Raw genomic sequence first — 56,879 nt, 5'->3', positions numbered from 1 at the left:
TCATCGACCTCGCCGATCCTGACATCCAGATGTATGCCAACTTCCGTACCGGCAGCCCGGTGGCGCTCGCCAACTATTCCAATCCCGAACTCGACAAGTTGCTTGAGCAGGCGCGAACCACGGCCGACACGAACAAGCGCATCGAGGACTATTGCGCGATCAGCCGTATCATCAACAAGGAAGCGATCTGGTTCTGGACTTTCCAGAACACCTATTACGCGCTGTCGAGCGCTAAGCTCAAGGGCCTGCCAAAAATGTACAGCGGGGTGGTGGACGTCTCCGGTACCTGGCTGGAATAATCTTCCATGCTGCTGTTTGTGGCGCATAGGCTTCTGTACCTGATACCGGTCCTGATCGCCGTATCGCTGTTGACGTTCTTCATTGCGTCCCTGTTGCCGGGCGATCTCGCCTATACGATCCTCGGCGACCAGGCAACGCCGGAGAACGTCGCCGCGCTGCGCAAGGACATGGGACTCGATCAGCCGATCTATGTCCGTTACTTCGGCTGGCTCGGCAACATCCTGCAGGGCGATTTCGGCCGTTCGTTCCGCACCGGACAGACAGTGTTGCAGGCGGTCGCCGAGCGGCTGCCGGTCTCGATCGAACTGATGTTGTTGGCGCAGCTCGGTGCGCTCGGAATCGGCGTTCCCCTGGCGATCATCTGCGCGGCGCGGAGCGGTGGACCGTTCGACCGCTTCATGACCGGCACTGCTTTCGGCATGTTGTCGGTGCCGACCTTCCTGTCGGCGATCCTGTTGATCTATTTCTTCGCAGTCGAACTGCGCTGGCTGCCGGCCACCGGCTATGTGCCGTTTGCCGAAGACCCGCTCGCCAACCTGCGCTTCCTCGTTCTACCGTCGCTGACGCTGGCACTGGCAGAATGGCCGAGCATCATGCGCGTGCTGCGTTCCGACATGATTGCGACCTTGCAGGAAGACTATATCGCGCTCGCCAAGGCAAAAGGGCTGACGCCGGCGCAGATCCTCTTCGTGCATGCCCTCAAGCCATCGTCGCTGACCTTGGTCACGATCACCGGCATCAATATCGGCCGGTTGATCGGCGGCGCTGTCATCGTCGAGACGATCTTTGCGCTTCCGGGCATTGGCCGGCTGCTGATCGGCGCGATTCTGACGCGCGACCTGATCATTCTGCAGGGGGTCGTGCTGTTGGTCGGGGCGGGCTTCGTCATCATGAACTTCATCGTCGACATGCTCTACGCGATTCTCGATCCCAGGATTCGCCATGGCCACGCTTGAACTCGATGTTGCCGAGGTTGCTGTAACCCAGCCTGCGCGCAAGGGCCGGCGGCTTGGCATGCTGTTCTGGGCGGCGATCGGCTGGATGACTTTCGTTTTCGCGATGGCAGTCTTTGCGCCGGCCCTGCCGCTGCCGAGCCCGACCGACATGGACATGCTGGAACGGCGGGCTCCGTTCTCTGCGGAACATTGGCTGGGGACCGACGGGCTCGGCCGCGACGAACTTTCGCGCTTGATCTACGGCGCGCGGATTTCGCTCGTGGTCGGTCTCTGCGCGCCTGTAATCGGGCTCACCATCGGCGGCGCGCTCGGCATGCTCGCGGGCTATTTCCGCGGCCGGTTCGAATCGATCGTGGTCGGCAGCATGGACGTGCTGCTGGCCTTTCCGCCGCTTATCCTGGCGCTCGCCGTAACGGCGTATCTCGGGCAGTCGATTCTCAATCTCACTCTCATTCTCGGCTTCCTGGGCGTTCCCGCCTTCATGCGGGTGGCGCGCGCCGCGACGCTGACGTTGTCACGGCGCGAATTCGTTATCGCGGCGCAGGCACTGGGTGCCACGCATGCGCGCATCCTGTTGCGCGAACTGTTGCCGAACGTGATCCTGCCGCTGTTTGCCTTCTTCCTGCTCGGCGTTGCGATCACCATCGTCGTCGAGGGATCGTTGTCATTCCTCGGGCTCGGCGTGCCGCCGCCGATCTCGAGCTGGGGCAGCATGATTGGGGAGGGGCGCGAGAGCCTCGACGTCGCCCCGCGGCTCGCGTTCTTGCCGGCCGCGGCGATGTTCCTCACCGTGCTTTCCTTCAATCTGGTCGGCGACACGCTGCGAGCGCTGACCGATCCACGTCAGGGCGCGCTGTGAACGGGAATAACTTGCTTTCTGTCGAAGATGTCGTGGTCGACCTTCCGACCCCGCGCGGCAATCTGCGCGCGGTGGATCATGTCGACCTCACCGTCGGTGCCGGGCGCACGCTCGGTATCGTCGGCGAATCCGGCTGTGGCAAGACCATGCTGTCGCGCGCCATCCTGCAATTGCTGCCGAAGAAGGCAAAGCTCTCCGGCCGGGTGATGTTCGACGGGCAGGACCTGCTGCAACTTCCGCCAGAGAAACTGCGCAAGCTGCGCGGCCGATCGCTGGCGGTGGTATTTCAGGATCCGATGACCTCGCTCAACCCGGTGCTCACGATCGGGACGCAGTTGATCGAGACATTGCAGGAGCACCTCGAACTGGACGACGCCGCCGCCACCAGACGCAGCGTCGAACTACTAGCGGCGGTCGGCATCCCGGCGCCCGAGCAGCGGCTGGCGCAGTATCCGCACCAGCTCTCCGGCGGGATGCGGCAGCGCGTGGCAATCGCGATCGCGCTGTCGTGCGAACCAAAACTCCTGATCGCCGACGAGCCGACCACCGCGCTCGACGTCACGATCCAGGCGCAGATCCTAGATCTCTTGGCGCGGGAGCAGCGCCGCCGCCATATGGCAATGATCATCATCACCCACGACCTCGGCGTCGTCGCTGGCCGCACCGACGAAGTTGCCGTGATGTATGCCGGCCGCGTGGTCGAGCGCGCGCCGACGCCTGCCTTGTTCAAGAAGATGCGGATGCCCTATACCGAGGCGCTTCTGGCGGCGCTCCCCAAACTCGACGCCGCGCCTCACACGCCGCTGCCGGCGATATCGGGACGTCCGCCAGATCCGACGCGGCCGCTAAAGGGCTGTTCGTTCTCGCCGCGCTGCCGCTATGCGGTGGCCCGCTGCCAGAACGAGAAACCGGCGCTCGAGGCGGCAGAGACGAAGGCCCATCAGTTCGCCTGCTTCCACCCGATAAAAGCCCACGCGGATGCCGACGCATGATGCCGCAATCCGCTCCATCGATTTCGTCTGACGCGTTGCTCAAAGTCGACAATCTCGTTGTCGAATATCCTGTCGGTTCCAGGATCGTTCATGCTGTGTCCGGCGTCTCCTTGCAGATCGCCCGCGGCGAAACGCTGGGTCTCGTCGGCGAATCCGGGTGCGGGAAATCGACGCTCGGCCGCGCCGTCCTGCAACTGCGCCGCCCAACCGCCGGGCGTGTGCTGTTCGATGGCCACGATCTCACGGCGATGCAAGGCGATGCCTTACGGCTGATGCGCCGGCGCGTGCAGTTGATCTTCCAGGATCCGATCGCCTCGCTCAATCCGCGCCGCAAGATCGGCGATATCGTCGCCGAGCCGCTGGTGATCGCGGGCGTCAAGGATCCGGAGAAGCGCAAGCAGCTTGTCCGCGAGGTGCTGAGCGCGGTCGGGCTTGACCCGACGCTCGTCGTCGGGCGGCTGCCGCATGAATTTTCCGGCGGCCAGTGCCAGCGCATCTGCATCGCGCGCGCGCTCATTCTCAATCCCGAATTCATCGTCTGTGACGAGCCGGTTTCCGCGCTCGATGTATCGATACGCGCCCAGATCCTCAATCTGCTCGAGGAGATGAAGGCCCGGTTCGGGCTGACGTTGCTGTTCATTGCGCACGATCTCGCGGTGGTGAAAGCGGTGAGCGACCGCGTCGCGGTGATGTATCTGGGGCGTCTCTGCGAGGTCGGTCCCTCCGAGCAGCTCTTCGCCAGGCCGGCGCATCCCTATACCGCGCTCCTGATCGAGGCGATTCCGATGCCCGACCCGGATGTTCGCCCCGCCGAGACCGTGCCCGTGGGGGAGCCGCCGTCGCCGATCGCGCCGCCGTCCGGCTGCCGGTTTCGCACCCGCTGTCCCCGCGCGGATCAACGATGCAGCGACGAGATGCCGGAACTGCGCGCTGTGGCGCCGGGCCAGTTCGTGGCTTGCCATCATCCGCTGATCTGAATACCCGGGGAGCGCCGCCCGCGTTTGTCTCGATGGGACGGACGTGGCAATGTCGGTTCTCAAGAAGTATCTAGCGCCCAAGAAATGGTTCAAGAACAAGAATGACGGGAGAGAAGCGATGAAGAGTTTTCAAGTCGCCGAGTTCAACGCACCGCTGAAAGAGGTGGATCAGGAGACGCCGCAGCCCACGGGTACGCAGGTGCTGATCAAGGTGAAGGCCGCCGGCGTCTGCCATAGCGACCTCCATATCTGGGAAGGCGGTTACGATCTCGGCCATGGCCGCAAGCCGCTGTCGCTGAAGGACCGCGGCGTGTCGCTGCCGCGCACGATGGGCCACGAGACGGTCGGCGAGATCGTGGCGTTCGGGCCTGACGTCACGGCCGCCGACAAAGGTGATCTCAAGGTCGGCGACGTCGCGCTGGTCTATCCCTGGCTTGGCTGCGGTAAATGTGCCACCTGCGTCGGCGGCGACGAGAACATGTGCATCGTCAAGCCGAACTCGCTCGGCGTCTATTGCGACGGCGGCTATGCCGATCACATGACAGTGCCGAATCCGAAATACCTTCTGAACTTGAAGGGGCTCGACCCCGTCACCGCCGCGCCCTATGCCTGTTCCGGCGTCACCACCTATAGCGCGCTGAAGAAGGTCGAATTCGCCTTCAACTCGCCGATCGTCATCTTCGGCGCCGGCGGCCTCGGCCTGATGGCGCTGTCGCTGCTAAAGGCGATGGGCGGCAAAGGCGCCATCGTCGTCGACATCGATGCGCGCAAGCGCGAAGCGGCCGAAGCCGCCGGTGCGCTTGCAACCGTCGACGGCAAGGCGCCCGACGCGCTGGAGCAAATCGCAAAAAAGGCGGGCGAACCCATTCGCGCCGTGATCGACCTCGTCGGCAACGCGCAGACCAGCCAGCTCGGCTTCGACTGCCTGACCAAGGGCGGCAAGCTCGTCATTGTCGGCCTGTTCGGCGGCGGTGCGACTTTTGCTTTGCCGCTGATCCCGATCAAGGCGATCACGATCCAGGGCAGCTATGTCGGCAACCTGCGCGAGACCAAGGAATTGCTCGAACTGGTTCGAAACAAGATGATCGCGCCGATTCCGGTGACGACGCTGCCGCTCGCGAAAGCCAACGAAGCGCTCGCCGATTTGCAGAAGGGCAAACTGGTCGGCCGCGCGGTGCTGACGCCGTAGCTTGTTGCCGTCGTCATTGCGAGGAGGGAAGCGACGAAGCAATCCATCTGTCAGTTATGCCGTGAAATGGATTGCTTCGCTTCGCTCGCAATGACGGCTACTTTCTTTCTTAGTCTCTCAAGGAACCCCTATGTCCGCAAACAATACCTTCCACATCGCCGTGCTCGGCGGCGATGGCATCGGCCCTGAAGTGATGTCACCGGCGCTGGAAGTGCTGCGCAAGATCGAGGCGACGAGCGAGCTGAAGTTTCGCTTCACCGAGGCACCGGCCGGCGCCAACAATTATCTCGCGACCGGAAGATCCATGCCCGACAGCACCGTGCGGCTGTGCGAAGAGGCGGACGCGATCCTGCTCGGCGCCTGCGGCCTGCCGTCGGTGCGCTACCCCGACAACACCGAGATCGCGCCGCAGATCGAACTGCGCTTCCATTTCGATCTCTATGCCGGCGTGCGCCCGGCGCGGCTGATCCCGGGCGTGCCGAGCCCGATCGTCGGCGCCGATCAGCGCGGCATCGACCTCGTGCTGATCCGGGAATCGACCGAAGGCCTGTTCGCCTCGATGGGCAAGGGCGTCGTCACGGACGCGGAGGCGCGCGAGACGCTCGTCATCACCCGCAAGACCTCGGAGCGGCTGTTCGAATTCTCGTTCCGCCTCGCCGAACGCCGCAAGGCGAGGGGGAAGGCAAATGGCGGCCTGACCTGCGTCGACAAGGCCAACGTATTCAGGGCGTTCGCGTTCTTTCGCGAGATGTTTGATGAGGCGGCTAGGCGCCATCCGGACGTCAAGGCCGACCGGCTCTATGTCGATGCCTGCTCGCTGATGATGGTGAAGCGGCCCTGGGATTTCGACGTCATGGTGACGGAGAACATGTTTGGCGACATTCTCTCCGACCTCGCCGCCGGCCTGATCGGTGGACTAGGCATGGCGCCCTCGGCCGATATCGGCGACCGCTACGCCCTGTTCCAGCCGTGCCACGGCACCGCGCCCGACATCATGGGACAGGGCAAGGCCAATCCTACCGCGATGATCTTGTCGACCGCGATGATGCTGGACTGGCTCGCCGACAAGCACGGGCTGGAAAGCGCCGCCGAAGCCGGTGAACGCATCGAGCGCGCGGTCGACGGGGCCTATGCGGGCGGAATCAAACCGATGGAGTTCGGCGGCAATAACGGCACGGCGGATATTGCGAGGGCGGTGCTGGCGGCGTTGTAGCTTGTAGATCCTATGGGGTCCGACACTACTTCCCCTTGAACTGCGGCTTGCGCTTTTCCATGAAAGCCGTTCGGCCTTCGCGGAAGTCCTCGCTATCCATGCAGGCGCGGCCGATCGCCTTGATCGCATCCATGTCGCGCTTGCTTTCGTCCTTCAGCACCTCGGCGATGGTGATCTTGGCAGCCTTGATGGCGAGCGGTGCGTTGCCGGAGATGGTGCGCGCGATCTCCATGGTGGCGTCCCACAACTCCGCATCCGGCAGCACACGATCGACCAATCCGATCCGCAACGCTTCCGCAGCCTCGATCCGCATGCCCGTGTACATGATGAGCCGCGCCCAGGATGGTCCGACCAGCGAGACGAGGTGGCGCAGGCCGTCATAGCCATAGGCGATGCCGAGCTTGGCGGCTGGAATGCCGAACTGGCTGTTGTCGGACGCGATGCGGATGTCGGTAAGCATCGCGACCTGCATGCCGCCTCCGAGGCAAAATCCCCGAATGCAGGCAATCGTCGGCTTGGGGTAACTTGCGAGCAGCGCGCGCTGCGCCTCGCTCCGCCTGGAATATTCTTCCGACGCCGCGGCGTTATGGCGAATCTTTTCGAACTGGCTGATGTCGGCGCCCGAGACGAAGGCTTTGTCGCCGGCGCCGACCAGGATCACGACGCGCACGTCCGCGTCGGCGCGCAGTTCGGTCAGCGCGTGGCCCAGGCCTTCCCACATTTCGAGCGACATCGCATTGCGCTTGTCGGGATTGTTGAAGGTAATGACGCCGACGCCGTCGCTGACGCTTTGCAGGATCTTGCCGTCGGCATAGGATATTTCGGCAGTTTTGGCGATGTCGAGCATCGGTTGCGGCTTTCACTCGTGAGGCTTGGTCCATTGTCGGACAAGCGTCGCGCCGAGGTCAATTGCCGCTTTTGCACGTGCGACCAGCAGAGGCCGCCGGGCAATGGGGTGAGAGTCGTCAGGTGAGGTTGTGAGGGCAGGTGCGGGCTCACGCGCATTGCGTGTGAGGGAATATCGGCGTGACGGTGATGCAGTCGTTGTTGATGGTCGAATCGGCGGTAGTCGTCAGAGACCTGCCGCGTCGGCTTTCGCTGCCGTGCATCCGGACTCCGCCATCCCCATCCTGATGGCGTCGCACGGGTATAGTCCCGGCCAGCTCAAGCTTTGGCCCAGCGCAGCAACAGGCTACCCGGCGATTCCTCGCGCGAATGATCGGGTCCGCGGTGCTGCGATCCAGGCGCGATAATGCCTAGCCCTCGTTGGCGGCGATCGATTCCATCAAAGACACCAACTGACGCTGTACAGTCTGGTCCTTGATCTTGCTGTAGGCACGAAGCAGCCTCAGGCTGAACGCGCTGTCCAGGAAGAGCAGGCTCTCGACTTCGCGCGCCTTGCCGTCGCCGTCGTAGAAGAACGTCACCGGCACGTCGAGCGCGGTAGCGATTTGCTGAAGACGAGCCGCGCCGACACGATTGACGCCCTTCTCGTACTTCTGAACCTGCTGGAAGCTGACGCCGAGCTTATCGCCAAGCTCCGCTTGCGAGATTTTCTGTTCTACACGCCGCAGGCGAATCCGCTTGCCCAATTCGATATCGGGTTTGCCGGCGCTGCGCTGTTTCATCTTTTTCGCTGCTGATCTGCTGTTCATTCTGGTTTACCGTCCTTCAATCGGGAAACCCTGGCAAAAGTAGGTCAGGGGTTCATCCATATGTACCGCGTTAAAGTCAGTCCGGTCCGTGAGCTGGCATAGGGAACCACGGAATTCCTGAGAGATTGCGGGATGGTAGCCAAACGCTTTTGCGCATTGGAAGCATCCTGATACCGGCGCCGCCAACTACCTAAAGCTGTCGGCGCCCGGGGCGTATTGGCAAAACCCCGCCCATTACATTTGGCAAAATATTCGACAAACCACAACCACCGCGAGTTCAATGGACACAGATTTTGGCGGGCATGCTTACTGTGTCCCGATCACGTACCGGATTTCTACGGGGTGAGCGGGCTGACCGTGCAGTCGTTCGCAGCGCACTGATGCCTGACAAAATGCAGCAGATTTCAGCCCCGCTTTCGGATCAGTCGTTCTGGGAAATAGCGGCAACCCGCGTGCTCGCCGCGCTATCGGAATCCTGCAAATCGATATGGCGCAGCGTCGTTCGAACGGGAACGCCTTGCACGCGGGACGGGCCGGATCCGACATCGCGCAATATTTGCGGCGTGTCGGTTGCACGGTGCCGGCGGCATCCGCGGATCGATCGATGTCGCGCGGCGACGCCCATACCGCGAAGCCGTGTCGGGCGCTTTACGGCCCTTGGCGCTGGGGGGACGCAAGGCTCGGCTCAAGCCGGGATTTGCCCAAACCGATTGCAATCACCGGCTTGGCCGTCTGCGGCTTATTGGCCTGGGGTACTACTTAAATTGGCTTCCACAGCCGCACCGTTTTGCATACGCTTTGCGGTAGTGGCCGCGTCGTCGGCCAGGCCAAAGTCCCGCTTACAAGGGACGGGCGTTACTGGGGAGGAAGCTATGAAACGAAGAACCCTACTTGCGGGCCTGGGTGCGACGGCTGCGGCCGGCGTGCTGGGCATGCCATCGATCGTCAGGGCACAGGCGCCCGTTACCCTCAACGGGGCGGTGCAGTTCAACGACGATCACGCCTTCACCAAGGCGCTGACCAGGTTCGAAGAGCTGGTGAAGAAGTACTACGGCAAGCCGGTCAACTTCACGCTGCACAAGAACTCGTCGCTCGGTCTCGAGAAGCAGTATTTCGAGTACATGTCGCAGGGCAAGGCGGTCGATTACGGCATCGTCTCGCCGGCCCACATGTCGACCTTTGCCAAGGCGGCTCCCTTCATCGATGCACCCTTTGTGTTCAAGGGCATCGAGCACATGAATAAGGTGGTCGAAAAGAATATTCTGGCACCCGTGGCCGACGAAATCGCTGTTAAGGCGGAGGTCGTCCTGATCGGCTATGCGGGCGGCGGCATTCGCAACATCTTCGCCAACAAGCCGCTCAGGAACCTTGCCGATCTCAAAGGCCTCAAGGTGCGCGTGCAGGGCGCTCCGATCTGGTCGAAGACGTTTGCAGCCGTCGGCATGAGCCCGACGGTGATCGCCTACAACGAGGTCTACAACGCCATCCAGAACGGCGTGATCTCGGCGGGCGAAAACGAGGCCGCCGGCGTCGAGGCGATGAAGTTTTACGAAGTCGCCCCGCACCTCAATCTGACCCAGCACGCAGTATCGATCCGGCCGATCTGCTTCTCGGTGAAGACGTTGAAGACCCTGCCGAAGGACCTGCAGGACGCGATCATGAAGGCCGGCAAGGAAGCCGGCGATTATGGCCGCCAGCTCGAGTCGAGCGAGGAGGTCGTCAAGCTCGATACGCTGGAAAAGGCCGGCAAGCTCAAGCGCGTTCCCTTCGAGGAGCGCGACGCCATGAAGAAGCTCGCCGATCCCGTGATGGCTACGTATGCCAAGGAAATCGGCGCCGAAGCCATCTTCGAGAAGATCAACGTCGCCTGAGAATTGTCGCGCCGAGCGATAGGATATTGGGGCAAGCCATGCGGCTTGCCCCGTTCCGTGATTGTTACCTCCCGGAGCCATGATGACTGAAATATCGATGCCGCCGAACCCGTCGCTATGGCGACGCGCAACGGCGGCTTATGCAAAACTATTGGAAATCCTACTCGCTGCATGCGTCGGCATTCTGGTCGTTCCCGTCACCCTGCAGGTCGTCTCGCGCTATACGCCCTTCATCCCGTCCTACATCTGGACCGAGGAGATGGCGCGTTTCCTGTTCATCTGGACCATCATGATCGGCGCCATGGTCGGAATCAGGGAGGCGCAGCATTTCGAGGTGGACGTCTGGCCCACCCTGTCGCGGCGGGCGGAAGCCGCGGTGCGGATCGTCGCGCGTCTCGGCGTGCTGGCGATGGCGCTGGTATTCGTGTGGGCTGGCCTGGAATTCACGCGCTTCGCCTGGAACCGAACGTCGGAACTGGCCGATCTACCGCTCTGGATGATTCATGTCGCATGGCCCGTCGCGGGTGTGACGTGGATCGTCTTTGCAGGCGAACAGATCGTCGACGAATTGAAAATTCTGGTCGGGGCGAGCCGATGAACGGTGGTAATGTACTTTCCGCCGCAGAGGCCGCACTGGTCCTGTTCGGCGTTTTCGTTGGCCTGCTGGTCGTACGCGTGCCGGTAGCGTTTGCGCTCGGTCTTGCCTGCGTACCGATCCTGCTGATCGAGCCCCGCCTCTCGATGATGTCGCTCGCGCAGGAGACCTTCAACGCCTACAACTCGTTCATCCTGCTCGCCGTGCCGTTCTTCCTGTTGACCGCCAACCTGATGGGCATCGGCGGCATCACCGACCGCCTGGTGGCGTTGTCGCGCTCGATGGTCGGGCATTGGCCGGGCTCGCTGGCACAGATCAACGTCGTGCTGTCGGTGTTCTTTGCCGGCATTTCCGGCTCTTCCACTGCGGATGCTGCGAGCCAGTCCAAGATCTTCATCGATGCCCAGACCAAGGAAGGCTACGACCTCTCGTTTTCGATCGCCATCACGGCGGTATCGGCGGTGCTCGCCGTCATCATCCCGCCCTCGATCCTGATGATCGTCTGGGGCGGACTGATCTCGACCTCGATCGCAGCGATGTATCTGGCCGGCATCGTCCCCGGGCTGTTGATCGCGGGCGCCCAGATGGCAACCGTGCATGTCTATGCGGTGCGGCGCGGCTATCCGACCTACCCGAAATCGAGCTGGACCGACATCGGCTATGCCATCTGGCGATCGATACCGGCGCTGATGACACCGTTCATCATCGTCGGCGGTATCCTGCTCGGATGGTTCACCGCCACCGAATCCGCCTGCGTCGCCGTGCTCTATTCTGTGGTGCTATCGGCCTTCTTTTACCGCGAAACCGGCCCGCGCGAACTCTACAAGGCGCTGCTCGATACCGGGCGCCTGGCGGGCGTCGCGCTGTTCTGCATCGGCACCGCGAGCGCGTTCGGCTGGCTGCTGGCCTATTACAAGATACCGCAGGAGCTCCTGGCCAACGTTTCGACCTGGGGCATGGGCGCGGTCGGGGCCGGCTTCTTCATCGCGTTCTGCTTCCTGATCGTAGGCTGCTTTCTCGACGCCATTCCGGCCATCGTGATCGTCGGCACCGTGCTGGAACCCTTAGCGAGGTCGGTCGACCTGCACCCCGTTCAGTTTGCGATCATCTCGATCGTGTCGTTGGCGTTCGGACTGGTGACGCCGCCCTATGGCCTGTGCCTGATGATCGCCTGCTCGATCGCCGGCGTGCGGCTGCGCTACGCGTTGAAAGACACGGTGATCATGCTGATACCGATGCTGCTGGTATTGGCCGCCGTCATCATCTGGCCGAGCGTCTCATTGTTCCTGCCACGCCTGATCGTGCCGGAGATGCTCAAGTAGCTATTCTTCCCTGTCGAGGGCGCAGCTTACGGTGTAGACAACGCCGCGCGGCAGAAAGTCGACGGTTGCTTCGCCGCCGAGCTGGTCGCGTGCGCTGCGCTCGATCAGCCGCGAGCCGAAGCCACGCTGCACCGGTGCCGTGACGGGCGGGCCGCCTGCCTCGGTCCAGATCAACCGCAACTTGCGCCCGTCGCTTTCTTCGAGGATCTCCCAGTCCACCGCGACGGTGCCGGTGTCGTTCGATAGCGCGCCGTATTTGGCGGCATTGGTTGCGATCTCGTGCACGACCATCGACAGCACGACGGCGAGCCGCGGCGACAGCGGGACATGCGGTCCGAACATCCGCACCCGCTCCGCATTGTTGAGCAGGTAGGGCTGCAGCACTCGCGCAATCACTTCCCGCAGCTCCGCGCCCTGCCACTTCTCCTGGCTGAGCAAATTATGCGCCTCCGCCAGCGCGCCGAGCCTTCCCTCGAACTTCTCGCGCTCCGCCCGGCTCGCGCTGCGGAAGGTCTGGGTGGCGATCGACTGCAGGACCGCGAGCGTATTCTTGACGCGATGGTTGAGTTCCTCGATCAGCAGATTGTGAAGCATCTCGCCGCGGGCGATCTGAGTTGCCATCCGCACCGCGAAGGCGAGCCCGATCATCAGCAGCACGGCACCCATTACGCTCGTGATCGCGAGGTTGCGCCAGAGCGGCGCGACCAGCGAGTTTTCGGCCACGCCGGCGGCAACAGTCCAGCCGGTGAGCGAGGAGCGGGAAAAGCTCGTAATCAGCCGCACGCCCTCGAGCGATATCGTCGGCAGGGTGGCTTCCGGATTGTTGAACATCTCCGCATAGAGCGAGGGCGATGCACGCTTGCCGACAGTATCCTGTGGGTTCGGCACGCGCGCGAAATTGGTGCCTTCGCCGTCGAAGATCGAGATCGTCCAGTCCTTGCTCGGCCGCTGCTGCTCGACCATCGCCTGGAAAATCTCGATCGGTGGACTGAAAGAGATGTCGTAGAGCACTTCGCCATCGACGATGACGGGCACTTCGACCGTCACGATCAGCCGCTTCTTCACCGACCCAAAGAATAGGTTGGAATAGACCGGCTTCTTCTCCGCAAAGACCCTCCCGACCAGGGCGAGGTTGTTGCGCAATGGCAGGTTTGCCGTATCAGTCGTCAGCGAGGAGAACACCTGGCGGCCTTCGCGGTTCGCCACCAGCACGACGCCGCCTTCGCCATACTGGTCGAGGAAGCCCTGGCAGATGCGGCGGAATCCCTCGAAATCTCCGTCGCGCAGTGCGTTTGTCAGCGATAGCACCTGGAGTGCGCCGGTGATCCGCTGCATCTCCGAGTCGAGCACGAGGCGAATGCTGCGAACCGTTTCAAGGACCCGTTGCGTCGCGTTCTGGCGGTCCTGCTTGTAATGGTTGAAGACGATGCCGGCCGCGAAAATAATCAACGGCAGCGTGGTTCCCGCGACCAGAAGAACAAGACGCACTGGCAGTGAAAGCTTTGGCAACGCAAGCCCCGGATCGGCGCCCAATCTCCGAAGCATAGGAGAGGCTGCCGAACTTCGCCAAGAACAATAAGAGGATAAAGTAACATATTCAGCCGACTGGAGAAGCGGCCGGGTTCCGCCGTGTGGCCCGGCCGCCGACCTCAGAGATTGCCGACCTCAGAGATTACTGTCCGTGATCGCGGCATACACCATGGTGCGCAGCTCGCGCCGCAAGGGATAGGCGCTCGACGGCAGCACCTGAGTCATGAAGATCGTGATCAGTTCTTCCGCCGGGTCGATGAAGAACGACGTCGTCGCCGCACCGCCCCAGTTGAACTCGCCGGGACTGCCGGCAATCAAGGTCTGCGCCGGGTTCATGGTGACGGCGAAGCCGAGTCCGAAGCCGATGCCGTTATAGGCCGCTTCCGAGAACAGCGAGCGCGACATCGCCGGCAGGTCGACCCCGCCGGGCAGATGGTTGGAAGCCATCAGCTTCAGCGTCTTCGGACCTAACAATCTGATACCGCCGAGCTCGCCGCCATTGAGCAGCGCCCGGCAGAAGGTGAGATAATCGGCCGCCGTCGAGCACAATCCGCCGCCGCCGGAGACGAAGGAGGGCGGCGACAGGAATGAACTCGTCGCCGGGTCGTCCTGCAGCGTCAGCGTGCCCTTGCGCTCGGTGGCGTGGAACGTCATGCCGCCCTGCGGGTCGGCCGAATAACACGCCGCGAACCGATGCGCCTTGTCCTTGGGCACGAAGAAGTTGGTATCTTTCATCCCGAGCGGATCGAGGATACGCTCCTTCAGAAACTGCTCGAACGGCTTGCCGCTGATCAAACCAATGAGATAGCCGATCACGTCCGTGGCGACGGAGTAATTCCAGGCCTCGCCCGGCGAAAATTCCAGCGGAATTTTTGCAAGGTCGTCGATCATGCCTTGCAGCGTGCCGGCCTTGATGACTTCGCCGATCTTGTTCTCGCGATAGGCCGCATCGACGTTGCTGCGTTGTTGGAAGCCGTATGTCAGGCCGGAGGTGTGCCGCAACAGATCCACGATCAGCATCGGCCGTGACGGCGGCCGGCTCAGGAAGGCCGGGTGCGTACCGGCCACGAACACGCCGAGGTTCTTCCATGCCGGAATGTATTTGTGCACGGGCTCGTCGAGCGCGACACGGCCTTCCTCGACCAGCATCATGAAGGCGACGGAGGTGAGCGGCTTGGTCATCGAATAGATGCGGAAGATCGTGTCGTCCTTGACCGGCACCTTGCGCTCGAGGTCGGCAAAGCCCTGTGCGGACGAATGGACGACCTTGCCGCGGCGGTAGATCAGGAGCTGCGTCCCCGGGAATCGGCCGGCATCGATGTAGCGCTGCTTCAGATGATTTTCGAGGCGATCGAGGGCCGCCTTGGACATTCCGGCGGATTCGGGCGAGGCGGGGGCTAACATCGGCATCTCCGGCTGGCGACTGCGGACTTGATAGCCGAAAAGTGTCCCCTGTTCCAACGGGCCGTGCTTCTGCGGGCTTGAAGGGTGATATAGGCTGACGCCAGCCATCGCATATCCCGCAGGACAGCAAAAATGCGCCAATTCAGCGAGACCGAACTGACCGCCGCCGTCATCCGCAGCTTCGACGATACGCCGGATACGCGCGCCAAATTCCTGCTGCAGGAACTGGTGAAATCCCTCCACGACTATGTCCGCAAGACCGACCTCACCTTCGAGGAATGGGAATATGCGATCGATTTTCTGACGCGGACCGGCCAGAAGTGCACGCCGATCCGGCAGGAGTTCATTCTGCTGTCCGACGTGCTCGGCGTATCGATGCTGGTCGATGCCGTGAACCACCGGGAGCGCGAGGGCGCCACCGAGACCACGGTGCTCGGCCCGTTCTATGTCGGCGAGCACAAGGTGACGCCGCACGGCACCGATATCTCGGCAACGCTACCCGGCGAGCGGATGTTCGTGCAAAGCCGCGTCACCGACCTCGAGGGCAAGCCGCTGGCCGGCGTGCCGGTGGACATCTGGCATGCCGACGATGACGGCTTCTATGATTCCCAGAAGCCGGCCTATGCGACTGAAGGGCCGTCGTCGCGGGCGCGTTTCATTACCGATGCCGATGGAAGGTTCTTCTTCCGCACCATCCTGCCGTGCAGCTACCCGATTCCGACCGACGGTCCGGTGGGCGAGATGATCGTGCAGACCGGCCGTCACCCGATGCGGCCGGCGCACGTGCATTTCCTGGTCGATGCGCCCGGCTATCAGCCGCTGATCACCCACGTCTTCATCGACGGCGACAAATACCTCGATTCCGACGTGGTGTTCGGGGTCAAGGACGAGCTCGTTGCCAGAATCGAAAAGCGTACCGATCCGACGATGCCGGATGGCAAGCCCGCGGGCGAGCCGTGGCACCTGATGAGCTACGAATTCCGCGTGAAGCCAGGCGAGGGAAGCGCGCCGAAACCCATGATGGCGAAGACCCCAGAGCCCGCGTAAGCCGTCTGTTTCTGTGCCTGCTCAATCCTTGTGCGCCGCACAAGGATTGGGCGAATCGCAAATTTTGGATGCGGAACCAGTTTCTCATTGGTTGCCGGATTTAGCGGCGACGGGTGAATAGTACATTGATATAATTATAATTTTCGCAGTGCGGGAGGCTTGGCACGAAGCTTGAATAGCTTGTGTCGACGCCATTGAAGCCGTCCCTCGAGACCACTCATCCGAATTGTGACGCCGCCATTCCGGGGCCTCCCTGGAACGCGCCTTTCTGCGCCTGGCGCGGTGACACCAATCGGACGGCCCCGTTCAACGCACCGACGCAAAGGACAACGACGCCCATGACGAAGCCTACCCATCCGACCTCACGCCGCGGTTTCAGCCGCCGCCAGCTCCTCAAGGCCACCGGCGGCACGGCAGCATTACTCGCCGCCGCCAAGCTGAACTTCCCCGCCGGCGCTTTCGCGCAAGGCGCGGGCCCTGAGGTGAAGGCGGCCAAGCTCGGCTTCATCGCGCTCAGCGATGCCGGGCCGCTCTTCGTGGCCAAGGACAAGGGGCTGTTCGCCAAATACGGCATGCCTGACGTCGAGGTGCAGAAGCAGGCGTCATGGGGCACCACGCGCGACAACCTCGTGCTCGGCTCCGAGGGCAACGGAATCGACGGCGCGCATATCCTCACCCCGATGCCGTACCTGATCTCGGCCGGCAAGGTGACGCAGAACAATCAGCCGACGCCGATGTACATCCTGGCGCGGCTCAATCTCGATGCGCAGTGCATCTCGGTCGCCAAGGAATATGCCGACCTCAAGGTCGGCGTCGATGCAGCGCCACTCAAGGCGGTGTTCGAGCAAAAGAAGGCTGCCGGCAAATCCGCCAAGGCCGCGATGACGTTCCCCGGCGGCACCCACGATCTGTGGCTCCGCTACTGGCTCGCCGCCGGTGGCGTCGATCCCGACAAGGACGTGGAGACCATCACGGTGCCGCCGCCGCAGATGGTCGCCAACATGAAGGTTGGCACGATGGATTGCTTCTGCGTCGGCGAGCCGTGGCCGGGACAATTGGTCCATCAGGGCATCGGCTATACCGCGATCAACACCGGCGAAATCTGGAGCAAGCACCCGGAAAAATCGCTCGGCATGCGGGCTGCGTGGGTCGACAAGAATCCGAAGGCCGCCAAGGCGATCCTGATGGCTGTCATGGAGGCGCAGCAGTGGGCCGACAAGATGGAGAACAAGGACGAACTGGCCACCATCATGGGCAAGCGGCAGTGGATCAACTGCCCGGTCGAAGACATCGCCGATCGCGCCAAGGGCAAGTTCAACTACGGCATTCCCGGCAAGGTGGTCGAGAACTCGCCGCATATCATGAAATACTGGCGCGACCATGCCTCCTATCCATTCCAGAGCCACGATCTCTGGTTCATGACCGAGGACATCCGCTGGGGCAAGTTTGAAGCGGGCTTCGACAGCAAGGCGCTGATCGGCAAGGTCAACCGCGAGGATATGTGGCGTGACGCCGCCAAGGCGCTCGGCGTCGCGGCTTCCGACATTCCGGCCTCGACTTCGCGCGGCAAGGAGACCTTCTTCGACGGCAAGGTGTTCGATCCGGAAAACCCGGCTGCGTACCTGAAGTCCTCTCGATCAAGCGTGTTGAAGTCTGATCAAGCCCGGGCCGCGCGCAGTTGCGAGCGGCCCGCTCGATTGAAACACGGAGATACAACTTCATGTCGATGCCTGCGATCAAAGCCGAAGCCACTGCCGTGGCCATTCCGACCGCTTCGCCGACCTCTGCGGCGCCGGTGGTGATGATGATGACGCCGAAGCCGGCGCCGCGTGCCGAGAAATACGTCAAGATGGCGAAGGAGACCGCGGCGCGCGTCGTGCCGCCGCTGGTCGTGCTTGCGCTTTTGATGCTGTTCTGGGAACTGGTCTGCCGTCGCACCGGCTCGACGCTCCCGCCGCCATCGCGCGTCTTCAAGGACACCAAGGAGCTGATCTTCGATCCGTTCTTCGACAATGGCGGCATCGACAAGGGCCTGTTCTGGCATCTGTCCGCTTCGCTGCAGCGGGTCGCGTATGGCTATTCGATTGCCGCCATCGTCGGCATCGCGCTCGGCACGCTGGTCGGGCAGTCAGTGTGGGCGATGCGCGGGCTCGATCCGCTGTTCCAGGTGCTGCGCACCATTCCGCCGCTGGCCTGGCTGCCGCTATCGCTGGCCGCGTTCCGTGATGGACAGCCGTCGGCGATCTTCGTCATCTTCATCACCTCGGTCTGGCCGATCATCATCAACACCGCGGTCGGCATCCGCAACATCCCGCAGGACTACCGGAATGTCGCAGCCGTCGTGCAGCTCAATCCGTTGGAGTTCTTCTCCAAGATCATGATTCCGGCGGCGGCGCCCTACATCTTCACGGGCCTTCGCATCGGCATCGGCCTGTCGTGGCTTGCGATTGTGGCTGCGGAAATGCTGATCGGCGGCGTCGGGATCGGCTTCTTCATCTGGGACGCCTGGAACTCCTCGCACATTAGCGAAATCATCCTGGCGCTGTTCTACGTCGGCATTATCGGCTTCGTGCTCGACCGCCTGATTGCGGGAATGGCGAAGATCGTGACCCGCGGTACCGCACTGAACTGAAGGAGCATGTCATGACGGCCTATCTGAAGCTCGACCACATCGACAAGACCTTCACCCGCGGCAACGCCACGACCGAGGTGCTGAAGGAGATCAGCCTGACGATCGAGAAGGGCGAATACGTCTCGATCATCGGCCATTCCGGCTGCGGCAAGTCCACGCTGCTCAACATCGTCGCCGGTCTCACCGGCGCCACAAATGGTGGCGTGCTCTTGGAAAACCGCGAGGTCAATTCGCCCGGACCGGATCGCGCCGTGGTGTTCCAGAACCACAGCCTGCTGCCGTGGCTGACGGTGTATGAGAACGTCAAGCTCGGCGTCGATAAGGTGTTTTCGTCGACTAAGACCCGCGCCGAGCGCGACGCGTGGGTGATGCACAATCTCAACCTGGTGCAGATGGCGCACGCCAAGGACAAGCGCCCGTCGGAAATTTCAGGTGGCATGAAGCAGCGCGTCGGCATTGCCCGTGCGCTGGCGATGGAGCCGAAGGTGCTTTTGCTCGACGAGCCGTTCGGCGCGCTTGACGCACTGACGCGTGCGCATCTGCAGGACTCGGTGATGGCGCTGCACCAGAAGCTCGGCAACACCATCCTGATGATCACCCACGACGTCGACGAGGCTGTGCTGCTCTCGGACCGCATCGTGATGATGACCAACGGCCCGAGCGCGCGGATCGGCGAAGTGCTGGAAGTGCCGCTGGCGCGTCCGCGCAAGCGGCTCGAGCTCGTGACCAATCCCGGCTACCTCAAGTGCCGGCAACGCGTGCTCGAATTCCTCTACGAGCGGCATCGCTTCGTCGAGGCGGCGTAGGTCCATACGAAAGCGGCGAGGTGAGGACGTGCCATGAGCGAACCGCTCGTCATCGTCGGCAACGGCATGGCCGCTGCCCGTCTGGTCGATGAACTCGCCAAGGTGGCCTTGGGCCGCTACGCCATCGCCGTGATCGGCGACGAACCGCGGCTTGCGTATAACCGCGTGCTGTTGTCATCGGTGCTGGCCGGCGAAACCACTTCGCAGGACATCGAGCTGCGGCCGGCGTCCTGGTGGCGCGACCGCGGCGTCACCCTGAAATATGGCTGCGTGGCGACCGAGATTGATGTCGGTCGCCGTGAACTCAAGATCGAGAACGACGAGAGCATTCCGTTTTCGAAATTGGTGCTGGCCACCGGCTCGTCGCCGCTGCGGCTGAATGTACCTGGCGCCGATCTCGCCGGCATGCACACGTTTCGTGACAGCCGCGATGTCGACTTGCTGCTGACGCTGGCCGCGCAGAAGAAGCGTGTCGTCGTGGTCGGCGGTGGACTGCTGGGGCTCGAAGCCGCTTATGGCCTCGCCAAGGCCGGCGCGCCGGTGACGCTGGTACATCTGATGGACCGCCTGATGGAGCGCCAGCTCGACGCGCCTGCGGCGGCGCTATTAAAATCCCTTGTCGAGAGCAAGGGCATCGAGATCCTGCTCAACGCCAACACGGCGAGCATTCATGGCGAGACGCGGGTTGAAGGCGTCGAACTGGCGGACGGACGTCGGCTCGAGGCCGACGCCGCGATCTTTGCCGCAGGCATTCGTCCGAACATCGCGCTCGCCAGGGAAGCCGGTATCCCTGTCAATCGCGGCATCGTGGTCGACGATCATATGCAGACCGGCGCCTCCGGTATATTCGCCATCGGCGAGTGCGCCGAGCATCGCGGCGTCTGCTACGGCCTGGTTGAGCCGGCCTATGAGCAGGCGCGGGTGCTGGCGCGGCATCTCGCCGGGCGTGAAGCATCGTACAGCGGAAGCGTCGTTGCGACCAATCTGAAAGTTTCCGGCGTCAGCGTGTTCTCCGCCGGCGATTTTATGGGCGGCGACGGCAGCGAGGCCATCGTGCTCTCCGACATCAACCACGGCACTTACAAGAAGCTCGTGATCGTGGATGGGCGATTAACGGGCGCCGTGCTGATCGGCGATGTCGTCGACGCGCTCTGGTATCTCGAATTGATCCGGACGCGTCAGCCGACGGCCCGAATTCGCGCCGACATGATGTTCGGCCGCTCGCTCGCGGTCCGTTCCGAGGCCGCATGATCGGATTGCTAGCATGACCGTCGTCGATCCCGATCTCCGCGCTGTCAAAACCACCTGCGCCTATTGCGGCGTCGGCTGCGGCATTCTGGCAACGCCGGACGGGCGGGGCGGGGCGGCGATCTCGGGCGACCCTGATCATCCCGCCAATTTCGGCCGGCTGTGCTCGAAGGGCTCGGCGCTTGGCGAGACGCTCGGGCTGACGAACCGGCTGCTCTATCCGATGATCCGCTGCGGCAAAGGAACCATGGAGCGGGTCGCCTGGAGCGACGCGCTCGACCATGTCGCACACAGGCTTCAGCATATCATCGCGCGCGACGGTCCGGGCGCGGTCGCGTTCTATCTTTCCGGCCAGTTGCTGACGGAGGACTATTACGTCGCCAACAAGCTGATGAAGGGCTTTGTCGGCAGCGCCAATGTCGACACCAACTCGCGGCTGTGCATGGCCTCGTCCGTCGCCGGCCACCGCCGCGCTTTTGGCGCCGACACCGTGCCTGGATGTTACGAGGATCTCGACGAGGCCGACCTCCTGGTGCTGGTCGGCTCCAACGCGGCCTGGTGCCATCCGGTGCTGTACCAGCGCATGATCGCCAGCAAGCAGAAGCGCGGCGCACGCATCGTCGTGATCGACCCGCGCCGGACCGACACCGTGGGCGACGACGATCTGTTCCTGGGATTGAAGCCAGGCACGGATACGGCGCTGTTCAGCGGGTTGCTGGTTTACCTCGCGGACAACGGCGTACTCGACCGCGACTACATCGAACTCCACACCACCGGTTTCGACGATGCCACCGCCCGCGCGCGCAGCATCGCCGGCAGCGTCGGCGCGACGGCGCTGGCGACAGGCCTGTCCGAGCAGGACGTCGCAACATTCTTCCAGATGTTTGCCAATACGCCGCGCGTGGTCACCCTCTATTCGCAGGGCGTCAATCAATCGGCGCAGGGCACCGACAAGGTCAACGCCATCCTCAATTGCCACCTCGCGACCGGGCGGATCGGCCTGCCGGGCGCGTCGCCGTTCTCGCTGACTGGGCAGCCCAACGCGATGGGCGGACGCGAGGTAGGCGGGCTCGCCAACCAGCTCGCCGCCCATATGGGATTCACGCCGCCGGATATCGATCGCGTGCGGCGGTTCTGGAAGGCGCCGCGCATCGCCACCCATGAGGGCCTGAAGGCGGTGCAGATGTTCGAGGCCATCACGCGCGGCGAGATCAAGGCGCTGTGGGTGATGGGCACCAATCCGGCGGTGTCGCTGCCGAACGCGGACGGTGTTCGCGAAGCCCTGAAGAAGCTCGAGCTGTTCGTGATTTCCGAGAACGTGATCTCGAACGACACGGTTGACGCGGGCGCGCATGTGGTGCTGCCGGCGCAGGCCTGGGGCGAGAAATCCGGCACGGTGACCAACTCGGAACGGCGCATCTCGCGGCAGCGCGCATTTCTTCCCTCGCCGGGAGAGGTCAAGCCCGATTGGTGGATCATGGGCGAAGTCGCCAGGCGCCTTGGCTTCGGCGCGGCGTTCAGCTTCACCTCGGCGGCAGATATTTTTCGCGAGCACGCGGCGCTCTCGACCTTCGAGAACGCGGGCGCGCGGGACTTCGATATCGGTGCGCTGCAGTCGCTGTCGGACAGCGATTTCGATGCAATGGCGCCGGTGCAATGGCCGGTCCGGCAGGGGACCGAGCCGCAAGCACGCTTCTTCGCCGAAGGCGGTTTCTTTGCCAACGATTTCAGAGCCCGTTTCATCGCGCCGGAAATTCCGGCGCTGCGAACCGAGACCAGCGCGGCACGGCCCTTGCGGCTCAACACCGGGCGCATCCGCGACCAGTGGCACACCATGACCCGCACGGGGGAAAGCCCACGGCTCGGCCAGCATCTGCCGGAGCCGTTCGTCGAAGTCCATCCTGACGATGCCGCAAAATACGGCGTCGCCGACGGCGATTTCGCGCGGATCACGACGGACTATGGGCAATGCACGCTCCGCGTCATCGTCAGCGAACGCCAGCAGCGCGGCATGCTGTTCGCGCCGATCCACTGGAGCGAGGCCAATGCGACCGGCGCACGCGTTGGCTCGCTGGTGGCGCCCGTCACCGATCCGTTCTCGGGCCAGCCCGAGAACAAGGCGACGCCGGCCTCGATCGTGCCGTACGAATACGTCTTCCGCGGCTTTGCGTTGTCGCGCAAGCCACTCGAACTGCCCGCGCATGCCTGGGTAGCGCGCGTTGCCGTCAACGGCGGCCATGGCTACCTGTTCGCCGATAATGGCGATGTCGCAGGCTGGCAATCCTGGCTGAAATCCATCGCACGCGACGATCTCGCCGAATACAAGGACTTTGGCGGCGGCGTCTATCGCGCCGCATCTTTTGACGGCGACCGTATCGACACCTGCCTGTTCATCGGCCCGGCGCGCGACGCCGGCGACTGGAACGTGGTCAAGGACCTGTTTGTCGCGGATACGCTGAACCACGACCAGCGCCGCATGCTGCTGTCGGGCAAATCGATCGACGGCCTCGCCAACGCCGGCCCGATCGTCTGCGCCTGCTTCGGCGTCGGCCGCAACACGATCAGCGAGGCCATCGCAGCGGGCGCGGGCACCGCCGCCGACATCGGTGCCAAGCTGAAAGCCGGCACCAATTGCGGCTCCTGCATTCCGGAATTGAAGCGGCTGATCGGGCAGACCGGCTCGGGGGATGCCGAGCCGCGGAAGCTGGCGACGGCGAACTAGGTGGCTCCTCTCCCTCTCCCCGTGAAGAACGGGGAGAAGGAGCAGAGCAGCCCCTTCACCCCTTCCTGTTCCTCGCATTCACCGCGATTGCCGCCGCGGCGGTGCGGTTCTCGACGCCGAGCTTGGAATAGATTTGCTCGAGGTGCTTGTCGACGGTGCGCGGGGAGAGTCCCAAAATCTGCGCGATATCGCGGTTGGTCTTGCCTTTGGACAGCCATGACAGCACTTCGCCCTCGCGCGTCGTCAGCCCCAACTCGCTGGAGAATTCCACTGGCGCCTCCGCGCCGGAATCTTTCGCCAGCCGCAGCAGGAATTCGTTCGCGCCGAGCTTCCCCATATATTGCAGGCGAAGCTGCTCGTTGCCGTGACGCGTCGGCATGGCCGCGGCCTTCGCCGCGGCTTTGCCCTTGCGCGTCTCATCGAGCCATTGCGGAATCGGCTCGGGCAGCATGACGTCATCGTCACCGTCGGCGGCGAGCGAGTCGGAGAGCAGCTTCTGCGCCTGCGGTGTTGCCCACATGATCTTGCCCGCGGCATTCACGGCGAGCAGATAGCGGCCGGAAACGTCGAGCGCGGCGCGCGCGCTCTGGGTCAGGCGGGCATTGGCGAGATGAACGCGGATGCGCGCCAGCATCTCCTCGACCGCGATTGGTTTTGTCACATAGTCGACGCCGCCGGCCTCCAGCCCGCGTACAATGTGTTCGGTTTCGGCCAGCCCTGTCATGAAGATGATCGGAACATGGTCGAGCCCGGCGTCGCGCCTCAGCCGCCGGCAGGTCTCGAACCCATCCATCCCCGGCATCACAGCGTCGAGCAGCACGATATCAGGCGTGATCTGGTCGACGATCCGCATGGCGGAAGCACCATCGAGCGCGACCATGACGGTCATGCCCGCGCCGTCGAGCGCATCGGTCAATAGCCGCAACGTCTCCGGCGAGTCGTCGACGACAAGGGCGACGTCGCGCTTTTTTGGTTCAATGATCATAGCTGTGCAGGGCTTTCAGGGTCGCCATGTACTGATCGAGATCGAATCGGTCGATCAATGCGCGCATTTGCGACACGAAGTCGGCATGTTCGGGGTAGTCATTTCCGATCTCGTCGAGCTTGACCTGGATCGCGCGGACGTAGCCCAGTTGCCCGAGCCCGATCAGTTCCTCGACATGCTTCACCGGCGGCCGCGATCCGGTCTCCGGCTTCCAATGCGGCGCGGGGACATCGCCCGCCTCATACTGCCATTCGAGCTTCAGCAATTGCCGGATGGTTTCGAGCAGCTTGGGAATATCGATCGGCTTCATCAGGTAGCCGTCGTGGAACGGTTGTGCCAGCGGCGCGCCATGCGCCTCAAGCGCGCTCGCCGACACCATCAGGATACGCGCCTGGTGATGGCCGCTTGCGCGCAGCGTTTCCGCTACCGTCCAGCCGTCCATCCCGGCCATCGAGATGTCGAGCAGGAACAAATCAGGCCGGCAATGCTGCGCCAGCGCGAGACAGCCGGAGCCATCGGGCGCGCTGAGCAAAATAAAGCCGAGCGGGGTCAGCACCTCGCGCAGGAGATCGCGGTGAGTGGGATCGTCGTCGGTGATCAGGATCGTCTTGCGCGGGCCGTGATAGCCGAAGATCGGCGCCTCCACCGGCGCAATTCGCGTCGGATTGGTCACCTCCGAGAGCAGGATCTTCACGCGAAACGTACTGCCGTTGCCGACTTGGCTCGTCACCTTGATGTCACCGCCCATTACGCCCGCGAGCAGCCGGCTGATGGTCAGCCCAAGCCCAGTGCCGGTCTGCGGTTGCGAGACGCCGAGCGCGCCGCGCTCGAACGGCGCAAAAATGCGTTCGAGGTCGTCGGGCTGGATGCCGGGGCCAGTATCGATGATCTCGAACTCCGCGACGGGGCTGCGGTAATGCACGACAAACTGCACGTTTCCGGTCTGCGTGAACTTCAGTGCATTCGACAGCAGGTTGATCAGAACCTGCCGCAGCCGCTTCTCATCGGCAAAGACGACGAGCGGCAGCACCGAAGGCCGTTTGAAGATGAAGTCGATACCTTTGGCGGCGGCCTGAACGCGAAACATGCCGACGAGCTGATCGAGAAATTCGCTCAGGCGGACCTCGTCGCGCGACAGATAAAGCCGGCCTGCTTCGATTTTGGAGATATCGAGGATACCGTCGATCAGTCCCGACAAATGGTCGGCGCTGCGCCGGACCACGCGCACTTGGTCGCGGGGCTTTGCAGGGAGGCTGGAATCCTGCTCCAGCAACTGCGCATAGCCTGAGATGGCATTCAGCGGCGAGCGCAGTTCATGGCTCAAACCCACCACGTAACGGCTCTTGGCGAGGTTTGCGGACTCGGCGACTTCCTTGGCGCGCTGCAGCTCAGCGTCAGTTCGCTTGTGCGCGTCGATCTCCTGGATCAGGAGCGCGGTCTGCCGCCGCGTCTCCGCTTCCGCCGCGTGACGACTTTGTTGCGCCAGCACGAACAACCATGTCACCACGCCGATGATGATGGTGAGCGCGAAGAACACCTTCCACAGTACGTCGGACAGTGCAAAATTTTCGACGGGCATTGCCGCTGAGGTCTGCAGGTAGATCAGCCCCAGCGTCAGCCCGACCAGACCCGCGGAGACCGCGAACACGCCGAGATAGTGCCCGAACTGCGAATTGATCCTCGCGTAGATAGCCTCCGGCAACAGCTTCCCGAGCATGTCCGAGACCTGAGCGCCGGCGCGCGCATGCGGCTTGCAGAGATCATGGCAGCGCGCATCGAGCGAGCAGCACAGCGAACAGATCGGGCCGGCATAGGCTGGGCAGGAGGCCATGTCCTCCGGCTCGAACGAGTGCTCGCAGATGCAGCACTGGATCGATTCGAGGTTCTGCCAGCTCCGCTTCGGCTTGCGCGCGATGTAATACTTGCCGTCGGTCGCCCAGGCGATCAGGGGCGCGGTGACGAAGGCAACCGCGAGCGCCACGAAGGCGGAGAGCGCCTTCGCCGTCGGGCCGAACAGGCCGTAAAAGGCAGAGATCGAAACGATGGTCGCGATCGTCATCGCGCCGACGCCGACCGGGTTGATATCGCAGAGATGCGCGCGCTTGAACTCGATGTGCTGCGGGCGCAAGCCGAGCGGCTTGTTGACGACGAGATCGGCAACCAGCGCGCCGACCCAGGCAATCGCCACGTTGGAATAAAGCGCCAGCGTCTGCTCGAGCGCCTTGTAGACGCCGATTTCCATCAATAGCAGCGCCACCAGAACGTTGAAGACGAGCCACACCACACGGCCGGGATGGCTGTGGGTCAGTCGCGAGAAGAAGTTCGACCAGGCGATCGAGCCGGCATAGGCGTTGGTGACGTTGATCTTGATCTGCGAGAGAATGACGAAGGTGCCGGTCAGCGCCAGCGCCAGATCGGGCTGCGACAGCACGTAGCGGAACGCTTCGAGATACATGTGTGCCGGCTCGGCGGCCTGCTCGCTGGTGACGCCATGGCTCAGCGCGAAGTAGGCGAGGAAAGAGCCCAGGAGCAGCTTGAGCGCGCCGAAAATGATCCAGCCGGGGCCGGCGCTGAGCAGCGCGATCCACCATGACGTTCGCGAGGTGCGGCGATCGCGCGGCAGAAACCGCAGGAAGTCGACCTGCTCACCGATCTGTGCAACCAGCGAAAACACGACCGACGCGGCGGTGCCGAACAGCAGCAGATCGAGATGGCCACCGGCGTCGCCATGCTCGCCTGCGAATTTGCGCCACTCCGTGAACGACTGCGGGTTGGCGTAGGCGATCGCCACGAACGGCAGGATGTGAAGTACGATCCAGATCGGCTGCGTCCACAATTGAAAGCGGCTGATCAGGGTGATGCCGTAGGTCACCAAGGGAATGATGACGACGGCGCTGATGAGATAGCCGATCGGGCGCGGGATGCCGAAGCACATCTCGAGCGCCGCGGCCATGATAACTGCCTCGATCGCGAAGAAGATGAAGGTGAAGGAGGCGTAGATCAGCGAGGTGATGGTGGAGCCGATATAGCCGAAGCCGGCGCCGCGGGTCAGCAGATCAATATCGATGCCGCATTTTGCGGCATGATAGGCAATCGGCAGGCCGCAGAGGAAGATGATGACGCTGACGACAAGAATGGCTGACGTGGCGTTGGCCGCGCCGTAATTAAGCGTAATGGTGCCGCCGATCGCCTCCAGCGCCAAAAAGGAGATCGCGCCGAGCGCGGTATTGGCGACGCGGGCGGCAGACCACCGCCGCGCGCTCTTGGCGGTGAAGCGCAGCGCGTAGTCTTCCAGCGTCTGGTTGGCAACCCATTGGTTATATTGGCGCCTGACGCGGTCTATCCGCTGCCGCCCTGCCACCCGCTGCTCCTGCCCAGTTCGACCGACCCGCTTGGCCCAGCAAACTCCGTACCAAAACCTACGTCGCTATTTTGCGGTGCAATATACGCAATCCCACGTATCTGTGCCGTGCACAATTCTGGGCAATCCTCGCCTGACCAATAAGCGTTCTCGAACAAAAAATGGGGTGCTCATGTCAGACGAACCAAACAGGGGCCTGCAGTCTCCGCTTCGCCGCAAACTGCTGATGGGCGCGGCGGCGCTGCCGCTCGTTTCGATCCTTCCTCGGCCCTCATTCGGGGCAGGTCCCGCAACCGCCACCGTCAACACCACGGGGCTCGCGGTCACCGATACGGAGGTCACCGTCGGCATCCTGCACTCGGCCACCGGCACGATGGCGATCTCGGAGACGGGCTCGATCCAGGCCGAAAAGCTCGCGATCGAACAGATCAACGCCGCCGGTGGCGTGCTCGGGCGCAAGATCAAGTTCATCCAGGAAGACGGCGCCAGCGACTGGCCGACCTTTGCGGAAAAGGCCAAGAAGCTTCTCGTCAACGACAAAGTCGCGGCGATCATGGGCTGCTGGACCTCGGCATCCCGCAAGGCGGTGCTGCCGGTCGTCGAGCAGTACAACGGCATGCTCTATTATCCGACCTTCTATGAAGGTCTCGAGCAGTCCAAGAACGTCATCTACACCGGCCAGGAAGCCACCCAGCAGATTCTCGCCGGGCTGAACTGGATCGCCAAGGAGAAGGGCGCCAAATCATTCTTCTTCATCGGTTCGGATTACATCTGGCCGCGCACCTCGAACAAGATCGCGCGCAAGCACGTCGAGAACGTGCTGAAGGGCAAGGTCGTCGGCGAGGAATACTACGCGCTCGGCAGCACCCAGTTCAATTCGGTCATTAACAAGATCAAGCTGACCAAGCCCGACGTGATCTTCACCGACGTGGTCGGCGGTTCAAACGTCGCCTTCTACAAGCAGCTCAAGGCCGCCGGCGTCGACCTCTCCAAGCAGGCGCTGCTGACGATCTCGGTGACCGAGGACGAAATCGACGGCATCGGCGGCGAGAACATCGCCGGCGCCTATGCCTGCATGAAGTACTTCCAGTCGCTCGACAATGCCAACAACAAGGCGTTCGTTCCGGCCTTCAAGAAGTTGTGGGGCGAGAAGACCGTGATCGGCGACGTGACGCAGGCCGGCTATCTCGGCCCGTGGCTGTGGAAATTGACCTGCGAGAAGGCCGGCAGCTTCGACGTCGACAAGATCGCAGCCGCTTCGCCCGGCGTCGAATTCAAGGAGGCGCCCGAAGGCTACGTGCGCATCCATGAAAACCATCACCTCTGGTCGAAGACCCGCGTCGGGCGCGCCAAGCTCGATGGTCAGTTCGAGCTGATCTTCGAGACCGCTGATCTGATCGAGCCCGACCCGTTCCCGAAGGGCTACCAATAAGCGCGGGAAGCCTTCCCGCAACTTTCCAACCGCTCCCTGGCGTGGACCGTCAATCCGCGCTTCACGACCCCGCGTCGCGAATTCTCTCGCGACGCGGGACCTTCCTCCGGCGGAGAAGTCAGATGTTCGGCGACTATTCGATTGGCGATCTGGGCTCCATCTTCGTCATGCAGGGTTTTGCGGGCCTGATCCTGTTCTCCGTCTACGTGCTGATGGCGCTCGGCCTTGCCATCATCTTCGGCCAGATGGGCGTCATCAACATGGCGCATGGCGAGTTCATGATCTTAGGGGCTTACGTCACCTGGATGACGTCGAATTTGTTCCAGAGCTATTTGCCAGGTCTTTTCAGCGGCTATTTCTTTCTCGCGATGATGCTGGCTTTCCTCGCCTCCGGCGCGCTCGGAATGCTGGTGGAGTGGGGGCTGATCCGGCACCTCTACAAGCGCCCGCTCGATACGCTGCTCGCCACCTGGGGCCTCAGCCTCATCCTCCAGCAGACCTATCGTTCGGTATTCGGCGCCCGCGAAGTCGGAGTCGAGTTGCCGCAATGGATGCTGGGCTCGCTCAAGGTCACTGACAGCATCGAGGTCCCGATTAACGGCGTGTTCGTGATGGGTCTGACCGTGCTGATCACCATCGTGGTCTCCTATGTCCTGTACAAGTCGCGCTGGGGCCGCCAGGTCCGCGCCGTCGTGCAGAACCGTATCATGGCCGGCGCCGTCGGCATCAATACAGAGAAGGTCGATCGTTACACCTTTGGACTCGGCTGCGGCATCGCCGGCGTAGCCGGAAGCGCGTTCACCATGATCGGTTCGACCGGACCGACGTCGGGCCAGCTCTACATCGTCGACACCTTCCTGGTGGTCGTGTTCGGCGGCGCAGCCAGCCTGCTCGGCACCATCGCCTCCGCCTTCTCGATCTCGCAGACCCAGTCGACGCTGGAGTTCTTCACGTCGGGGTCGATGGCCAAGGTGCTCACGCTTCTCGCCGTCGTCGGAATTCTGATGCTGCGGCCGCAGGGTCTGTTCGCCCTCAAGGTCCGCAAATAACGAAAGCAGGCACGGTCATGATCATCACCTCACGGTTCTTCAATCGATCCGAGCTCATTGGCTTCGTTGCGCTAGCCGTGGTCCTGGTCGTGATCCTGCCCCTGTCGCTGGATGTGTTCCGTCTCAACCTGGTCGCGAAATATCTGACCTACGCCTTCGTCGCGATCGGCCTCGTGCTGTGTTGGGGATATGGCGGAATCCTGAGCCTGGGGCAGGGCGTGTTCTTCGGCCTCGGCGGCTACTGCATGGCGATGTTCCTCAAGCTGGAAGCATCAAGCGTCGAGAACACCAAGATCCAGTCCACGCCCGGTATCCCGGATTTCATGGACTGGAACCAGATAACCGCGCTGCCCCTGTTCTGGCAGCCATTCCACAGTCTCACCTTCACCGTTCTCGCCATCATCCTGGTCCCAGGCCTCTTCGCTCTGATCATCGGCACCGCAATGTTCAAGCGCCGTGTCGGCGGCACCTATTTCGCGATCATCACCCAGGCCGTCGCCGCCATCCTGACCATTCTGATCGTCGGGCAGCAGGGCTACACCGGCGGCATCAACGGCATGACCGACCTGCGTACGCTGAAGGGATGGGACATCAGGCCGGACCACGCCAAGGTCGTTCTATACTTCTTTGAAGTGTTCCTGCTGTTCGGCTGCATCCTCATCGCGCAATTCATCAGGCTGACAAAGCTTGGCCGCATCCTGGTGGCGATGCGTGAACAGGAAGATCGCGTCCGCTTCTCCGGCTACAGCGTCGCCAACTTCAAGATCTTTGCCTTCTGCATGGCTGCGATCTTCGCCGCGATAGGGGGCGCCATGTTTGCGCTCAACGTCGGTTTCATGTCGCCGTCCTTTGTAGGCATCGTGCCGTCGATCGAAATGGTGATCTACACCGCCGTCGGCGGACGGATGTCGATCTTCGGCGCGGTGTGGGGTGCGCTGCTGGTCAATTTTGCCAAGACCAGCCTTTCGGAATCCTTCCCGCAGCTCTGGTTGTTCGGCCTCGGCGCGCTGTTCATCGCGGTCGTGCTGGCTTTCCCGAACGGCCTGTCGGGAATCTGGGCTGATTACGTTCAGCCGCGCATCGACCGGCTGCTGGCATGGCGCAAATCAAAGTCGGGCGCGTGGGCCGGCAATTCGGTCGCCGACGGCGCGCCGGCAGAGTGAGGAGAACATCATGCTCATCGGTCATCTCGGTTGCCGATGCCACACTGGCGGAATGAGGAGATAGATCATGCTCATCGGTCACCAGCCCAAACCCTTCCTGCTCGCGGTCGAGGCCCTCACAGTCTCCTTCGACGGCTTCAAGGCCGTGAATAATCTTTCCTTCTATGTCGAGGAGAACGAGATCCGCGTCATCATCGGCCCCAACGGCGCCGGCAAGACCACGGTGCTCGACCTGATCTGCGGAAAGACCAAGGCGACCTCAGGCTCCATCCAGTTTCGCGGCAAGGAGCTGACGAAGTTTAAGGAGAACCAGATCGTGCAGACCGGCGTGGGGCGCAAGTTCCAGACCCCGTCGGTATTCGAGGATCTGACCGTGTTTGAGAATCTGGAGATTTCCTATCCGCGCGGCCGTACCGTGTTCGGCTCGCTCACCTTCCAGCGCGATACTGCCGTCAAGCAGCGCATCGAGGAAGTCGCCGAGATGATCTTCCTGAAGGATCGTCTCGATACCTATGCCGACCAGCTCAGCCACGGCCAGAAGCAGTGGCTCGAGATCGGCATGTTGCTGATCCAGGACCCGGAGCTCCTGATGCTCGACGAGCCCGTCGCCGGCATGAGCGTCAGCGAGCGCGCCAAGACCGCGGAGCTGCTCAACCGCATCATCAAGGATCGCTCGGTGCTCGTTATCGAGCACGACATGAAGTTCGTCGAGGACATCGCCCACAAGGTCACGGTGCTGCACCAGGGCCAGATCCTGTCGGAGGGAACGATGGAGAAGGTCAAGAACGATCCGAAGGTGATCGAAGTTTACCTCGGACATTAGCGCATGATCCCGTAGGTGGCGTCTGGTTTTCGAACAAGATCATGCTCAAGAAATAAGGAGAGCACGCTCATGCTGGCTATTTCGGATCTTCACGTTGCCTACGGCCAGAGCGAAGTGCTGCACGGCCTCAACGTCTCGGTCGCACCCAACGAGATCGTCGCGATCATGGGCCGCAACGGCATGGGCAAGACCACGCTGATGAAGTCGCTGATGGGCATCGTGCCGACCAAGAGCGGATCGGTGAGCATGGCAGGCGCCGAGCTCAGCGCGCTGCCGAGCTACGAGCGCGTCGCCAAGGGCCTCGCCTACGTGCCGCAGGGCCGCATGATCTTTTCTACCATGACGGTGAAGGAGAACATCGAGACCGGGCTCGTGGTGTCGGGCGGCTCGGAGGTACCCGAGGACATCTACGAATTGTTCCCGGTGCTGCTGGAGATGAAAGGCCGGCGCGGCGGCAATCTCTCGGGCGGACAGCAGCAGCAGCTCGCGATCGCCCGCGCGCTCGCCACCAAGCCAAAAGTGCTGCTGCTGGACGAACCGACCGAGGGCATCCAGCCGTCGATCATCAAGGACATGGCGCGCACCCTGAAGCGCATCCGCGACGAGCGCGGCCTGTCGATAGTTGTTTCCGAACAGGTGTTGAGCTTTGCGCTCGACATCGCGGACCGCGTGCTGGTCATCGAGAACGGCGAGATCGTCCGCGACGAGCCGCGCGACAGCGTCGATGCCGCGCAAGTCTCGAAATTCTTGTCCGTCTGAAAACCCAACCTGTGCTGTCTAAAAGGGGAGCTATCGATGCCAGAGACACTGATCAAGGTCGATCTTTCGAAATCGGCCTACGACAACGACATGATCCACAACCGCTGGCATCCCGATATTCCGATCGTGGCCTGGGTCAATCCGGGCGACGATTTCATCATCGAGACCTATGACTGGACCGGCGGTTTCATCAAGAACAACGATTCCGCCGATGACGTGCGCGACATCGACCTCTCGATCGTGCACTTCCTGTCCGGCCCGATCGGCGTCAAGGGCGCCGAGCCCGGCGATTTGCTCGTAGTCGACCTGCTCGATGTCGGTCCGTTGAAGGAAAGCCTGTGGGGTTTTAACGGCTTCTTCTCCAAGCAGAACGGCGGCGGCTTCCTGACCGACCATTTCCCGCTGGCGCAGAAATCGATTTGGGACATCAAGGGTCTCTACACCTCGTCGCGCCACGTGCCTGGCGTAAATTTTGCCGGCTTAATCCATCCCGGCCTGATCGGTTGTCTGCCCGATCCGAAATTGCTGGCGACCTGGAATGAGCGCGAGACCGCGCTGATCGCGACCAATCCGACGCGCGTGCCGGGCCTTGCCAATCCGCCGTTCGCCGCGACCGCGCATGCCGGCCGCGCCAAGGGCGATGTCAAAGCAAAGGTCGGTGCCGAAGGCGCCCGCACCGTGCCGCCACGAGAGCATGGCGGCAATTGCGACATCAAGGATCTGTCGCGCGGCTCGAAGATCTTTTTCCCGGTCTATGTGCCGGGCGGAGGACTCTCGATGGGCGATTTGCACTTCAGCCAGGGCGACGGTGAGATCACTTTCTGCGGCGCGATCGAAATGGCCGGCTGGCTGCATCTGAAGGTCGATGTCATCAAGGATGGCGTCGCCAAGTACGGCATCAAGAATCCCGTGTTCAAGCCGTCGCCGATCACGCCGAACTACAAGGATTACCTGATCTTCGAGGGCATCTCGGTCGACGAGGCCGGCAAGCAGCATTACCTCGACGTCCACATCGCCTATCGCCAGGCGTGTTTGAACGCGATCGAGTATCTTAAGAAGTTCGGCTATTCCGGCGCGCAGGCCTATTCGATCCTCGGCACCGCGCCGTGCCAGGGCCACATCTCAGGTGTCGTCGACGTGCCCAACGCCTGCGCCACGCTGTGGCTGCCGACCGAGATATTCGACTTCGACATCATGCCGTCGTCGGCCGGGCCCATCAAACACATCAAGGGCGACATCCAGATGCCGATCTCTCCGGACAAGTGATTCCGGCGCGAGAAGGGTGCGGGACGGCGCCGCGTGTCACGCCGCCCCGCATCCGTCGCGGAGCTGCAATGAAACATCGCGAGGAAACCAGATGCCTGTCTACGAATATCTCTGTAACGACTGCGGCCCGTTCACGGATATGCGGCCGATGGCCGAATGCGACGACCCGCAGGACTGTCCGAATTGCGAAAATGAATCGCCGCGCGTGATCCTGACCGCACCGGCGTTCTTCTGCATGCCATTAGAAAAGCGCAAGGCGATCGCCACTAACGAGCGCAGCGCCCATGCGCCGAAGAGATCAGCGGAATACAAGGCTTCGCACGGTCCCGGCTGTGGCTGCTGTTCAACCGGCAAGAAGAAGCCGGCCCGGCTCATGACCAAGACCAGAGGCGGCGCCAAGGGCTTTCCGACCGCGCGCCCCTGGATGATCAGCCACTGAGGCTCGATCCCTCCAACTCAAACCAGAACAAGAGGCGATCCCAATGCTTCACGGTGACATTTCCTCCAGCAACGATACGGTCGGCGTCGCGGTCGTCAATTACAAAATGCCGCGTCTGCATACCAAGGCCGAGGTGCTCGACAACGCCCGCAAGATCGCCGACATGGTCGTCGGCATGAAGCTCGGTCTTCCGGGCATGGATCTCGTGATCTTCCCGGAATATTCCACCCACGGCATCATGTACGACTCCAAGGAGATGTACGAGACCGCCTCGCAGGTTCCGGGTGACGAGACGGAAATCTTTGCTGAAGCTTGCCGCAAGGCCAAGGTGTGGGGCGTGTTCTCGCTGACCGGCGAGCGCCACGAGGAGCACCCGCGCAAGGCGCCGTACAACACCTTGATCCTGATGAACGACAAGGGCGAGATCGTCCAGAAATACCGCAAGATCATGCCGTGGGTACCGATCGAAGGCTGGTACCCAGGCAATTGCACCTATGTTTCCGAAGGCCCCAAGGGTCTGAAGGTCAGCCTGATCATCTGCGACGACGGCAACTTTCCGGAGATCTGGCGCGACTGCGCCATGAAGGGCGCCGAGCTGATCGTGCGCTGCCAGGGCTACATGTATCCCGCCAAGGAACAGCAGATCCTGATTTCCAAGGCGATGGCCTGGGCCAACAATGTCTATGTCGCGGTCGCCAACGCTGCAGGCTTCGACGGCGTCTACTCCTATTTCGGCCATTCCGCGATCATTGGCTTCGACGGCCGCACGCTCGGCGAGACCGGCGAGGAGGAATACGGCATCCAGTACGCGGGATTGTCGAAGAGCCTGATCCGCGACGCGCGTCGCAACGGCCAGTCGCAGAACCATCTCTTCAAGCTGCTGCACCGTGGCTATACCGGCATGATCAATTCCGGCGAAGGCGCGCGCGGCGTCGCGGCCTGTCCCTACGAGTTCTATGCGAAGTGGATCGCCGACCCCGAAGGGACGCGTGAGATGGTCGAGGCGATGACGCGTTCGACCGTCGGCACCGACGAATGCCCGATCGAGGGGATTCCGAACGAGGCGACGGCGAGCAATTACTAGCCGGTCAGCGTGCCACACATTCGAATGTAGTCCCGGCCCTCATGCGCAATTGCGCATCAGGAGCCGGAACCCACAATCACAAATGTGGATTGTGGCGCGGCGCTGCGGCCGCAGTTTCCTTCATATCTGACCTTCGTGGTTATGGATCTCTGCTTTCGCAGGAACGACGTTGTGGAGACATCACAGCCCGTTTCGTCTAAGATCTGCGCCTGCGACTTTTGACAAGCGAGGCGACCTTGCAAACAAGAAAATTCGGCACCAACGGCCCCGACGTCTCCGTGATCGGCCAGGGCACCTGGTATCTCGACCGCGGCGACCGCAAGGCGGCCATCGCTGCGCTGCGCCGTGGCATCGAAGCCGGTATGACCCATATCGACACCGCCGAGATGTATGGCGATGCTGAGCCGGTGATTGCCGACGCGATCGCGGGGCTGCCGCGGGAAATGCTCTTCCTGGTCTCAAAGGTGTTGCCGAGCAACGCCTCGCGCCACGGCACCATCACCGCCTGCGAGCGCTCGCTGAAGCGGCTGAAGGTCGATTATCTCGACTGCTACCTGCTGCACTGGCGCGGTTCCTATCCGTTCGAGGAGACGGTGGCGGCGTTCGAGGAACTAGTGACGAGCGGAAAGATCCGTTCCTGGGGCGTCAGCAATTTTGATTCAGATGATCTCGACGAACTCGTCGATATCGCAGGCGAGGGCAAGATCGCCTGCAACCAGGTGCTCTATCATCTGCAGGAGCGCGCGATCGAGCACGCCGTGATCCCGTGGTGCGAGAGGCATGGCGTCGCCGTCGTCGCCTATTCGCCGTTCGGCCACAATGATTTTCCATCGCCGCGCAGCAAGGGCGGCGAGGTGCTGCAGGCGATTGCCGATGCACACAAGGCGACCCCGCGCCAGGTCGCGCTGGCGTTTCTCACGCGCACGGCGTCGGTGCTCGCGATTCCAAAAGCCTCCAGCGCGGAACACGCGGCCGAGAATGCGCGGGCGGGGGACTTGAAGTTGAGCGAGGTCGAGATTGCCGCGCTCGACAAGGCTTTTCCGCGCGGCCCCAAGCCGCGGGGGTTGCCGATGCTGTAGCCTCTCCGGCGCGATCTTAAGCGCGGGCTGGTGACGATGTCTGCCGCCGGCGGCATGGCGCCGGCCATTATCATCGAGCGCGTCTGACGGACTTCAGGCGGCCGGAAACAGCAGTTCGAACGCGACACCGTTGTCGGACGGCAGGAGCCGGATCGATCCGCCGTGGCTGGTCATGATAGCCTGGACGATAGAGAGTCCCATTCCCGTGCCGCCGGTGTCGCGGCGCGTGGTGAAGAAAGCGTCGAAGATCTTCTCCCGGTTCGCTTCGGAGATCGGATCGCCATCATTGCTGACTATCATCCTGACGGATCCGTTTTCGTCGGCCGCTTCGAGCCGCACGGCCTTGGCGTTATGACGGATGGCGTTGTCGGTCAGATGCGACAGCACGATCAGCGCCTTTTCGCTGGACATGCCGATCGAGCGGTCCAGGCACCCCGTTGCGTCGATCGCGCGTGTCGGAAACCGGCTCTTCAACCCGGTAATCACCTGCGACAGCTCGGTCTGCTCATTCTGCGGCGCGGCCTCGGCGCGCGCCAGCTCGCGTAAGCGCTGGGTCATGGCTTCCAGGCGCCCGGTGTCCCCCAGAATGTTCGATATGAAATTCTTCTGCTCCATCCGGGTGAGGGTGTCTGTCTTGCTCTGCAGGGAATCCAGCAGTAGTTCGGCGGCACCCTTGATCGATGTGAGCGGCGACTTCAATTCGTGGGTAAGGTGCGCCGAGAAGGTCGCGATGTAATCCGACCGCCGCGACAATTGTTCGGCCATGTCGAGAAAACTGTGCGACAACTGGGCAAACTCGCGCGTGCCGTAATGGGCGAGGGGCCGAAATGCATCGCGATCGCCCCGGCCGATGCGCGCGGCGCGATCGACCAGCTCGCGCATCGGGCGGGTGATGGTGCGGGAGAATACCAGGCCGATAACGATGGTCGCGAAAACGACCGCAAGTGCCGCCAGAATGAACTTGCCGCGTTCCTGATAGAGGTGGTCGAAGATGTTGCTCGGGGTCCTCGACGTATAGATCACGCCTGCGACACGATTATTGACGACAACAGGCATTGCGGAGAACACGTGGACGCCGACGCCGCGGCTGATCGAGTAGATCGGAGGAGGAGGCTTGTCGGGTTTGCGAATCCGCAGGGCAGCCCGGTATTGTCCCTTGAGCGCTGTGGCTATCTCCTCGATATGGGCGAGCGATTGGCCGACCTCGTCGCGGCCGGCAATCACGACGCCATGGGGATCGAGGATACGGAAGCCGGCCAGCGTGACTTTCTGGGTCTCTCGGATAATCGGCGTCAGCCGCGAGCCGATCTCGACATAGGGTTGCGATGCGGGCGCGCTTGCTGGAAGTGCGTCTGGCCGCCGCCGAAGCAGGTCGGCGCCGACAGCGAGATCGAGCGCGGGTCGGATCGGCGTAAGCTGGTCTTCCCGGCCCAGGCGCGCCTCGGGCGGAATTTCGGCGCCGAGCGCAATGCCGGCGTTAAGGCGGGTTTCCACTTCTCGCGCATAGACCGCGGCAAGCACCCGGCTTTGCGCGATCAGCTCGGCCTGGGTTTGGTGAATGAGCTGGTTGTCATAGAGGCGGAAGAAGAATAGTCCGACCAGCGGCAGTGTCGCCGCAGCGGCGAGCGCGGCAAAAATGACCTGTCCTACCGACGGCCGCCATTTTTCAGACTTGCGAGGCATCATGCCTGGAGCTCGCATCGCCCGAGCTTGAAGCCGACGCCGTGAATGGTTTCGATGACATTGTCGCAGTTAACGGCGGACAGCTTGGCGCGGATATTGCGGATATGGCTGTCGATGGTGCGATCCGACACCTGGATGTTGAGCTGATAGGCGGCGCTCATGATCTGCTCGCGGCTGAAAACGAGCGTTGGCCGTGTCAGGAATGCCCTGAGGATTCCAAACTCGATAGCCGTCAGGCGCAGCGGCTTGCCCGCAAACTCGGCAATATGCTGGCCGGGATCGACGAACAACTTGCCTTGCGACAGCGTGGCAGTGGACGCCTTTGCGTCCTGCCCGCGCGAGGTGATGCGGCGCAGGATGACGTTTACCCTCGCTACGAGTTCGCGCGGGCTGAAGGGCTTGGTGACATAGTCGTCACCGCCGATCTCCAGGCCCAGTACGCGATCGATCTCGTCGTCGCGCGCGGAGAGAAACAGGATCGGAACGTCTGAGGTTTTTCTGATTTCGCGGCAGACGTCCAGGCCGTCGAATTCCGGCATGCCGATATCCAGGATGATCAGATCCGGCTTGTCGGCGGCAAAGCGGGTCAACGCTTCCTTGCCGTCGCGCGCTTCAAAGACGGTCATTCCGGCTTTCTTTAGTGCAACACGGATGACCTCGCGTATATGAAGGTCATCGTCAACGATGAGAATGCGGTGCGTCAAACGTCTCTCCCCGGCGCAATCGGCTTGCAGTCGAACTAACCTGTGGTCGAACTCTTCGGTTGGGCTTCCAGGGCACGCTGGAGGCGCCAACTCCGAAAACCCCTGGAGCGCCAGGAAGCGGTGTCTTTCGCTTGCTGTTCTACAAGGCAACTACGGCGGGAAACAAGGGCCGGATCGAACCCGCGAAGGGCGATGGCCCGGTCGATGGCAGGCAATGCCTGCGGCCCGAGGGATAGCAGATAGTTCATGTCGATCCACACTCCTCTGCCGCCCGCTTCGCGGCTATGGTTGACATTATAGTCAGCGATGATGGCGGCGAAATTCACCAGTGAACAGATGTAAAGGGTCGCCGTCAGGGTGATGAGGTTGGCGCGGATCAGCCAATCATTCGAGCGGTTCAGCACGATGCGGGCGACGATGAGCACGAGGCCCACCGCGACCAGTACCATCCAGATGAAGGCCGCGACGCGCCACCAGGTCAGCAGATAAATTTGGACATAGAGATCGAGGCGCAGGATCGACGACAGCACCAGCAGAACATTCTGCGCCACCCATAGATAGACCAGCGGCCGGATTACTTTCGATTGCTCGGCAGGCCCACCTGGTCTCATCGCGGCCAGAACGAAGCCTGCCGCCAGAAGCGCCGTGACAATGAGGGGATAGGCGCCTCGATGGGCGTAGGAGGCGTAGCTGATATCGGCGGGCAAGGCCACGTTGCCCCAGAGATAGATCGCATCGAGGATGGTTTGAAAGGCGAACAACAAGTTGAACAGGACCAGCGAACGCAGGATCGTCGCGACGCCGAAAAGCTCCATCCGGCCCGATCGCGGCGCCTGGTCCAGAACCGCCGCTTCGACCAAGGCGGACGAAGCCGCCATCCTGCTGCGCCACCAGACATGGATGAAGGGCCATATGGTCGACAGCGCCACAGCCCAGAACAATATCCGACCCAGGCCCAGATAAGAGGCGGCGTCGCCCGGGTTCATGAGGCGGATCCACTTCTCCAGCAATGGATTTGCCGAGACCAGCAGAAGAACGAAGATGCCGCCGAGGGCAACGGGAATGAACCAGATCGTAAGACCGGTCTTCAGTGTCGGCAGATTGAACAAGCCGATGGCGTCCCGAAAAAACCTGAAGGGGCCGACCAGAAATAGATCGCACAACGCCCCTGCCTGTTCACTGAGCTTGTACCTTTGCAGATTGGTGGTCAGCAACAGACCAACGCCGAGCGCCAGAATCATGAAGGCCAGAGAAGCCGCGTTGAATTCCTCGATAGCCGGTACAAGTCCGGGCAGGCCGGCCAGCAGCATCCGACTTCTGTTCAACGTTGCGAAATTGGCGGTGAGTGAGCCCAGAGCCAGCGCGAGCGCAAAGATGACCGCGGAAATTCCGGTTTGTTGGCCGTAGAACAACCAATCAGCCAGGGCCGCCAGCGCCACGGCAATCGCGGGTTTGACCGGGAGCGGGCTCGCCTGAGCGGAGCCTGCATCGGATGCCGGCGTGGTGAGATCGGTCATTGCTGCGCTACCCGTCTGGAGGGAAAAATTGCAAGCCAGCGCCGTCGCGGGTCGCTCGCATAACCACCACCCGTCGTTAGCTAATCTTGTGGGAACAGGCATTCGATAACCGCCGCTGAGTTGCAAGACGGACTATCTGGCGCGGTTGTGCAATTGGTTGGAGCGCCGTCTGCAAGAGTTCAGGATTTTTCTGCAGTTTCCGTGCAGGTGCGGTTATGCGCTCGCGCCGGCGAGACAAGTTTGATACGGGCAATGGTCTCGTCTGATCCCCTTGCCCAAACCCCCATCATTTTCATGCAAAGTCTCAAACGTATCGGCCTGATCCTGGTCTGGCTCGCTGGAATAGCCTTCGTTTTCGCTGCTGCGAACAAGAACGATCCCTATCTGATTTCGCTGCGGGGAGCGGGAAACATCGCTCTGGCTACTGCGAGCGTGGTTGTCGCCGTCTTGCTCATCAGGCGCGGCTATTGGAGAAGAGGCGTCGCGGGAAGGGCGCTCATACTGCTGTGGTGCCTGCCATTGCTGTCGATGTTCGGTGCGCATGCTGCGTTTGAATGGCGCAAGCAACGGGTTCTGCGGACCGATGCTGCACAGGTGCGCAGCCTTGGAAAACATTTTATCGTTGGGTACTCGTCATTCCCGGAGGTTTCAGTTCTCGCCGAGAAGGGCCTGATCTCCGGCGTCTATATCACCAAGCACAATGTCCCGGGATCGTCGGCGACGCGTCTGAAAGAGGAGATTTCGGCGGTGCAGGCAAAGCGGCGCGCTGCCGGCCTGCCGCCCCTGATCGTCGCGGCCGACCAGGAAGGCGGCATCGTATCACATCTGGCGCCGCCTTTGACCAAGCTGCCGGCGCTATCGACGCTTGCGAGCCTGGCGCCGGATGTGCGCGCCGAGAAAGCAGAGGCATTCGGGCGCACTCACGGGCAGGAACTGGCGGCGCTCGGTGTAACCCTGAATCTTGCGCCGGTGCTCGATTTGCGACCTGAATTGAAGCGCAACCGGTTCGACTTCAACACTCTGATCGGCCGCCGCGCGATTTCCGATGATCCGGCGGTCGTCGCCGAGATCGCGCGAGCTTATGTGAACGACCGCGCCGCGTCACATTCCACACGCGTCGTCGACGGCATCATTCGCAAAAAATGGAGCTATCACGGCGTCATCATGACTGACGACCTCGTGATGGGAGCAATCTATCAGCGCAATGTCTGCACGGCAGTGGTCGAGGCGCTCAATGCCGGCGTCGATCTGCTGCTGGTCGCCTTCGACGGGACGCAGTTCTATCGCATCTTCACCTGCGCCATGGCGGCGTCGGCCGAAGGCAGGCTCGACGCCGCCATGTTGGGCGACAGTGAGACGCGGCTGAAAGGGGCGTTTCCTGTGGATTGAGGGGGTGCGGGTCAGGAAGGCAAGATGCCGGCGCGAACTACTTCGCGAACCGGCCTTCCTTCGGCAGCTCCGTCATTGCCCGGGTCCGGAATGCGGGCTTGTGATCCTGCTGTTTGGACCACGACACATAGTAGGCGATGCCCGTCATGATCGAAATCCCGGCGAAGCTGACCAGGACATGCAGGGCAAGCGAATTCGGGCCCGTGATCAGGACGAGATGCGCGGCAAACGAGAGAAATACCCCGGCGCAGAACACGGCCAGCCATTCCTGGCCGCACTTCATGATCGGCTGTAGCGCCTGCCATCGGAATCCGCGCCAGCTCCGCGGCACCATGTAGGTAAAGAGAAAGGCCAGCGCCAGGAAATGAAGCACCCCGTAGGGGGTAAGGTTCTCCCCATCGTTGGAAGGAAAGGCATCGCGCAGGAAATCCGGCACAATGCCAGCTTGCGGAGACCTCCCTGCAACTGTGACGACCAGCGCAAAGACCAGGTACAGCCATGCCGCCGCGCGCAGGATTGCGAGGCCCTGGAGGGTGCGTATGGCGTGCACTTGTCTGATACCGCCTAGCGCAAACCAGGCGCCGAGCACGAACAGGAGCTGCCAGCAGAACGGGTTCAGATGCCAGCGTCCGTCCGGAAACGAAGACAGATTCCAGTCGAGCAGGCGGGATGCGAAGTAGAGACCGATTGATCCGGCGATCGTGAGGTTCGGCCGCCGCATCATGCCGAACAGCACGATCGGAAAGAACGCCATCAGCACGATGAACAGTTGCAGCACGTCGAGATTGAGCGGCTTGGCCTGAAGCAGCAGGCCGTGAATCAGCGTCCGGATCGCATGGTCGACGATCCCCGTAACATTAAACTCGCCGATGAGTTCGGGGGCGCGGGACCTGCGCGCGACATATCCGATCAGTTCGATATAGATCACGAACAAAACGACGTAAGTGGCGTAAAGCTGCCACAGGCGCTTGAAAATGCGGGTCGCCGACACGACGAAACCGCGCTCCAGCATCATCTTTCCATAGAGGATCGCGGCCGTGTAGCCGCCGATAAATACAAACAGCTCGGTGGCGCCGCTGAAGCCGAAGTTGCGCATGGTCAGCAGGCTCACCGCATTGTGCGGGACATGATCCAGAAAGAGAAACCAGGCCGCGATACCAAGCAGGAGACAGAGTCGGAAATCGCGGTCGCGCTCGGCGAGCTCGGCCTTCATTGACGGATACATTTTTAGCTAAGACTTTACATGTCGGAGGAATCGAAACATGTCCGAGGAATCGAATCGCGAATCAAGTGCGATTGTCCGCACCGCCGGAATAGACTTTGCGCGAAGAATAATTAAGCAAGTTGTCGGCGATTAAAGCCCGCCCAGCAATCACAATGTTTTGAGGGAATAGCGTGACCGAACGTGATCACGCGCGCTCGTGCTTGCGCAGATCTCGGATGTGATCGAAATGGCTGGCCTGCAGATCGGCGCCCGTCGCGCCGATGTCGGGAAGGGCCGCCTCGCTCAGAATATCGGCCGTGATGTCCTCGACCGAGCAATCCGCGATTTCGTGGATGAAGCTGATATTCTTATACTCGCCCGACGCCACCCGGGAGATGACCTCGCGCCTTGTGATTTCCGGATCGACGATAGCCTCGCGACCGCGGCGGCCGTAGTCGATCATCACGACGAAATATTGCATGCTGGCGATCTGACCCCATCCCGCGCGCCGGAATCTATGAGGAAGAGTATTTCTGAAAATCGGAAATAAGTCAAACGAAAATTCCGAAAAACAGAAACTGCGGACGAGGTCAGCGAGAAGGTCACGCCTCAGCAGGAATTGTTGATTCGGAAGGCGCAAGCTGCCCTGATTACTTTTCCGACGCGCGTCCGCCGGCCGCCCTTGCTGCCTTGCGCGAGCGGGCCGCCGCCTTGTTGCGCAGTCGTTCTATCTGGCCCCTCGGCAGGGTGACGCAGATCTCGCCGATCCATTCCAGCTTTACGCCGGTGATCGGCTTGGCATTGAAGCTCGTGAGGTTGACCGACGCTGGGGATTTTCCGCGCTCGATCGTCTTCAGATAACGCTCGCCGGTCTTCAGGCGGACCGCGGCTTCCTCGCCGTAAAAGCTCGACAGCGGGTGGCGCTGCTCGCGATAGACGACGATAACATCGCCATTTTCGTACTTTGGCAGCATGGAATCGCCGGCCACCTCGAAGGCAATGGTTTCTTCCGCGATCGGGAAGGGCAGTTCGACTTCGCCGAGGCCTTCCGGCGGCACCTGCTCATGTTCCGGCTCGATCGAGGCGCCGGCGCCCACCCGACCCATGATCGGCACCGAATTCAGTTCGAGATATTCGATGATCGGCGCGATTTCCGACGCCTTGATCAACCGTATCCCGGACAGGATTTCGGAAACCGCGCCGGGGCGAACGCCCATCGCGGCGGCCAGCCCGCCCTTGGTCTTGCCCGGCTTCTCCAGGCCCCGCTCGATCAACCTGATGTCTAGCATGATCACACCTTTCCGAATTTCAGAAACAATAGCAGTTCCGATTATCAGAAATCAAGCTTGACTTTCATTTCGGAATATCAGAAATTGCCGGCGTCGGGCGGCGTTGACAAGAGCAAGGACAACAAGATGGAACTGTCGAACTGGGCGCCCGAGCACTCGGACGCGCTGCGGGAATTTCTTGCCAAAGGCATGAGCTATTCGGAGGCCGCGCGAGCGATCAATTCACGATTCAATACGTTCTACACTCGCAGTGCAGCGCTCGGGCGCGCACGGCGCCTCGGACTAGGAGCTGACGATCGCCTGCAACCGTCTATGCCCACCAAGCCGGCGAAGCTGCATGACATCGGAGAACCTCGTGCCAGCGTATCCAGGGCGTCTGCCCTTGTCTGGCCGGTACCGTTGTTTAAGGCGATCAAGCCGCTCAAGCTGCGCTGCGCGGCGATCGAGCCAAGGCATATCTCCCTGACCGAGCTGGAGAGTGGTGACTGCCGCTATCCCTATGGCGGCGATGAGGAGAGTGATGTCATTACTTTCTGCGGTCATCCGCGTCGCCCGGGTTCGGCTTACTGCACGCCGCATTTTCATTTGAGTCGCAACCCGGTCGTGCCGTCCGAACACGCGATGAGCACCGCTCTGCTGCGGATGTTGGAGACGGCATGACGAACTCTGCTGTCACATGCTTGGCCGACAGGCTGAAACGGCTGCCGCGCCGCCATCGGATCGCGCACCTGCGTGCGCTGATCGAACTTCAGCCGGGGGGCTGCGGCCGCCGGCACGAATTGTCTGAATTGCTGCGCGACGAGATATCGAGCGCATCAACCGAATAGAACTCCGGGTCGATGCCGAAATTCACTGTTTCAAGGAGCATGTCAGATGCCGAGAGCTAGACGCCGAAAGCCGTACAATCCCGCCAAGGCGCACGACCGAAGGTCGCGCGATTTGTTACGCAATGCCGAAGTCGCAACCGTCGAGGTCGACAACCCGCTGGCGTTGGAGCCGGGCGAGAAGATCGTTGCCTTGCGTTCGATTCGCAACGACCCCCTCGCTCGGTTACATTCCCACCGCCAGATCGATGAGGCGCAGTATCAGGCGGGGAGGGCGTTCCAGAGCGACTGGGAGAAGGCAGAGCGCGGCCCGCGCGCGGTCGATCCGACCCGGGAATATGTCGATGGCGGGCAGCGACGCGAACCGATCACCGAGGGTCAACGCAAGGCCGTGCTGCGGTTGAACCGTGCCGAGCGCGAACTTGGGGCGGACGGCTCGGCGCTGGTGCATGACGTCCTGGTCCAGGGAATGACGATGGAACAGGTCGGCGAGCGGAGGGGACTGCGCACCAAGCGATGGCATGACTATTTTTCAAGGCGATTGCGCGAATGCCTCGACCGGTTGGCGCTGTTGTATGGGTTCGCGACCGAGCATCCCCTTCCGGTCAAAACCCTCCCGCGCTGAAGCGCAGAGGCTGCACCACGTCATAGGCCGCCTTCCTCAACGGTACGGCATAGTCGACGGTCAAGGCGCCGAATGGCGAGGCCCAGGTTAGGCCGGCACCGACCGACGAGCGCACGACATTCTTGTTGGCGACCTGAAGCGATGCTGTCGATCCGCTGTAGCGGAATACGCTGCCGGCGTCGACGAAGGCTATGGCCCTGAGGCCGTATTCGTTGGGCACGCCGGGGATCGCGCTCTGCAGTTCGGCGGTCGTTGCCCAATAGGCGCTGCCGCCGACATTATCCATTGTGGTGCCCGGCGTCAGGTCGCGTGGGCCGAATCCGTTCGGGGCAAAGCCACGCACCATGGTCGGGCCGCCGAAGAAGTTGTTCATCAGCGGCACCTGCTGACCGCCCCAGCCGGTAACGTAGCCGCCCTGGGCACGCACCATGCCGACCAGATCGCTATTGAGCGATTTGTAATAGCGCACGTCCTCCGTGGTCTTCAGGAATTTTACGTCGCCGCCCAGTCCGGCCAGATCCTGGCTGAGCTGCGATCTGATTCCGCTGGTTGGGCTCTTTGTGTTGTCGAGCGTACTGTAGGTCGTCGTACTGCCAGGGGCGGAGACCCATGTCGGGCCGGCGGCGGCCGCCTGCCGGACGGCCAACGAAGGCATCAGGCCGGAGTTGTTCGGTGATAGCGTGATGTTCTGATTGTAGATCGAGTAGCGCCACTGCACGCCGAGCTCCTCGTTTATCGGCGTGCCCAGTTGCAGCCTCGCGCCGTAGGTGCTGCTGCCGTAGGATTGGTAGCTATTGGCGTCGTTCTGGCGAGCGAAAAGTTCGATTCCCGCGGCGACCTTGGTGCCGAGAAAATACGGTTCGGACGCGGCCAGGTTGATGCCGCGCGCATATTGGCCGTACGTGAAGGTGGCCTGCACATTCTTGCCCGTGCCGTAGAAATTTCGCTCGCCTACTTTGACCTCGACAAGCGCACCATCGACAGTCGAGTAGCCGCCAGCGATGTTGAAATCACCGGTTGCCTGGTCAACCGCCTCGACATCGAGGATGACATGATCCGGCGCCGAGCCCGGCCGGTTCGATATTTTCACCGTCTTGAAGTAGTTCAAGTTTTTCAGGCGCCGTTCGGCCCGATCTATCAATGTCTTGTTATAGGGATCGCCTTCGGCGATATCGAATTCGCGCCGGATCACGTAGTCGCGGGTCCGCGTGTTGCCGTGAATTTCGATCCGCTCGACATAGGCTCGAGGCCCCTGTTCGATCACGAAGGCAACATCGATGCGTTGCGCTGCGGCATCACGGGTGAGTCGCGGCGTCGCCTGGGCAAAGGGATAGCCGAGCTTTGCCATTTCGATCGCTAGCAGCTCGGTGGTCTTGTCCAGCGTGCTGCCGTCGAACACCGCGCCTGGATGGGCGGTGGGAAGGCCACGAAGCTTGTCGCAGTCCATTCCCGGAACGTTGCAGGCGACGCTGACTTCCCGGAAGTGATAAAGCGGGCCTTCGTCGATTGCGAAGTTCAGCGTGAACCCCTTCGCCGCCGGATCATACTCCGCCTTTGCCGATGAGATGCGGACATCGGCGTAACCCTTGCTGCGGTAGTAGAGCCGTAGCTGTTCCTGGTCTTGCGCGACGCGGTCGGGATCGTAGACGTTACCGCCGGTCAGCAAACTCAGCATATGGGTGGCGGAGGTCTTGATTACGGCACTGAGCTGTCGCTTGCCGAAGGCCTTGTTGCCCGTGAAATCGATCCGCTGTACCGGAGTCTTTGCGCCCTCCGTTACGGCATAGATCAGGTCGACCCGGCCGTTGCCGCGGTCGATGATTTGCGGATCGACGCTGACCTCGGCGCGGCCGACACGCCGGTAGGCCTCGATGATGCGGCCAACGTCGGACTGCACGGTGGCGCGTTGCAGCGAACCGCGTGGCTTCGATTCGATGGCGGCGGCGAGGTCGGCGTCCTTGACTTTCCTGTTGCCTTCGAATGCGACGCGGTCGAGTACAGGCGCTTCGGACAGATGCACGACAAGCCGATCACCGGCGCGTTCGATGGAAACTTTCTCGAACAGACCGGTTGCGATCAGTGCTTTCAGCGCCGCATCACGCGCCCCGTCATCGAAATGCCCGTCGGGGCTTGCGTGAAAGTGTGAGCGTACGGTTTCGGCGTCGACGCGGCGGTTGCCTTCGACGATGATCGTATCTTGCGATGGCGGCGCGGCTTCGGTGACGACCGGCGTCGCGAAGATCAAGCCGAGGGCGCCGGCAAGCCGGCAAACCGCCGCCCCGGATCGGAACGATCGGTTGCGCTGCGTGATGCGTGTGATCTCCACGTCCCGCCGGACTCCCAGTTAATCGGCTGAGATCGAATTGCCCGCGCGGGGCGAAAAAATGTCTGGGATAAGGTGAGTTGCGGGCGAGTCTTTCGCGACGCGCCACAATTTAGACGCCTTCTGTTAATGCCGATTTTCTCAGAATTGTCGCAATGCACGCTTCATGCTTCGCCATCGAGAGAGCCTCGGACGCTCGCGCAGGAACCGCGCAGGCGTCGACGCTCGCAGGAGCATCACATGCGATATGCCGCCTTCATTGCCGTTGCGCTCATGCTGATTCAGCCCGCGCACGCAGAGAAGGCGCCGGAGGTCGATCCGCGCGCCTCGCTCGGGGTAGTCCAGCAGTGGATCTATAACTACCGCGCCAAGCCAGACTATGCCCATGTCCCCGCAGCCGTGCGGGTGCTGTTTCACTCGCAAACATTCAAGGAGCCGGAGAACGCCGGCATTTACCTGGGCTTTATCGCCGGTGCGATTGGCTCCAACCCCGCCAAGGCCGAGCAACTCATTGCCAGTTTCTTCCCCGTTCGGTCGGAAGACGAATGGGTGATCGTCCGCGCCATCGCCTATTCGGGGCTGCCTGACTGGAGAAACGTTCTGCGCCGGGTCGCGCCACGAATGCCGGGCCGGCGGGTCATGATCGACAGCTATCTGGCGGGCAAGCTGCCGACTTTGGCCGACATCCCGCTGGAAGAAGTAAAGCCCGGCATGATGGACAAGTTGCGCGGCGCCTTCACCAAGAATCCGTTTGCCAAGGACGAGCGGAAGCTGAACACGACGCTCACGTTGGCGAGCAACCAGGATTTGCTGGATACGCTGTGGGGCTACTATTTTGCGACCGGCTCGCATGCCCCGATCCAGCGCATTATCCAGATGCTGCCATGGAGCAAGAGCCGCGACACGGTCGACAAGCTGACGGTCGGAAGCATGGCGCGCTATACGTTGGCAAGCTACGCGATTCGTGATGCCAGCTTGCGCGAGTACCTCCGCAGCGAACTTGCAAGGCAACCGGCGGCAGTCAAGGCACCGCTGGCCGAAGTAGTTGAGGCGGCGGACACGGTGCAGATCGCTGCTCTCCGCAAGGATGCGCTGGCCGCCGTGGATGAACTCAAGACCAAGGGCTCCGATAGCCGCCGCGATCTCAGCTTCTGGGGTCAGGTCGGCGTCGGCGCGGTCGCGCTCGGCTGCGTCTCTGCGGCTGCGTTAGGGCAGGTCGCAGTCGGCATTCCCTGCGTGATCGGAGGTTCTGCTTCGCAGGGATTGCTGTCGTTCTGGGAAAAGCAGCAGTAATCGAGGCCGGTCGCGGAAGCTCATTCCAATCCGGCGCGGCGAAAGCCTTCGAGATAGTGCTCGCGATGTCCAAGAGCCTGAAATGGCCATCGTGATCGCAACGCTGTCATTCGTGGGTTGGGTGATCGTGTTCACGAGCACCCTCCTGATCAATCATTTTGAACTGTTCGGATTGCATCAGGTCGCCAACAATCTCGTCGACCGCGACATGCTGGCACCGGTCTTCCGGACGCCGTTCTTCTACCGCTTTGTCCGGCACCCGATCTATCTCGGCTTCATCACCGCCTTCTGGGCGGCCCCGACGATGAGCGCCGGGCATCTGCTGTTCGCAGCGGTGACCACAGCCTACATCTTTATTGGTATAATGCTCGAGGAACGCGACCTCATCGGCATGTTCGGCGACGAATACCGCCGTTATCGAGAGCGCGTTTCGATGCTGTTTCCTTGGCACAAACTAACCTAACCACTTTTCAAGTGGCTGGATAGGAGACGGAGAATGATGAAGCATACTGGAAGCTGTTTTTGCGGTGTGGTTGAGATCCAGGTCACGGGCGCGCCGGAAGGAATGGGCTATTGTCATTGCAGTTCTTGTCGTTCGTGGTCCGGGGGACCCGTGAATGCGTTCACGCTGTGGAAGCCGGATGCAGTACGGATCACGGCAGGCGCGCAACATGTTTCGACGTTCGAGAAGACGCCGATGAGCCAGCGCAAGTACTGTGCGGAATGTGGCGGTCATCTGATGACAAACCACCCGACGCTTGGGCTGATCGATGTCTTTGCCGCAACCCTTCCGACGCTACCTTTCACGCCCGGCGTGCACATCAACTACGCCGAGACGGTGCTGCCAATGCGGGATGGGTTGCCCAAACTGAAAGATTTCCCGGCTGAGCTTGGCGGCTCCGGTGAAATGATTCCCGAGTAAAGGGAACGGGCTTCTGGAGAAGTGGCGACGCAGCGAACATTGTCTGCGGCGTCGGCACATCAACAAGGCGCTGCTCGACTTCCGGACCTGACCCGGGAGTGGGCAGCGTCTTTTTTGGTGCCCGGCACGTCGAGTTTGGAGCCTGCAGCTTGGACGCGAGGACGTCCCCGCGTGCTGTAAGAGCTATGTCAGCGGCAGGTCCCGCCCTGCAAAATCGGGGTTTGGCGTTGCCCATCCGGTTCCGGTAAGAAAGCCTTGAAGTCGCGGCGAAAACCTTCATTTCGCCAGGCAAAATAAACAAGAGGAAATGCTGGAAATGACTGCCAGACCGCAATTGCCGGAGCGAACGCCGCGCGCAAAGGGCGAACCGACCGCACTGGACGGTCTACTGGTCGTCGACTTCACCAGGGTCGTTGCCGGTCCGGCCTGCACGCAAACGTTGGCCGATTTCGGCGCCGAAGTTATCAAGGTCGAAAACCCAGACGGCGGCGACGATACCCGACACTATGAACACGCGGAAATCGGCGGCGAGAGCGCAGCCTTCCTCAGCCTCAACCGCAACAAGCGCGGCATCACGCTCGATTTCAACAATCCTGCGGCGCTCGAGGTCGCTCGCGAACTGATCGCGAAAGCGGATGTCGTGGTGGAGAACTTCTCCGGCGGCGTGATGAAGAAGTTCGGTCTGGACTATGCTTCCGTCGCGCCGACCAATCCGCGACTGATCTATTGCTCGATCTCGGCCTATGGCCGCAAGGGTGAGTTCGCGTTGCGTCCGGGCTTCGATCCGATTACGCAGGCCGAGAGCGGCTTCATGTCGCTAAACGGCTTTCCGGATGGCGAGCCGGTGCGGACCGGTCCGCCGATCGTCGATATGGCGACGGGTATGTCGGCATGCAACGCAATCCTGCTCGCGCTGATCGCCCGCGACCGGCTCGGCCGCGGCCAGCAGGTCGAGATCGCGCTGATTGACACCGCCGTGTCGATGACCGGTTTCTATGGCATGGCCTATCTCATCAGTGGCGCGAACCCGGGCCGTTTCGGAAATTCGCCGAACGGCTCGCCCACCGTCGGCGTCTATCAGGCATCCGATGGACCGCTTTACATGGCCTGCGCCAATGACCGGCTCTACCGCCGGCTTGTGGTGGATGTGCTTGAACGGCCGGATCTCGTCACGGATCCCGAGTTCGCCCACAGGAGAAACCGAACTGCCAACAGAGAAAAGTTGCGTGCCATCATCGCCGGTGTCTTTGCGACCGACAGTCTTGAGAACTGGATGGCGAAGATGAAGAAGGCCAACATACCGGTTGGCTATCTGCGCACGGTAGAGGAAGGATTCAACGCGCCGGAAGTGCGCGACCGTCATCGCCTCAGCCGGATCCCGCATCCGACCGCGGGCGCCGTCCCCAATATTGAAACGCCGTTGCAGATGAGCTTGACGCCAACCGTCGATCCCGTGGCGGCGCCGCTGCTGGGTGAGCATACCAGGGAGGTGCTCCAAAAGACGCTCGGATACGATGAGCGGCGTATTGCAGCTCTGACCGAGGCGGGGGCTTTCGGGAAAACGGGTAACGCGGCTTGAGCGAAGCTGATCTTCGTTCTATCCCGATGTATCTCGCAAACGAATGACATCTCTGCGTTTGCACCACGCCTAACCCATTCAAAGCGGTAGCTTTTTCCGTTCTTCTGCGGCTAATGTGCCGCCAAAGCGGGAGAGAAACATCATGAACGACGGGACCCCCATACGGTCGGCGAGAAATGTCGAGCTCGGCGCCAGCGGTGAAGAATTCCAGAATCTCCACGAATTCGTCCGGAAAGCGCGCGCTCGCCTCAACCAGAACGCATGGGACTATATCGTTGGGGCCTCCGAAACGGAGACCACCATGCGTCGCAACCGCATGGCGCTCGACGAGATTGCATTCCGGCCTCGGGTGCTGCGCAATGTCGTCGACGTCGACGCATCGACCGAGGTATTCGGCCGCCGCCTGCGTTTGCCAGTCATGATCGCGCCGGTCGGCGCGCTCGAGATTTTCGATCCCGATTCAGGCGCCGCGGTCGCGCGCGGAGCAGGGCAGTTCGGCGCCGCTCACATGTTGAGCTCGGTATCCGAGCCGGGGCTGGAAGCGACGGCCAAAGCCGCACCCGGCGCATTGCGTATCTATCAGCTCTATGTCCGCGGCGACGACGCCTTTGTTGAAGACGTTGTCAGCCGTTCTATCGAGAATGGTTATTCCGCCTTTTGCCTGACGGTTGACACCGCCCACTACAGCCGGCGCGAGCGCGATATCGCCAAACGGTATGTCCGCGAAAGCCGTATCCGGGCCACCGGCGGCGACTTCCAGAAAGGGCTGGAATGGCGCACGGTGAAGCTGATCAAGGACAAGTATAAAATTCCGCTGGTGATCAAGGGCATCGCCACCGCGGAAGACGCAGCCATCGCGCTCGATCATGGCGTGGACTGGATCTATGTGTCGAACCATGGCGGACGCCAGCTCGACCACGGACGCGGCGCGATGCACGTCTTGCCGGAAATCGTCAACGCGGTTGCCGGTCGCGCCAGGATCATGGTTGACGGGTCGTTCTGCCGCGGTACCGACATCGTAAAGGCGATTGCCTCCGGCGCCGATCTGGTCGGCATCGGCCGTCTGCAATGCTGGGCACTCGCGGCTGCAGGCGAGGCCGGCATCGTGCGAATGCTTGAATTGCTGGAGGACGAAGTGATCCGCTGCCTCGGGCTGCTCGGCGTCACCCGCTTGGGCGAGCTCGACAAGTCCTATCTGCATGCAGCTACGGCGACCAATCCCCCCAGTGTGTTCAGCGCTTTTCCGTTGCTGGATATCGAGCCCTACCGCTATTGAGGAGCCGAAAGCTGCGGCCGGTCTGGAGCGCAGATACCTCTGGTCGGCGCTGCCTTCGCGTCGTCGGGAACCTGACGTCGATTGCCGCATTATCAGGCGCGTCCAAGGGGGCGCCGCAGCCACGACAGATCTGATTCAGATGGTCCAATAGTTGGAAGCGAAGCGAATGGCAGAAGATCCTTTCGCTGAATTCAGCCTCGAGAAGGCTATCGATCTCCGCTGGACGTTGCGGGACATTCAGGCTCGCCGACTGAAACTGTCGCCGGTCAGCGACGAAGACTTGCGAACATTGACGGGTCTCGGCCTGGTCGAGGTGCGCGACGAGGGGATCGTGCTGACGCAGGCGGGGATCGCCGCGCTGAACGGCTCGTAATCAGCGCGCCTTCAGGAAGCTCTCGCCGGAGTCGCAAGGTGTGCAGCGGTAGGTCAGCACGTCGTAATTCTGGTCGCGTGGCTCGATTGTGGCGAGCCGCATCTGTGCGCCGCATTTCATGCACGGCATTTCTATGCTGGTTGGAAAGCGCGTGCAGGTCGGCGTCGGTCGAAATGTTTGCAGCATCTTATCTCCATGTCCCAAGAGAGACTTAAAATCAGAGACGCAACGCCACCGACAGCCGATCCCTAAGCCCGAATCACTATGCCACACTGTTGCCACCATTGGAATCGGGCACCGCGCCCGTACGGCTACGGGCCGCGGGGGAAGGAAATCATTCCTTCGGTATTTCTGAAGGGCCAGCCGCTTACCGGCCGCCCAGGCATATATCGGCTCGGTCCAATACGGCGCAGACGCAGCCGGGAATTATGCTAACCTGCCAACGTCGACATTGGAGAAGCGACCATGACTGAACCGAAACTCGAAGTCCCGGCCGAGCTGCGCGAGTTGGCCGAGAGAACCATCGATCAGGCAGAAAAGGCGTTCGGCATGTTCTTCGATGCCGCCGGAAAGTCCATGACGTCGATGCCGGGGGCGGGCACGGAAATTTCCAAGCAGGCGCTGTCGTTTACCGAACAGAATATGAAGGCTGCGTTCGAGCATGCCCGCAAGCTGGTCCATGCGACCGATCTCCAGGAAGCGATGCAGATCCAGTCTGAATTCCTGCGCAGCCAGTTCACCAATGCGGGCGAACATATGCGACAGATAACCGGCGGCGTCATGTCCGCCGCAAAGGATTCGACGAAGGGCAAGTTCTGAGGGGCCTGCTAGCGGCGACGTCCGATCGCGATACCGAACAAAAAGGCGACGAATAGACTGGCCAGCGGCGCTTCGCGAGTGATCGCGCTGATGGTCGAGAGCGGCATTCCCGGTTTCCGCGCCGCGGTAATCGCGTCGCTGAGACGACCGGTCGCGGTCTGCAACGCGGCGGACACTTCCGTCAGCGTGCGTGACACATCAGTCGCGGTATCAATGGCGCGTTCCGCCATGCCGGGCTGAGATGGTCCTGAGGTTTCATTCACAATTTGCAACTCACTCGATCGCTTTGGCATTCGCCGAGCGACGGCTGACGTTCCCGACAATGCGTGGCCAATACATTTGTTCCAATAGGCACCTCTGGCAGGTCGATGAGGGAACTTTCGGCATCGTCCGGATTTGATTGGAAAGAGGAAAGCAACGTGGATTTTCGGATGGCGAAAGAATTGACTGAAGATCAGTTGATCAGAAGCGGTGGCGCGCCATTGAAGGTCGCGATTGGGGTCGCCATTCTCGGCGTGCTCGGCATGCTGATCGTTGACCACGGGCCGTGGAACAAGCCGAAAGTACAGCACCCAACGATTGCCAGTTACAGTACCACCGGGGAAGCTGCACGGGCAGCCGGTGCGCAGGTCATGCCAACCGAACCGAAGCTTGAGGTGGAGCCTGAACCGCCCGTGCCAAAGCCGGTTCACCCGGCTAATCGGGCGCCGCAATAAAGCGTGCAGTTTGACGCGCCGGGCAAATCGCCGGCATAGCGGCATCATCACGGAAATTCGCAGGGCCTCCGAAAGAGCACATTAGCGCACGCTGACGAACACGCCCAGCATGCAGCCAAGCCCGCCGCCACCAATACCAGCAGCGGATTGTCACAGAACGGGCTGCCATATTGGCACATCGCCACACCCAGCGAGCCAATCTCGTGACGGCTTGCCGCATAGAACAGGCCCGACAGAATCGTGAGCATGGCAGCAACGAAAAACATCCGCCTCCTTGCGCTCAGTTGAACCGCGGGTTGCGCCATCCACGGCCAGCGATTTCGTTTCGATATTGCTGCGTTCGATTTGAGGCTGCTCCGGTACTTGACGTGTCGGGCAAATCAGGTGCACGATGACATCATCGCCGATCTCGTAGAGCCCGCGCCGCAAAACGGTGGCGGGCTTTTCACTTCATAAGAGTTTCAATCAGCCGATTTCAAATTGTCGAAGCCGTTTCGTCGAGCTTTCCGCAATCCGTTGACCACTCGAAAACGGTTTGACATGTCGGGCAAATCACCGGCATAACGTCATCATCGCGAAAATTGCCAAGCCCGCACGGAGAAATCCGTCGCGGGCTTTTTGTTTGGAATTCTCGAATCGGACGGCGGCCGCACATCGACGCCGCAACTCCCAACGCCCCCGCCCGGGCGTCACGAGCGCGCCGCCGTCCGAACCTTCCATCACACCCAATTGGCCGGCATGCGCGATGATGCCGGAAAATACCGTCTGATGATGAAGGCGAGGGATGCCGCCGCGGCAAGACCGCTGCCGCCGGTCGTGCGGCCCGGCACGTCGCGTACACCTTCGGAACGGCAGCAGGCAGATCTGCGGACGCTTAGCGCTAAACTCTCAAGCTCCGGCGACATCAAAGATGCGGTGGCGCTGTATCATGCGCGGAAGTCTGGCAGGCGCTGAGAAGTCGTGTAGACGGGAATGGTCAGGGATCTGCACAAAAAATCCTGAAATTATGCGCGCAAGGTCCAGGCGCTGTTCACGAATAATCCCCGCGGCAGCCGCAGAATTGGCTCTTCATACGATCGAGGGCCAACATGAAGAAAATCTTTCGTGCCAGAAATGTGTTTCTTGCCCTGACCGTTTCTCTGGTCGTGTGGATAGTTCAGTTCGTCTATCGCACGAATAATTTCTGCGGGCCGGGAGATCATCCCATTCAGTCAGAGGCAGATGCGATTGCCGTCGCGAAGACGAAAATGGTCAAGAATCCCTTCTTTAGTTCCGAGCGCTTCGGTAGCGCACCAGATTTTGTCGATGCGCTCGAGCGAGCAGAAAATTGCTGCAATGCCATTCGGTCCCGCAACATGCTCGGTTCGATCTTCTGGGATGTCTATCTGGGCGCAAGCATTTCCACGACACCAAACACAGGTATCTACTGGCGAGCATCGAGAAGTGCGCAGAGCCATACGGCCCTTGTTGCGATGTCGAACTGCGGCGTGATTTCCACTTCGGATTCCTACAAAGACGCGGACTACTAAGGGGAAGAAGGCATGTCTGGGAATGAAGTCAAGCTGACAAGTGGTGATCGCTGGAC

At 61.8% G+C, this 56,879-nt stretch carries 53 protein-coding genes and 1 pseudogene (1 of these 54 cut by a window edge); 38 read left to right on the top strand and 16 right to left on the bottom strand.

Going from position 1 to position 56,879, the window contains the following annotated elements; genetic code table 11:
* The 7 genes from ACFXS9_RS06220 to ACFXS9_RS06190 all read left to right on the top strand — a co-directional run.
* Positions 1–299, top strand: the end of a protein-coding gene (locus tag ACFXS9_RS06220) for an ABC transporter substrate-binding protein (RefSeq protein WP_392686210.1). Its footprint begins 1,243 nt before the window's first position; only the last 299 of its 1,542 coding nucleotides appear in the window; its start codon lies off the left edge, out of view; the stop codon is at positions 297–299.
* A gap of 6 nt (positions 300–305) precedes the next feature.
* A complete protein-coding gene (locus ACFXS9_RS06215; RefSeq protein ID WP_392686207.1) occupies positions 306–1,256 on the top strand; it encodes an ABC transporter permease in 951 nt (316 codons plus the stop codon).
* On the top strand, positions 1,243–2,115 hold the full coding sequence (locus ACFXS9_RS06210; RefSeq protein ID WP_065748737.1) for an ABC transporter permease: 873 nt from the start codon (positions 1,243–1,245) through the stop codon (positions 2,113–2,115). The genes ACFXS9_RS06215 and ACFXS9_RS06210 overlap by 14 nt, the downstream gene beginning before the upstream one ends.
* 11 nt (positions 2,116–2,126) lie before the next feature.
* On the top strand, positions 2,127–3,107 hold the full coding sequence (locus ACFXS9_RS06205) for an ABC transporter ATP-binding protein (protein WP_392686204.1): 981 nt from the start codon (positions 2,127–2,129) through the stop codon (positions 3,105–3,107).
* Entirely contained in the window at positions 3,104–4,084 is a 981-nt protein-coding gene (locus tag ACFXS9_RS06200) for an ABC transporter ATP-binding protein (RefSeq protein ID WP_392686202.1), read from the top strand. Before ACFXS9_RS06205 ends, ACFXS9_RS06200 begins: the two co-directional genes overlap by 4 nt.
* 118 nt (positions 4,085–4,202) lie before the next feature.
* Positions 4,203–5,273, top strand: coding sequence for an alcohol dehydrogenase (locus ACFXS9_RS06195; RefSeq protein ID WP_392686199.1), 1,071 nt, complete (start codon positions 4,203–4,205; stop codon positions 5,271–5,273).
* 130 nt (positions 5,274–5,403) lie between these two features.
* Complete coding sequence (locus tag ACFXS9_RS06190; protein WP_392686196.1) at positions 5,404–6,486, top strand: isocitrate/isopropylmalate dehydrogenase family protein; 1,083 nt, start codon at positions 5,404–5,406, stop codon at positions 6,484–6,486.
* Positions 6,487–6,511: 25 nt separating this feature from the next.
* Here the strand turns inward: ACFXS9_RS06190 and ACFXS9_RS06185 are convergent, their stop codons facing one another.
* Together ACFXS9_RS06185 and ACFXS9_RS06180 are read right to left on the bottom strand one after the other, a co-directional pair.
* Entirely contained in the window at positions 6,512–7,333 is an 822-nt protein-coding gene (locus ACFXS9_RS06185; protein WP_392686193.1) for an enoyl-CoA hydratase, read from the bottom strand.
* A gap of 409 nt (positions 7,334–7,742) precedes the next feature.
* Positions 7,743–8,114, bottom strand: a complete 372-nt coding sequence (locus tag ACFXS9_RS06180) for a helix-turn-helix domain-containing protein (RefSeq protein ID WP_035726633.1) — start codon at positions 8,112–8,114, stop codon at positions 7,743–7,745.
* Positions 8,115–9,013: 899 nt separating this feature from the next.
* Here ACFXS9_RS06180 and ACFXS9_RS06175 point away from each other — a divergent pair.
* The 3 genes from ACFXS9_RS06175 to ACFXS9_RS06165 all read left to right on the top strand — a co-directional run bounded on the left by ACFXS9_RS06175 (position 9,014) and on the right by ACFXS9_RS06165 (position 11,929).
* On the top strand, positions 9,014–10,012 hold the full coding sequence (locus ACFXS9_RS06175; protein ID WP_392686190.1) for a TRAP transporter substrate-binding protein: 999 nt from the start codon (positions 9,014–9,016) through the stop codon (positions 10,010–10,012).
* A gap of 82 nt (positions 10,013–10,094) precedes the next feature.
* On the top strand, positions 10,095–10,610 hold the full coding sequence (locus ACFXS9_RS06170) for a TRAP transporter small permease (RefSeq protein WP_392686187.1): 516 nt from the start codon (positions 10,095–10,097) through the stop codon (positions 10,608–10,610).
* A complete protein-coding gene (locus tag ACFXS9_RS06165; protein ID WP_392686184.1) occupies positions 10,607–11,929 on the top strand; it encodes a TRAP transporter large permease in 1,323 nt (440 codons plus the stop codon). Before ACFXS9_RS06170 ends, ACFXS9_RS06165 begins: the two co-directional genes overlap by 4 nt.
* Here the strand turns inward: ACFXS9_RS06165 and ACFXS9_RS06160 are convergent, their stop codons facing one another.
* Together ACFXS9_RS06160 and ACFXS9_RS06155 are read right to left on the bottom strand one after the other, a co-directional pair.
* The gene (locus tag ACFXS9_RS06160) at positions 11,930–13,438 is read right to left on the bottom strand and encodes a sensor histidine kinase (protein WP_392686181.1); all 1,509 of its coding nucleotides are present in this window, start codon (positions 13,436–13,438) and stop codon (positions 11,930–11,932) included.
* A 156-nt stretch (positions 13,439–13,594) separates the two neighbouring features.
* Positions 13,595–14,869 (bottom strand): serine hydrolase domain-containing protein, encoded by a 1,275-nt coding sequence (locus tag ACFXS9_RS06155; protein ID WP_392687291.1) that lies wholly within the window; start codon positions 14,867–14,869, stop codon positions 13,595–13,597.
* 126 nt (positions 14,870–14,995) lie between these two features.
* Between ACFXS9_RS06155 and ACFXS9_RS06150 the strand changes: the two genes are divergently transcribed.
* From ACFXS9_RS06150 to ACFXS9_RS06125, 6 genes and pseudogenes are all read left to right on the top strand, one after another.
* Positions 14,996–15,910 (top strand): intradiol ring-cleavage dioxygenase, encoded by a 915-nt coding sequence (locus ACFXS9_RS06150; protein ID WP_392686178.1) that lies wholly within the window; start codon positions 14,996–14,998, stop codon positions 15,908–15,910.
* A 338-nt stretch (positions 15,911–16,248) separates the two neighbouring features.
* Positions 16,249–17,567 (top strand): annotated as a pseudogene (locus ACFXS9_RS06145) (CmpA/NrtA family ABC transporter substrate-binding protein).
* 63 nt (positions 17,568–17,630) lie between these two features.
* A complete protein-coding gene (gene ntrB / locus ACFXS9_RS06140; protein ID WP_392686175.1) occupies positions 17,631–18,542 on the top strand; it encodes a nitrate ABC transporter permease in 912 nt (303 codons plus the stop codon).
* An 11-nt stretch (positions 18,543–18,553) separates the two neighbouring features.
* The gene (locus tag ACFXS9_RS06135; protein WP_392686172.1) at positions 18,554–19,348 is read left to right on the top strand and encodes an ABC transporter ATP-binding protein; all 795 of its coding nucleotides are present in this window, start codon (positions 18,554–18,556) and stop codon (positions 19,346–19,348) included.
* A 33-nt stretch (positions 19,349–19,381) separates the two neighbouring features.
* The gene (locus ACFXS9_RS06130; protein WP_392686170.1) at positions 19,382–20,599 is read left to right on the top strand and encodes an NAD(P)/FAD-dependent oxidoreductase; all 1,218 of its coding nucleotides are present in this window, start codon (positions 19,382–19,384) and stop codon (positions 20,597–20,599) included.
* A gap of 13 nt (positions 20,600–20,612) precedes the next feature.
* A complete protein-coding gene (locus ACFXS9_RS06125; protein ID WP_392686167.1) occupies positions 20,613–23,318 on the top strand; it encodes a molybdopterin-dependent oxidoreductase in 2,706 nt (901 codons plus the stop codon).
* Between the two features lie 55 nt (positions 23,319–23,373).
* On the opposite strand, the gene ACFXS9_RS06120 is transcribed toward ACFXS9_RS06125, so the two are convergent.
* Both ACFXS9_RS06120 and ACFXS9_RS06115 read right to left on the bottom strand, forming a co-directional pair.
* On the bottom strand, positions 23,374–24,303 hold the full coding sequence (locus ACFXS9_RS06120) for a response regulator (RefSeq protein ID WP_392686164.1): 930 nt from the start codon (positions 24,301–24,303) through the stop codon (positions 23,374–23,376).
* Positions 24,293–27,664 carry an ATP-binding protein gene (locus ACFXS9_RS06115; RefSeq protein WP_392686162.1) on the bottom strand — a complete coding sequence of 1,124 codons (3,372 nt, stop codon included), beginning with the start codon at positions 27,662–27,664 and terminating at the stop codon, positions 24,293–24,295. The genes ACFXS9_RS06120 and ACFXS9_RS06115 overlap by 11 nt, the downstream gene beginning before the upstream one ends.
* Positions 27,665–27,836: 172 nt before the next feature.
* On the opposite strand from ACFXS9_RS06115, the gene urtA reads away from it, so the two are divergent.
* The 9 genes from urtA (at position 27,837) to ACFXS9_RS06070 (ending at position 36,758) form a co-directional block, all read left to right on the top strand.
* Positions 27,837–29,096, top strand: coding sequence for an urea ABC transporter substrate-binding protein (gene urtA, locus ACFXS9_RS06110; RefSeq protein WP_392686159.1), 1,260 nt, complete (start codon positions 27,837–27,839; stop codon positions 29,094–29,096).
* A gap of 122 nt (positions 29,097–29,218) precedes the next feature.
* Positions 29,219–30,145, top strand: coding sequence for an urea ABC transporter permease subunit UrtB (urtB, locus tag ACFXS9_RS06105; protein WP_392686156.1), 927 nt, complete (start codon positions 29,219–29,221; stop codon positions 30,143–30,145).
* A 17-nt stretch (positions 30,146–30,162) separates the two neighbouring features.
* The gene (urtC, locus tag ACFXS9_RS06100; RefSeq protein ID WP_392686153.1) at positions 30,163–31,308 is read left to right on the top strand and encodes an urea ABC transporter permease subunit UrtC; all 1,146 of its coding nucleotides are present in this window, start codon (positions 30,163–30,165) and stop codon (positions 31,306–31,308) included.
* 67 nt (positions 31,309–31,375) lie between these two features.
* Positions 31,376–32,131: an urea ABC transporter ATP-binding protein UrtD gene (gene urtD / locus ACFXS9_RS06095; RefSeq protein WP_392686150.1), complete on the top strand. Its 756-nt coding sequence runs from the start codon at positions 31,376–31,378 to the stop codon at positions 32,129–32,131.
* A 69-nt stretch (positions 32,132–32,200) separates the two neighbouring features.
* Complete coding sequence (urtE, locus tag ACFXS9_RS06090) at positions 32,201–32,890, top strand: urea ABC transporter ATP-binding subunit UrtE (RefSeq protein WP_057843158.1); 690 nt, start codon at positions 32,201–32,203, stop codon at positions 32,888–32,890.
* A gap of 36 nt (positions 32,891–32,926) precedes the next feature.
* Complete coding sequence (gene fmdA / locus ACFXS9_RS06085) at positions 32,927–34,156, top strand: formamidase (RefSeq protein WP_392686147.1); 1,230 nt, start codon at positions 32,927–32,929, stop codon at positions 34,154–34,156.
* A 91-nt stretch (positions 34,157–34,247) separates the two neighbouring features.
* Entirely contained in the window at positions 34,248–34,595 is a 348-nt protein-coding gene (locus ACFXS9_RS06080) for a zinc ribbon domain-containing protein (RefSeq protein ID WP_392686144.1), read from the top strand.
* A 43-nt stretch (positions 34,596–34,638) separates the two neighbouring features.
* Positions 34,639–35,679, top strand: coding sequence for an aliphatic amidase (locus ACFXS9_RS06075; RefSeq protein WP_392686141.1), 1,041 nt, complete (start codon positions 34,639–34,641; stop codon positions 35,677–35,679).
* Between the two features lie 236 nt (positions 35,680–35,915).
* Positions 35,916–36,758 (top strand): aldo/keto reductase, encoded by an 843-nt coding sequence (locus ACFXS9_RS06070; RefSeq protein ID WP_392686138.1) that lies wholly within the window; start codon positions 35,916–35,918, stop codon positions 36,756–36,758.
* Positions 36,759–36,851: 93 nt separating this feature from the next.
* Here the strand turns inward: ACFXS9_RS06070 and ACFXS9_RS06065 are convergent, their stop codons facing one another.
* From ACFXS9_RS06065 to ACFXS9_RS06055, 3 genes are read right to left on the bottom strand one after another with little or no spacing between them, the layout of a single operon-like run.
* The gene (locus tag ACFXS9_RS06065; RefSeq protein WP_392687288.1) at positions 36,852–38,441 is read right to left on the bottom strand and encodes an ATP-binding protein; all 1,590 of its coding nucleotides are present in this window, start codon (positions 38,439–38,441) and stop codon (positions 36,852–36,854) included.
* Entirely contained in the window at positions 38,441–39,145 is a 705-nt protein-coding gene (locus tag ACFXS9_RS06060; RefSeq protein ID WP_392686135.1) for a response regulator transcription factor, read from the bottom strand. Before ACFXS9_RS06060 ends, ACFXS9_RS06065 begins: the two co-directional genes overlap by 1 nt.
* Before the next feature lie 35 nt (positions 39,146–39,180).
* Positions 39,181–40,662: a DUF4173 domain-containing protein gene (locus ACFXS9_RS06055; RefSeq protein WP_392686132.1), complete on the bottom strand. Its 1,482-nt coding sequence runs from the start codon at positions 40,660–40,662 to the stop codon at positions 39,181–39,183.
* Positions 40,663–40,956: 294 nt separating this feature from the next.
* On the opposite strand from ACFXS9_RS06055, the gene ACFXS9_RS06050 reads away from it, so the two are divergent.
* The gene (locus ACFXS9_RS06050) at positions 40,957–42,051 is read left to right on the top strand and encodes a glycoside hydrolase family 3 N-terminal domain-containing protein (RefSeq protein WP_392686129.1); all 1,095 of its coding nucleotides are present in this window, start codon (positions 40,957–40,959) and stop codon (positions 42,049–42,051) included.
* A 37-nt stretch (positions 42,052–42,088) separates the two neighbouring features.
* Here ACFXS9_RS06050 and ACFXS9_RS06045 read toward each other — a convergent pair whose 3' ends face one another.
* The 3 genes from ACFXS9_RS06045 to ACFXS9_RS06035 form a co-directional block, all read right to left on the bottom strand.
* On the bottom strand, positions 42,089–43,264 hold the full coding sequence (locus ACFXS9_RS06045) for an OpgC domain-containing protein (protein WP_392686126.1): 1,176 nt from the start codon (positions 43,262–43,264) through the stop codon (positions 42,089–42,091).
* A gap of 196 nt (positions 43,265–43,460) precedes the next feature.
* On the bottom strand, positions 43,461–43,736 hold the full coding sequence (locus ACFXS9_RS06040; protein ID WP_057844512.1) for a hypothetical protein: 276 nt from the start codon (positions 43,734–43,736) through the stop codon (positions 43,461–43,463).
* A 169-nt stretch (positions 43,737–43,905) separates the two neighbouring features.
* Positions 43,906–44,544 carry a helix-turn-helix transcriptional regulator gene (locus ACFXS9_RS06035; protein WP_392686123.1) on the bottom strand — a complete coding sequence of 213 codons (639 nt, stop codon included), beginning with the start codon at positions 44,542–44,544 and terminating at the stop codon, positions 43,906–43,908.
* A 57-nt stretch (positions 44,545–44,601) separates the two neighbouring features.
* On the opposite strand from ACFXS9_RS06035, the gene ACFXS9_RS06030 reads away from it, so the two are divergent.
* The 3 genes from ACFXS9_RS06030 to ACFXS9_RS06020 are packed head-to-tail and all read left to right on the top strand — an operon-like array spanning position 44,602 to position 45,993.
* Positions 44,602–45,204, top strand: coding sequence for a GcrA family cell cycle regulator (locus ACFXS9_RS06030; RefSeq protein WP_392686121.1), 603 nt, complete (start codon positions 44,602–44,604; stop codon positions 45,202–45,204).
* A 20-nt stretch (positions 45,205–45,224) separates the two neighbouring features.
* Complete coding sequence (locus ACFXS9_RS06025) at positions 45,225–45,371, top strand: hypothetical protein (protein WP_392686118.1); 147 nt, start codon at positions 45,225–45,227, stop codon at positions 45,369–45,371.
* A gap of 46 nt (positions 45,372–45,417) precedes the next feature.
* Positions 45,418–45,993 (top strand): DUF6456 domain-containing protein, encoded by a 576-nt coding sequence (locus ACFXS9_RS06020; protein WP_392686115.1) that lies wholly within the window; start codon positions 45,418–45,420, stop codon positions 45,991–45,993.
* Here the strand turns inward: ACFXS9_RS06020 and bamA are convergent.
* On the bottom strand, positions 45,974–48,319 hold the full coding sequence (bamA, locus tag ACFXS9_RS06015) for an outer membrane protein assembly factor BamA (RefSeq protein WP_392686112.1): 2,346 nt from the start codon (positions 48,317–48,319) through the stop codon (positions 45,974–45,976). The two genes, ACFXS9_RS06020 and bamA, sit on opposite strands and share 20 nt — an antisense overlap.
* A gap of 237 nt (positions 48,320–48,556) precedes the next feature.
* Here bamA and ACFXS9_RS06010 point away from each other — a divergent pair, with 237 nt between their 5' ends.
* The 6 genes from ACFXS9_RS06010 (at position 48,557) to ACFXS9_RS05985 (ending at position 53,759) form a co-directional block, all read left to right on the top strand.
* Entirely contained in the window at positions 48,557–49,609 is a 1,053-nt protein-coding gene (locus ACFXS9_RS06010) for a hypothetical protein (RefSeq protein WP_392686109.1), read from the top strand.
* Between the two features lie 82 nt (positions 49,610–49,691).
* A complete protein-coding gene (locus tag ACFXS9_RS06005) occupies positions 49,692–50,072 on the top strand; it encodes a methyltransferase family protein (RefSeq protein WP_392686106.1) in 381 nt (126 codons plus the stop codon).
* A gap of 36 nt (positions 50,073–50,108) precedes the next feature.
* Positions 50,109–50,531 (top strand): GFA family protein, encoded by a 423-nt coding sequence (locus tag ACFXS9_RS06000; RefSeq protein ID WP_392687285.1) that lies wholly within the window; start codon positions 50,109–50,111, stop codon positions 50,529–50,531.
* 316 nt (positions 50,532–50,847) lie between these two features.
* On the top strand, positions 50,848–52,110 hold the full coding sequence (locus ACFXS9_RS05995) for a CaiB/BaiF CoA transferase family protein (protein WP_392686104.1): 1,263 nt from the start codon (positions 50,848–50,850) through the stop codon (positions 52,108–52,110).
* Positions 52,111–52,252: 142 nt separating this feature from the next.
* Positions 52,253–53,386 (top strand): alpha-hydroxy acid oxidase, encoded by a 1,134-nt coding sequence (locus tag ACFXS9_RS05990; RefSeq protein ID WP_392686101.1) that lies wholly within the window; start codon positions 52,253–52,255, stop codon positions 53,384–53,386.
* 166 nt (positions 53,387–53,552) lie between these two features.
* Complete coding sequence (locus ACFXS9_RS05985) at positions 53,553–53,759, top strand: hypothetical protein (protein ID WP_392686100.1); 207 nt, start codon at positions 53,553–53,555, stop codon at positions 53,757–53,759.
* On the opposite strand, the gene ACFXS9_RS05980 is transcribed toward ACFXS9_RS05985, so the two are convergent.
* A complete protein-coding gene (locus ACFXS9_RS05980; RefSeq protein WP_392686097.1) occupies positions 53,760–53,945 on the bottom strand; it encodes a hypothetical protein in 186 nt (61 codons plus the stop codon).
* Between the two features lie 279 nt (positions 53,946–54,224).
* On the opposite strand from ACFXS9_RS05980, the gene ACFXS9_RS05975 reads away from it, so the two are divergent.
* Entirely contained in the window at positions 54,225–54,578 is a 354-nt protein-coding gene (locus tag ACFXS9_RS05975; protein WP_057844519.1) for a phasin, read from the top strand.
* Between the two features lie 8 nt (positions 54,579–54,586).
* Here the strand turns inward: ACFXS9_RS05975 and ACFXS9_RS05970 are convergent, their stop codons facing one another.
* A complete protein-coding gene (locus ACFXS9_RS05970; RefSeq protein WP_392686094.1) occupies positions 54,587–54,808 on the bottom strand; it encodes a hypothetical protein in 222 nt (73 codons plus the stop codon).
* 138 nt (positions 54,809–54,946) lie between these two features.
* Here ACFXS9_RS05970 and ACFXS9_RS05965 point away from each other — a divergent pair, with 138 nt between their 5' ends.
* Positions 54,947–55,294 (top strand): hypothetical protein, encoded by a 348-nt coding sequence (locus ACFXS9_RS05965; protein WP_392686092.1) that lies wholly within the window; start codon positions 54,947–54,949, stop codon positions 55,292–55,294.
* 47 nt (positions 55,295–55,341) lie between these two features.
* Here the strand turns inward: ACFXS9_RS05965 and ACFXS9_RS05960 are convergent, their stop codons facing one another.
* Entirely contained in the window at positions 55,342–55,560 is a 219-nt protein-coding gene (locus ACFXS9_RS05960) for a hypothetical protein (protein ID WP_392686090.1), read from the bottom strand.
* Between the two features lie 822 nt (positions 55,561–56,382).
* Here ACFXS9_RS05960 and ACFXS9_RS05955 point away from each other — a divergent pair.
* Complete coding sequence (locus ACFXS9_RS05955; protein WP_392686088.1) at positions 56,383–56,823, top strand: hypothetical protein; 441 nt, start codon at positions 56,383–56,385, stop codon at positions 56,821–56,823.
* Positions 56,824–56,879: the final 56 nt, after the last annotated feature.

The sequence above is a fragment of the Bradyrhizobium sp. RDI18 genome (assembly GCF_043203335.1).
Taxonomy (GTDB): Bacteria; Pseudomonadota; Alphaproteobacteria; order Rhizobiales; family Xanthobacteraceae; genus Bradyrhizobium; species Bradyrhizobium retamae.
This window is presented reverse-complemented; position numbering and strand designations above follow the sequence as displayed.

Coding starts and splice junctions, on each gene's coding strand:
- ACFXS9_RS06155 (WP_392687291.1), bottom strand. CDS start 14,869: ATGCCGATGTTAGCCCCCGCCTCGCCCGAATCCGCCGGAATGTCCAAG.
- ACFXS9_RS05990 (WP_392686101.1), top strand. CDS start 52,253: ATGAACGACGGGACCCCCATACGGTCGGCGAGAAATGTCGAGCTCGGC.
- fmdA (WP_392686147.1), top strand. CDS start 32,927: ATGCCAGAGACACTGATCAAGGTCGATCTTTCGAAATCGGCCTACGAC.
- ACFXS9_RS06135 (WP_392686172.1), top strand. CDS start 18,554: ATGACGGCCTATCTGAAGCTCGACCACATCGACAAGACCTTCACCCGC.
- urtB (WP_392686156.1), top strand. CDS start 29,219: ATGTTCGGCGACTATTCGATTGGCGATCTGGGCTCCATCTTCGTCATG.
- ACFXS9_RS05955 (WP_392686088.1), top strand. CDS start 56,383: ATGAAGAAAATCTTTCGTGCCAGAAATGTGTTTCTTGCCCTGACCGTT.
- ACFXS9_RS06170 (WP_392686187.1), top strand. CDS start 10,095: ATGACTGAAATATCGATGCCGCCGAACCCGTCGCTATGGCGACGCGCA.
- ACFXS9_RS06165 (WP_392686184.1), top strand. CDS start 10,607: ATGAACGGTGGTAATGTACTTTCCGCCGCAGAGGCCGCACTGGTCCTG.
- ACFXS9_RS06200 (WP_392686202.1), top strand. CDS start 3,104: ATGATGCCGCAATCCGCTCCATCGATTTCGTCTGACGCGTTGCTCAAA.
- ACFXS9_RS06215 (WP_392686207.1), top strand. CDS start 306: ATGCTGCTGTTTGTGGCGCATAGGCTTCTGTACCTGATACCGGTCCTG.
- ACFXS9_RS06065 (WP_392687288.1), bottom strand. CDS start 38,441: ATGCCTCGCAAGTCTGAAAAATGGCGGCCGTCGGTAGGACAGGTCATT.
- ACFXS9_RS06040 (WP_057844512.1), bottom strand. CDS start 43,736: ATGCAATATTTCGTCGTGATGATCGACTACGGCCGCCGCGGTCGCGAG.
- ACFXS9_RS06050 (WP_392686129.1), top strand. CDS start 40,957: ATGCAAAGTCTCAAACGTATCGGCCTGATCCTGGTCTGGCTCGCTGGA.
- urtC (WP_392686153.1), top strand. CDS start 30,163: ATGATCATCACCTCACGGTTCTTCAATCGATCCGAGCTCATTGGCTTC.
- ACFXS9_RS06075 (WP_392686141.1), top strand. CDS start 34,639: ATGCTTCACGGTGACATTTCCTCCAGCAACGATACGGTCGGCGTCGCG.
- ACFXS9_RS06130 (WP_392686170.1), top strand. CDS start 19,382: ATGAGCGAACCGCTCGTCATCGTCGGCAACGGCATGGCCGCTGCCCGT.
- ACFXS9_RS06175 (WP_392686190.1), top strand. CDS start 9,014: ATGAAACGAAGAACCCTACTTGCGGGCCTGGGTGCGACGGCTGCGGCC.
- ACFXS9_RS06180 (WP_035726633.1), bottom strand. CDS start 8,114: ATGAAACAGCGCAGCGCCGGCAAACCCGATATCGAATTGGGCAAGCGG.
- urtE (WP_057843158.1), top strand. CDS start 32,201: ATGCTGGCTATTTCGGATCTTCACGTTGCCTACGGCCAGAGCGAAGTG.
- ACFXS9_RS06125 (WP_392686167.1), top strand. CDS start 20,613: ATGACCGTCGTCGATCCCGATCTCCGCGCTGTCAAAACCACCTGCGCC.
- urtD (WP_392686150.1), top strand. CDS start 31,376: ATGCTCATCGGTCACCAGCCCAAACCCTTCCTGCTCGCGGTCGAGGCC.
- ACFXS9_RS05985 (WP_392686100.1), top strand. CDS start 53,553: ATGGCAGAAGATCCTTTCGCTGAATTCAGCCTCGAGAAGGCTATCGAT.
- ACFXS9_RS06000 (WP_392687285.1), top strand. CDS start 50,109: ATGAAGCATACTGGAAGCTGTTTTTGCGGTGTGGTTGAGATCCAGGTC.
- ACFXS9_RS05995 (WP_392686104.1), top strand. CDS start 50,848: ATGACTGCCAGACCGCAATTGCCGGAGCGAACGCCGCGCGCAAAGGGC.
- ACFXS9_RS05975 (WP_057844519.1), top strand. CDS start 54,225: ATGACTGAACCGAAACTCGAAGTCCCGGCCGAGCTGCGCGAGTTGGCC.
- ACFXS9_RS06045 (WP_392686126.1), bottom strand. CDS start 43,264: ATGAAGGCCGAGCTCGCCGAGCGCGACCGCGATTTCCGACTCTGTCTC.
- ACFXS9_RS06210 (WP_065748737.1), top strand. CDS start 1,243: ATGGCCACGCTTGAACTCGATGTTGCCGAGGTTGCTGTAACCCAGCCT.
- ACFXS9_RS05980 (WP_392686097.1), bottom strand. CDS start 53,945: ATGCTGCAAACATTTCGACCGACGCCGACCTGCACGCGCTTTCCAACC.
- urtA (WP_392686159.1), top strand. CDS start 27,837: ATGTCAGACGAACCAAACAGGGGCCTGCAGTCTCCGCTTCGCCGCAAA.
- ACFXS9_RS06005 (WP_392686106.1), top strand. CDS start 49,692: ATGGCCATCGTGATCGCAACGCTGTCATTCGTGGGTTGGGTGATCGTG.
- ACFXS9_RS06055 (WP_392686132.1), bottom strand. CDS start 40,662: ATGACCGATCTCACCACGCCGGCATCCGATGCAGGCTCCGCTCAGGCG.
- ACFXS9_RS06080 (WP_392686144.1), top strand. CDS start 34,248: ATGCCTGTCTACGAATATCTCTGTAACGACTGCGGCCCGTTCACGGAT.
- ACFXS9_RS06190 (WP_392686196.1), top strand. CDS start 5,404: ATGTCCGCAAACAATACCTTCCACATCGCCGTGCTCGGCGGCGATGGC.
- ACFXS9_RS06195 (WP_392686199.1), top strand. CDS start 4,203: ATGAAGAGTTTTCAAGTCGCCGAGTTCAACGCACCGCTGAAAGAGGTG.
- ACFXS9_RS06035 (WP_392686123.1), bottom strand. CDS start 44,544: ATGCTAGACATCAGGTTGATCGAGCGGGGCCTGGAGAAGCCGGGCAAG.
- ACFXS9_RS06120 (WP_392686164.1), bottom strand. CDS start 24,303: ATGATCATTGAACCAAAAAAGCGCGACGTCGCCCTTGTCGTCGACGAC.
- ACFXS9_RS06150 (WP_392686178.1), top strand. CDS start 14,996: ATGCGCCAATTCAGCGAGACCGAACTGACCGCCGCCGTCATCCGCAGC.
- ACFXS9_RS05965 (WP_392686092.1), top strand. CDS start 54,947: ATGAGGGAACTTTCGGCATCGTCCGGATTTGATTGGAAAGAGGAAAGC.
- ACFXS9_RS06020 (WP_392686115.1), top strand. CDS start 45,418: ATGCCGAGAGCTAGACGCCGAAAGCCGTACAATCCCGCCAAGGCGCAC.
- ACFXS9_RS05960 (WP_392686090.1), bottom strand. CDS start 55,560: ATGTTTTTCGTTGCTGCCATGCTCACGATTCTGTCGGGCCTGTTCTAT.
- ACFXS9_RS05970 (WP_392686094.1), bottom strand. CDS start 54,808: ATGGCGGAACGCGCCATTGATACCGCGACTGATGTGTCACGCACGCTG.
- ntrB (WP_392686175.1), top strand. CDS start 17,631: ATGTCGATGCCTGCGATCAAAGCCGAAGCCACTGCCGTGGCCATTCCG.
- ACFXS9_RS06010 (WP_392686109.1), top strand. CDS start 48,557: ATGCGATATGCCGCCTTCATTGCCGTTGCGCTCATGCTGATTCAGCCC.
- ACFXS9_RS06185 (WP_392686193.1), bottom strand. CDS start 7,333: ATGCTCGACATCGCCAAAACTGCCGAAATATCCTATGCCGACGGCAAG.